At 71.5% G+C, this 57,431-nt stretch carries 49 protein-coding genes and 6 tRNA genes (2 of these 55 running past the window's edge); 19 read left to right on the forward strand and 36 right to left on the reverse strand.

Annotated elements, in window-relative coordinates:
- Positions 1–777 carry the 3' portion of an MFS transporter gene (locus tag JYK04_RS20745; RefSeq protein WP_229876944.1) on the forward strand. Its footprint begins 540 nt before the window's first position, so 777 of the gene's 1,317 nt are visible here — the last part of the coding sequence; the start codon falls outside the window, past its left edge; it ends in the stop codon at positions 775–777.
- Between the two features lie 80 nt (positions 778–857).
- Here JYK04_RS20745 and JYK04_RS20750 read toward each other — a convergent pair whose 3' ends face one another.
- Positions 858–2,657: an ATP-binding SpoIIE family protein phosphatase gene (locus JYK04_RS20750; protein ID WP_189748084.1), complete on the reverse strand. Its 1,800-nt coding sequence runs from the start codon at positions 2,655–2,657 to the stop codon at positions 858–860.
- Positions 2,658–2,792: 135 nt separating this feature from the next.
- Complete coding sequence (locus JYK04_RS20755; protein ID WP_189748039.1) at positions 2,793–4,211, reverse strand: NAD(P)/FAD-dependent oxidoreductase; 1,419 nt, start codon at positions 4,209–4,211, stop codon at positions 2,793–2,795.
- A 338-nt stretch (positions 4,212–4,549) separates the two neighbouring features.
- On the opposite strand from JYK04_RS20755, the gene JYK04_RS20760 reads away from it, so the two are divergent.
- Together JYK04_RS20760 and JYK04_RS20765 are read left to right on the forward strand one after the other, a co-directional pair.
- Entirely contained in the window at positions 4,550–5,323 is a 774-nt protein-coding gene (locus tag JYK04_RS20760) for a TetR/AcrR family transcriptional regulator (protein WP_189748040.1), read from the forward strand.
- A 150-nt stretch (positions 5,324–5,473) separates the two neighbouring features.
- Positions 5,474–7,489, forward strand: a complete 2,016-nt coding sequence (locus JYK04_RS20765) for a sigma-70 family RNA polymerase sigma factor (protein WP_189748042.1) — start codon at positions 5,474–5,476, stop codon at positions 7,487–7,489.
- Here JYK04_RS20765 and JYK04_RS20770 read toward each other — a convergent pair.
- A complete protein-coding gene (locus JYK04_RS20770) occupies positions 7,476–10,781 on the reverse strand; it encodes an ATP-binding protein (RefSeq protein ID WP_189748044.1) in 3,306 nt (1,101 codons plus the stop codon). The two genes, JYK04_RS20765 and JYK04_RS20770, sit on opposite strands and share 14 nt — an antisense overlap.
- Positions 10,782–10,850: 69 nt before the next feature.
- Positions 10,851–11,357: a MarR family winged helix-turn-helix transcriptional regulator gene (locus JYK04_RS20775; protein ID WP_189748046.1), complete on the reverse strand. Its 507-nt coding sequence runs from the start codon at positions 11,355–11,357 to the stop codon at positions 10,851–10,853.
- Positions 11,358–11,498: 141 nt separating this feature from the next.
- Here JYK04_RS20775 and JYK04_RS20780 point away from each other — a divergent pair, with 141 nt between their 5' ends.
- Positions 11,499–12,779, forward strand: a complete 1,281-nt coding sequence (locus JYK04_RS20780) for an MFS transporter (RefSeq protein ID WP_189748048.1) — start codon at positions 11,499–11,501, stop codon at positions 12,777–12,779.
- Between the two features lie 9 nt (positions 12,780–12,788).
- Here the strand turns inward: JYK04_RS20780 and JYK04_RS20785 are convergent, their stop codons facing one another.
- Entirely contained in the window at positions 12,789–14,975 is a 2,187-nt protein-coding gene (locus tag JYK04_RS20785; protein WP_189748050.1) for an asparagine synthase-related protein, read from the reverse strand.
- Positions 14,976–15,604: 629 nt separating this feature from the next.
- On the opposite strand from JYK04_RS20785, the gene JYK04_RS41315 reads away from it, so the two are divergent.
- The 4 genes from JYK04_RS41315 (at position 15,605) to JYK04_RS20810 (ending at position 21,030) form a co-directional block, all read left to right on the forward strand.
- Positions 15,605–17,383 carry an NsdA family TPR-like regulatory protein gene (locus tag JYK04_RS41315; protein ID WP_229876943.1) on the forward strand — a complete coding sequence of 593 codons (1,779 nt, stop codon included), beginning with the start codon at positions 15,605–15,607 and terminating at the stop codon, positions 17,381–17,383.
- Positions 17,384–17,427: 44 nt separating this feature from the next.
- On the forward strand, positions 17,428–18,660 hold the full coding sequence (gene lhgO / locus JYK04_RS20800) for an L-2-hydroxyglutarate oxidase (protein WP_189748052.1): 1,233 nt from the start codon (positions 17,428–17,430) through the stop codon (positions 18,658–18,660).
- Positions 18,661–18,872: 212 nt separating this feature from the next.
- The gene (gene trmB, locus JYK04_RS20805; RefSeq protein WP_229876946.1) at positions 18,873–19,619 is read left to right on the forward strand and encodes a tRNA (guanosine(46)-N7)-methyltransferase TrmB; all 747 of its coding nucleotides are present in this window, start codon (positions 18,873–18,875) and stop codon (positions 19,617–19,619) included.
- Between the two features lie 64 nt (positions 19,620–19,683).
- Positions 19,684–21,030 carry a PrsW family intramembrane metalloprotease gene (locus JYK04_RS20810; RefSeq protein ID WP_373297546.1) on the forward strand — a complete coding sequence of 449 codons (1,347 nt, stop codon included), beginning with the start codon at positions 19,684–19,686 and terminating at the stop codon, positions 21,028–21,030.
- On the opposite strand, the gene JYK04_RS20815 is transcribed toward JYK04_RS20810, so the two are convergent.
- The 12 genes from JYK04_RS20815 to JYK04_RS20870 all read right to left on the reverse strand — a co-directional run bounded on the left by JYK04_RS20815 (position 20,939) and on the right by JYK04_RS20870 (position 31,489).
- The gene (locus JYK04_RS20815; RefSeq protein ID WP_189748058.1) at positions 20,939–21,970 is read right to left on the reverse strand and encodes a M23 family metallopeptidase; all 1,032 of its coding nucleotides are present in this window, start codon (positions 21,968–21,970) and stop codon (positions 20,939–20,941) included. The two genes, JYK04_RS20810 and JYK04_RS20815, sit on opposite strands and share 92 nt — an antisense overlap.
- Before the next feature lie 301 nt (positions 21,971–22,271).
- Positions 22,272–23,447, reverse strand: a complete 1,176-nt coding sequence (locus tag JYK04_RS20820) for a PP2C family protein-serine/threonine phosphatase (RefSeq protein ID WP_373297545.1) — start codon at positions 23,445–23,447, stop codon at positions 22,272–22,274.
- 194 nt (positions 23,448–23,641) lie between these two features.
- Positions 23,642–23,715, reverse strand: a tRNA-Met gene (locus JYK04_RS20825).
- A 74-nt stretch (positions 23,716–23,789) separates the two neighbouring features.
- Positions 23,790–24,311, reverse strand: coding sequence for a GNAT family N-acetyltransferase (locus JYK04_RS20830; RefSeq protein ID WP_189748060.1), 522 nt, complete (start codon positions 24,309–24,311; stop codon positions 23,790–23,792).
- A 282-nt stretch (positions 24,312–24,593) separates the two neighbouring features.
- The gene (locus JYK04_RS20835; RefSeq protein WP_189748062.1) at positions 24,594–25,160 is read right to left on the reverse strand and encodes a GNAT family N-acetyltransferase; all 567 of its coding nucleotides are present in this window, start codon (positions 25,158–25,160) and stop codon (positions 24,594–24,596) included.
- On the reverse strand, positions 25,153–26,421 hold the full coding sequence (locus tag JYK04_RS20840; RefSeq protein ID WP_189748064.1) for an MFS transporter: 1,269 nt from the start codon (positions 26,419–26,421) through the stop codon (positions 25,153–25,155). The genes JYK04_RS20835 and JYK04_RS20840 overlap by 8 nt, the downstream gene beginning before the upstream one ends.
- Positions 26,422–26,436: 15 nt before the next feature.
- A complete protein-coding gene (locus JYK04_RS20845) occupies positions 26,437–27,192 on the reverse strand; it encodes a hypothetical protein (protein WP_189748066.1) in 756 nt (251 codons plus the stop codon).
- 28 nt (positions 27,193–27,220) lie between these two features.
- Positions 27,221–28,828 (reverse strand): B12-binding domain-containing radical SAM protein, encoded by a 1,608-nt coding sequence (locus JYK04_RS20850; RefSeq protein WP_189748068.1) that lies wholly within the window; start codon positions 28,826–28,828, stop codon positions 27,221–27,223.
- Positions 28,829–28,939: 111 nt separating this feature from the next.
- Positions 28,940–29,116, reverse strand: a complete 177-nt coding sequence (locus tag JYK04_RS20855) for a hypothetical protein (protein WP_189748070.1) — start codon at positions 29,114–29,116, stop codon at positions 28,940–28,942.
- 69 nt (positions 29,117–29,185) lie between these two features.
- Positions 29,186–29,500 carry a hypothetical protein gene (locus tag JYK04_RS20860; protein WP_189748072.1) on the reverse strand — a complete coding sequence of 105 codons (315 nt, stop codon included), beginning with the start codon at positions 29,498–29,500 and terminating at the stop codon, positions 29,186–29,188.
- A complete protein-coding gene (locus JYK04_RS20865) occupies positions 29,457–30,497 on the reverse strand; it encodes a radical SAM protein (protein ID WP_189748074.1) in 1,041 nt (346 codons plus the stop codon). Before JYK04_RS20865 ends, JYK04_RS20860 begins: the two co-directional genes overlap by 44 nt.
- Positions 30,494–31,489, reverse strand: coding sequence for an aKG-HExxH-type peptide beta-hydroxylase (locus JYK04_RS20870; RefSeq protein ID WP_189748076.1), 996 nt, complete (start codon positions 31,487–31,489; stop codon positions 30,494–30,496). Before JYK04_RS20870 ends, JYK04_RS20865 begins: the two co-directional genes overlap by 4 nt.
- Before the next feature lie 870 nt (positions 31,490–32,359).
- On the opposite strand from JYK04_RS20870, the gene JYK04_RS20875 reads away from it, so the two are divergent.
- Positions 32,360–33,628 carry an ATP-binding protein gene (locus tag JYK04_RS20875; protein WP_189748078.1) on the forward strand — a complete coding sequence of 423 codons (1,269 nt, stop codon included), beginning with the start codon at positions 32,360–32,362 and terminating at the stop codon, positions 33,626–33,628.
- On the opposite strand, the gene JYK04_RS20880 is transcribed toward JYK04_RS20875, so the two are convergent.
- The 4 genes from JYK04_RS20880 to JYK04_RS20895 form a co-directional block, all read right to left on the reverse strand.
- The gene (locus JYK04_RS20880; protein ID WP_189748080.1) at positions 33,625–33,912 is read right to left on the reverse strand and encodes a hypothetical protein; all 288 of its coding nucleotides are present in this window, start codon (positions 33,910–33,912) and stop codon (positions 33,625–33,627) included. The two genes, JYK04_RS20875 and JYK04_RS20880, sit on opposite strands and share 4 nt — an antisense overlap.
- 59 nt (positions 33,913–33,971) lie before the next feature.
- Positions 33,972–34,238: a hypothetical protein gene (locus JYK04_RS20885; RefSeq protein ID WP_030821669.1), complete on the reverse strand. Its 267-nt coding sequence runs from the start codon at positions 34,236–34,238 to the stop codon at positions 33,972–33,974.
- Between the two features lie 108 nt (positions 34,239–34,346).
- Positions 34,347–34,535 carry a hypothetical protein gene (locus JYK04_RS20890; protein ID WP_189748082.1) on the reverse strand — a complete coding sequence of 63 codons (189 nt, stop codon included), beginning with the start codon at positions 34,533–34,535 and terminating at the stop codon, positions 34,347–34,349.
- A gap of 5 nt (positions 34,536–34,540) precedes the next feature.
- Positions 34,541–35,113, reverse strand: a complete 573-nt coding sequence (locus JYK04_RS20895) for a DUF5994 family protein (RefSeq protein ID WP_202186073.1) — start codon at positions 35,111–35,113, stop codon at positions 34,541–34,543.
- Between the two features lie 318 nt (positions 35,114–35,431).
- On the opposite strand from JYK04_RS20895, the gene JYK04_RS20900 reads away from it, so the two are divergent.
- Positions 35,432–35,929, forward strand: a complete 498-nt coding sequence (locus JYK04_RS20900; RefSeq protein WP_189737587.1) for a DUF5994 family protein — start codon at positions 35,432–35,434, stop codon at positions 35,927–35,929.
- A gap of 10 nt (positions 35,930–35,939) precedes the next feature.
- Here the strand turns inward: JYK04_RS20900 and JYK04_RS20905 are convergent, their stop codons facing one another.
- The 7 genes from JYK04_RS20905 to JYK04_RS20935 all read right to left on the reverse strand — a co-directional run bounded on the left by JYK04_RS20905 (position 35,940) and on the right by JYK04_RS20935 (position 41,614).
- Positions 35,940–36,140 carry a hypothetical protein gene (locus JYK04_RS20905; RefSeq protein ID WP_189737590.1) on the reverse strand — a complete coding sequence of 67 codons (201 nt, stop codon included), beginning with the start codon at positions 36,138–36,140 and terminating at the stop codon, positions 35,940–35,942.
- A gap of 664 nt (positions 36,141–36,804) precedes the next feature.
- A tRNA-Lys gene (locus JYK04_RS20910) sits at positions 36,805–36,877 on the reverse strand.
- A 218-nt stretch (positions 36,878–37,095) separates the two neighbouring features.
- Positions 37,096–39,444 (reverse strand): DEAD/DEAH box helicase, encoded by a 2,349-nt coding sequence (locus tag JYK04_RS20915; protein WP_202186074.1) that lies wholly within the window; start codon positions 39,442–39,444, stop codon positions 37,096–37,098.
- A gap of 278 nt (positions 39,445–39,722) precedes the next feature.
- A complete protein-coding gene (locus JYK04_RS20920) occupies positions 39,723–40,268 on the reverse strand; it encodes a hypothetical protein (RefSeq protein ID WP_189737596.1) in 546 nt (181 codons plus the stop codon).
- A 124-nt stretch (positions 40,269–40,392) separates the two neighbouring features.
- Positions 40,393–40,767 carry a fluoride efflux transporter CrcB gene (crcB, locus tag JYK04_RS20925; RefSeq protein ID WP_189737599.1) on the reverse strand — a complete coding sequence of 125 codons (375 nt, stop codon included), beginning with the start codon at positions 40,765–40,767 and terminating at the stop codon, positions 40,393–40,395.
- Entirely contained in the window at positions 40,764–41,267 is a 504-nt protein-coding gene (locus JYK04_RS20930) for a FluC/FEX family fluoride channel (RefSeq protein WP_229875310.1), read from the reverse strand. The genes crcB and JYK04_RS20930 overlap by 4 nt, the downstream gene beginning before the upstream one ends.
- On the reverse strand, positions 41,264–41,614 hold the full coding sequence (locus tag JYK04_RS20935) for a metallopeptidase family protein (RefSeq protein ID WP_030012899.1): 351 nt from the start codon (positions 41,612–41,614) through the stop codon (positions 41,264–41,266). Before JYK04_RS20935 ends, JYK04_RS20930 begins: the two co-directional genes overlap by 4 nt.
- Before the next feature lie 103 nt (positions 41,615–41,717).
- Here JYK04_RS20935 and JYK04_RS20940 point away from each other — a divergent pair.
- From JYK04_RS20940 to JYK04_RS20950, 3 genes are all read left to right on the forward strand, one after another.
- A tRNA-Glu gene (locus JYK04_RS20940) sits at positions 41,718–41,790 on the forward strand.
- Positions 41,791–41,829: 39 nt separating this feature from the next.
- Positions 41,830–41,903: transfer RNA gene (locus JYK04_RS20945), tRNA-Asp, on the forward strand.
- 22 nt (positions 41,904–41,925) lie between these two features.
- Positions 41,926–42,002, forward strand: a tRNA-Phe gene (locus JYK04_RS20950).
- A gap of 38 nt (positions 42,003–42,040) precedes the next feature.
- Here the strand turns inward: JYK04_RS20950 and JYK04_RS20955 are convergent.
- From JYK04_RS20955 to JYK04_RS20965, 3 genes are read right to left on the reverse strand one after another with little or no spacing between them, the layout of a single operon-like run.
- Positions 42,041–42,886, reverse strand: coding sequence for a cytochrome c biogenesis CcdA family protein (locus JYK04_RS20955; RefSeq protein ID WP_189737602.1), 846 nt, complete (start codon positions 42,884–42,886; stop codon positions 42,041–42,043).
- Entirely contained in the window at positions 42,883–43,620 is a 738-nt protein-coding gene (locus tag JYK04_RS20960; RefSeq protein WP_189737606.1) for a DsbA family protein, read from the reverse strand. Before JYK04_RS20960 ends, JYK04_RS20955 begins: the two co-directional genes overlap by 4 nt.
- 58 nt (positions 43,621–43,678) lie before the next feature.
- The gene (locus JYK04_RS20965; RefSeq protein ID WP_189737609.1) at positions 43,679–44,269 is read right to left on the reverse strand and encodes a hypothetical protein; all 591 of its coding nucleotides are present in this window, start codon (positions 44,267–44,269) and stop codon (positions 43,679–43,681) included.
- Between the two features lie 111 nt (positions 44,270–44,380).
- Here JYK04_RS20965 and hrpA point away from each other — a divergent pair, with 111 nt between their 5' ends.
- Together hrpA and JYK04_RS20975 are read left to right on the forward strand one after the other, a co-directional pair.
- Positions 44,381–48,304, forward strand: coding sequence for an ATP-dependent RNA helicase HrpA (gene hrpA / locus JYK04_RS20970; RefSeq protein WP_189737612.1), 3,924 nt, complete (start codon positions 44,381–44,383; stop codon positions 48,302–48,304).
- Between the two features lie 81 nt (positions 48,305–48,385).
- Positions 48,386–48,459: transfer RNA gene (locus JYK04_RS20975), tRNA-Asp, on the forward strand.
- A gap of 668 nt (positions 48,460–49,127) precedes the next feature.
- Here the strand turns inward: JYK04_RS20975 and bldC are convergent.
- Together bldC and JYK04_RS20985 are read right to left on the reverse strand one after the other, a co-directional pair.
- Positions 49,128–49,334: a developmental transcriptional regulator BldC gene (gene bldC / locus JYK04_RS20980; RefSeq protein WP_003949541.1), complete on the reverse strand. Its 207-nt coding sequence runs from the start codon at positions 49,332–49,334 to the stop codon at positions 49,128–49,130.
- Between the two features lie 567 nt (positions 49,335–49,901).
- Positions 49,902–50,756 carry a DUF8083 family protein gene (locus tag JYK04_RS20985; RefSeq protein WP_229875311.1) on the reverse strand — a complete coding sequence of 285 codons (855 nt, stop codon included), beginning with the start codon at positions 50,754–50,756 and terminating at the stop codon, positions 49,902–49,904.
- Positions 50,757–50,935: 179 nt separating this feature from the next.
- Between JYK04_RS20985 and JYK04_RS20990 the strand changes: the two genes are divergently transcribed.
- On the forward strand, positions 50,936–52,045 hold the full coding sequence (locus JYK04_RS20990; protein ID WP_272933165.1) for a Leu/Phe/Val dehydrogenase: 1,110 nt from the start codon (positions 50,936–50,938) through the stop codon (positions 52,043–52,045).
- A 290-nt stretch (positions 52,046–52,335) separates the two neighbouring features.
- Positions 52,336–52,599, forward strand: coding sequence for a DUF3073 domain-containing protein (locus JYK04_RS20995; protein WP_030009392.1), 264 nt, complete (start codon positions 52,336–52,338; stop codon positions 52,597–52,599).
- An 80-nt stretch (positions 52,600–52,679) separates the two neighbouring features.
- Here the strand turns inward: JYK04_RS20995 and purM are convergent, their stop codons facing one another.
- Both purM and purF read right to left on the reverse strand, forming a co-directional pair.
- Positions 52,680–53,750: a phosphoribosylformylglycinamidine cyclo-ligase gene (gene purM / locus JYK04_RS21000; protein ID WP_189737615.1), complete on the reverse strand. Its 1,071-nt coding sequence runs from the start codon at positions 53,748–53,750 to the stop codon at positions 52,680–52,682.
- A gap of 91 nt (positions 53,751–53,841) precedes the next feature.
- Positions 53,842–55,359, reverse strand: a complete 1,518-nt coding sequence (purF, locus tag JYK04_RS21005) for an amidophosphoribosyltransferase (RefSeq protein WP_189737618.1) — start codon at positions 55,357–55,359, stop codon at positions 53,842–53,844.
- Positions 55,360–55,508: 149 nt separating this feature from the next.
- Here purF and JYK04_RS42420 point away from each other — a divergent pair, with 149 nt between their 5' ends.
- Both JYK04_RS42420 and JYK04_RS21010 read left to right on the forward strand, forming a co-directional pair.
- Positions 55,509–55,604, forward strand: a complete 96-nt coding sequence (locus JYK04_RS42420; RefSeq protein WP_324617183.1) for a putative leader peptide — start codon at positions 55,509–55,511, stop codon at positions 55,602–55,604.
- A gap of 117 nt (positions 55,605–55,721) precedes the next feature.
- A complete protein-coding gene (locus tag JYK04_RS21010; protein ID WP_229875314.1) occupies positions 55,722–57,155 on the forward strand; it encodes a sulfatase family protein in 1,434 nt (477 codons plus the stop codon).
- A gap of 12 nt (positions 57,156–57,167) precedes the next feature.
- Here JYK04_RS21010 and JYK04_RS21015 read toward each other — a convergent pair whose 3' ends face one another.
- Positions 57,168–57,431, reverse strand: the 3' end of a protein-coding gene (locus JYK04_RS21015; RefSeq protein WP_189737624.1) for an META domain-containing protein. 582 nt of this gene lie beyond the right edge of the window; only the last 264 of its 846 coding nucleotides appear in the window; its start codon lies beyond the right edge, outside the window — the gene reads right to left on this strand; its stop codon occupies positions 57,168–57,170.

A 57,431-nucleotide genomic window follows, 5' to 3' on the forward strand; every position in this document is an offset into this window, starting at 1 on the left:
GTGCGGCTGCCGCAGGTGCAGGGGTTCAAGGACGCCCGGCCCAAGGACACGGCACAGGCGGGCAGCGGCTGGAAGCGGCTGCTCCGGCACAAGGCCATGGTGCAGCTGTGCGTGCTGGGCTTCGTGGTGTTCTTCGCCTGCTACGGACAGTTCGAGTCGGGTCTGGCCGCCTTCGGTACCGAGGCCGCCGGGATCTCCCCCTCCACCCTCGGCTTCGCGCTCGCGGCCAACACCGGTGCGATCGTCGTCGCGCAGTTCGTCGTGCTCCGGCTGGTCGAGAAGCGCCGCCGGTCCCGGGTGATCGCGCTCGTCGGGCTGATCTGGACCGTGGCGTGGCTCATCGCCGGGTTCTCGGGGCTGGGGCACGGCAGCGCCATGATGGCCGCCGCCGCGTTCATCACCACGTACGCGCTCTTCGGCATCGGCGAGGCCATGCTGTCGCCGACCCTGGCGCCGCTGGTGGCCGACATGGCGCCCGAGGGCTCGGTGGGCCAGTACAACTCGGCCTTCGCGCTGGTCAAGCAGATGGCGCTGGCGCTGGGGCCGCTCGGGGTGCCGCTCGGTGCGGGGGTTCCGATGCTCTACATCGGGGTCTTCGTGCTCGTGTCGCTCGGGATCGCCGCTCTCGCGCTGCGGCTCGGCAGGCGGCTGAGCCCGGTGCAGGACAACCCGTGGGTGGCGAGCCGGGTCGTGGCGCAGGGTGGCCCCGCCGCCGAGGTCGCCGAGGTCGCCGAGGTGGCCACCGGGGACATCGCCGTGGAGCGCGTGCCCGCGTAGGGACGTATGGCCGTACGTATATATGTGCGGGAAGCAGGAAGGCCCCGGTCCGGGTGGATCGGGGCCTTCCTGCTGTTCGGCTACTTGTCCGGCAGGGCGAACTCGCACCAGACGGCCTTGCCGCCGCCCGGTGTGCGGCGGGAGCCCCACGAGGAGGCGATGGTCGCGACGATCGAGATGCCGCGGCCGGTCTCGTCGGCCGGTTCGGCGCGGCGGCGGCGCGGGAGGTGGTCGTCCCCGTCGGTGACCTCGATGATCAGCCGGCGGTCGGTGCGGCGCAGCCTTAGGCGCATGGGCGGGGTGCCGTGCTGGAGGGAGTTCGCGACGAGCTCGCTGGCGGCCAGGACGCCGAGGTCGCAGAGCTCGACGGGGAACCGCCAGGAGGCGAGGACGCCCTGGGCGAAGGCCCGGGCGCGCGGGGCCGCCTCGATGCCGCCGAGGAGTTCCAGGGCGGCGTTGTGGAAGAGCTCGGCGTCCGATCCGGTGCGGGCCGGCTGCTGGAGGACCATCACGGCGACGTCGTCGTCGTGGTCGGCGTCCACGCCGAGGGCGCGCATCAGGCGGTCGCAGATGACGGCCGGGGTGCCCTGGGCGCCGGAGAGGGCGCGTTCGAGGGCCGCGACGCCTTCGTCGATGTCCTCGCCTCGGCGTTCGACCAGGCCGTCGGTGTAGAGGACGGCGGTGGAGCCGGGGCCGAGCGCGATGGTGCCCGAGGTGTGCAGCCAGCCGCCGGTGCCGAGCGGTGGGCCGGTGGGGTCGGCGGCTCTGCGTACGGTGCCGTCCTCGTCGCGGACCAGGATCGGGAGGTGGCCGGCGGAGGCGTACGCGAGCAGGCCCTCGTTGGGGTCGTGGACGGCGTAGACGCAGGTGGCGATCTGGCTGGCGTCGATCTCGGCGGCGAGGCCGTCGAGGAGCTGGAGCACCTCGTGCGGGGGCAGGTCGAGGCGGGCGTAGGCACGGACGGCCGTGCGCAGCTGGCCCATGACGGCGGCGGCGCGCACGCCGCGGCCCATGACGTCGCCGATGACGAGGGCGGTGCGGCCGGCGCCGAGGGTGATGACGTCGTACCAGTCGCCGCCGACGGCCGCCTCGGTGCCGCCGGGCTGGTAGGTGGCGGCGATCCGCAGGTCGTCGGGCTGTTCCAGCTCCTGGGGGAGCAGGGAGCGCTGGAGGGTGACGGCGGCCTCGCGCTGGCGGCGCTCGCTGGCACGGAGGCGCTCGACGGCTTCGGCGTGGTCGGTGACGTCGGCGAGGTGGATCAGGACGCCGGTGTGGTGGGGGTCGGGCTCGCCCTCGGTGTCGGACTCGGGGAACTCGACGGGGGTGCAGGTGACGGTGTACGAGCTGCCGCCGCCCGGTGCGGTGCGGTTCTTCGCGGTGCGGGACTTGCCGCTGCGCTGGACCTGGTCGAGGAGCGGGAGGAGGCCGAGCTCGCCGAGTTCGGGCAGGGCCTCGTGGGCCGGGGCGCCGGGGGTGCGGGCGCCGAAGCCGGCGGTGTAGGCGTCGTTGACGTAGGCGACGCGGTGCTCGGGGCCGTGGACGAGGGCGACCAGGGCCGGGAGCCGGCCGAGGACCTCGCGTACGGAGAGCTCGTCGAGGGAGGGCACGGTGGTGAGGACGCCCGTCCGCCGGGGCGGGGACGCGGCCGGGGACGCGGGCGTGCCGGTGCCGGTGCCCGTGCTGCCGCTTCCGGAGACGGTGGGGTCGGCGGGTCGGCCGTCGGCGGGCGTGGAGCGCTCGGCTCCGGGGTCGGCGCGGCCGCCGCGGGCTGCCGGGACCGCGCCTTCACCTCGCTTGGCCTGGGCGGCGGCGTGTTCGGACCGGGCGGCGGCGCGGCGCTGCGTTCCGGGGAACCGGGCGCTCCAGCGCGTGAAGTTCACTGCGTTCAAGCCTCGTGGTGTCGCGAGTGGTCGCTGTGTCGCTCGTGGGCGGTCGCTGACTGGACGATGTCACTCTGTGCAGGGGTGAGCGCACCTATGGTCACACGTCCAGTGTGGCCGACCGCACTGACAACGTCAGCCCTGGCCGTTCTGCGGGGGGTTGGGGGCGGGGGGAGGTGGAGGGGGCTTGGGGCCGCCGCCTGCGGCCAGTTCGAATTCTGCCCTGGGGTGTTCGAGGGAACCCAGGGAGACGATCTCACGCTTGAAGAGGCCGGAGAGGGTCCATTCGGCAAGGACGCGCATTTTGCGGTTGAAGCTCGGAACGCGGCTGAGGTGGTAGGCGCGGTGCATGAACCAGGCCGGGTAGGCCTTGAGCTTGCGGCCGTAGATGTGGGCGACGCCCCGGTGCAGGCCGAGCGAGGCGACCGAGCCCGCGTACTTGTGGGCGTACTCGGTCAGGACCTCGTCGCGGAGGGCGGCGAGGAGGTTGTCGGCGAGGACCTTGGCCTGGCGGACGGCGTGCTGGGCGTTGGGGGCGCAGTCGCGGCCCTTCTCGCCGGCGGTGATGTCGGGGACGGCGGCGGCGTCGCCCGCGGCCCAGGCGTGCTCGACTCCTTCGATGGTGAGGAAGGAGGTGCAGGCCAGGCGGCCGTGTTCGTTCTTGGGGAGGTCGGAGGCGGCCAGGATGGGGTGTGGTTTGACGCCGGCGGTCCATACGACGGTGCGGGTGGGGAAGCGGGCGCCGTCGCTGAGGACGGCGACGCGGTTCTCGCAGGATTCGAGCCGGGTCTCCAGGCGTACGTCGATGTTGCGTCGGCGCAGTTCGCGGACCGTGTAGACGCCCATCTCGGGGCCGACCTCGGGGAGGATCCGGTCACTGGCCTCGACGAGGACCCACTTCATGTCCTCGGGCTTGATGTTGTGGTAGTACCGCGCCGCGTAACGGGCCATGTCCTCCAGCTCGCCGAGGGCTTCGACGCCCGCGAAACCGCCGCCGACGAAGACGAAGGTGAGGGCGGCGTCGCGGAGGGCGGGATCGCGGGTGGAGGAGGCGATGTCCATCTGTTCGATGACGTGGTTGCGCAGTCCGATGGCCTCTTCGACCGTTTTGAATCCGATGCCGTAGTCGGCGAGTCCCGGGACGGGGAGGGTGCGGGAGATGGAGCCCGGGGCGAGGACGAGTTCGTCGTACTCCATCTCGACGGGGCCGGTGCCCTCGTCGGCTGTGGCGAGGGTCTTGACGGTCACGGTCCGTTTGGCGTGGTCGATGCGCTGGGCCTCGCCGATGACGATGCGGCACTTGCCGAGGACGCGGCGCAGCGGGACCACGACGTGACGGGGGGAGATCGCGCCCGCGGCCGCTTCGGGGAGGAAGGGCTGGTACGTCATGTAGGGCTCGGCGGTGACCACCGTGACCTCGGCTTCGCCGGCTCTCAGCTTTCGCTGGAGGCGGAGCGCCGTATACATGCCGACGTAGCCGCCGCCGACGATCAGGATGCGCGTACGGGGCGGGGTACCGGGGGCCGTGCCCCGGGAGTTAGCAGCCTTCACCATCCCATGACGCAACGTGGCCGGGAGTTTGTCCACAGGCCCGGCAAATTGTGTGACCGGAGTGAGTGCTGGGGCGGAGTGCAAGAGGACGTCAGCTTGTGGCGAAAATCTGCAGGTCAGGGCATACGGAATGTGACATTCCGGAGGCACGGATCGGAAAAGTGGGGGTGAATGCTCCGTTCGGGCGGTGCTCCGTCCGGGGCTGCCTCTTCTGAATTGACTCTGGCTCAACTATGTTCGTATCTCGTCGAGGAGTAGGACCGGGCCCGAGACCGTGGCCCCCTCGACGTGAAGGCGGGGAGTGTCTCCGGGGGGAGACAAATGATTACCGGGGGATACATATGAACATTTCCGATTTCCATGGTTCTGCGACCGCGCTCTCGGTCGAGAGCAACGGACGCGGCATCGCGAGCGGCACCACGCACGGTGTGGGCCGGTCCACGCCGCTGCGCGTCGACGCCCAGCGCAACCTGGAGCACGTCCTGCGGGCGGCCCGTGAGGTCTTCGGCGAGCTGGGCTACGGGGCTCCGATGGAGGACGTGGCTCGCCGCGCCCGGGTCGGTGTCGGCACCGTGTACCGGCGCTTCCCGAGCAAGGACGTCCTCGTGCGGCGCATAGCCGAGGAGGAGACCGCGCGACTGACCGAGCAGGCCAAGGCCGCGCTGGGCCAGGAGGAGGAGCCGTGGCAGGCGCTGTCGCGCTTCCTGCGCACCTCCGTGGCCTCGGGCGCCGGGCGGCTGCTGCCGCCGCAGGTCCTGCGGGTCGGCTCGGCCGCAGAGGACGAGGCCGAGGAGGCGGAAGCCGCTCGGGTTCCGCACCAGCGGCAGGCCGTGCCGGCCGCCGGGGCTCCCGACCTGCGGGTCGTGGGCACGCGGGGCTCCGTCGAGAACGAGCCCTCGGACGACGCGGGTGCGGGTGCGCTGCTGGAGGTCGTCGGCCGGCTGGTGCACCGGGCGCGGGAGGCCGGTGAACTGCGCGCCGATGTCACGGTGGCCGATGTGCTGCTGGTGATAGCGACGGCGGCGCCCGCGCTGCCCGACCCGGCGCAGCAGGCGGCGGCCTCGACGCGGCTGCTCGACATCCTGCTCGAAGGGCTGCGGTCCCGGACCGTGTGACCTGGTCGGGCGCCGGCGAGGACCCGGTAGGGCGATTCGCCGGGATGTGCCCGGACGGGTGGATGGCACGCGGAGAGGTTCGGCGCCCGTCCCCCGTGTGACACGCTTGACCGGTGTACCGGTTGAGTGTGTCGTGCGGGAGTCTCCGCGATGAGCGTTGACGGTCGGGAAGAGCCGCGCAGTGGCGGCGGCAGCGAGGTGGAGGCGGGCAGTCCGCCCGCCCGACAGGTGCCGGCGCAGCGCGACCCGGGCGGGCGGCACGCACGCCCCCCGGGCTCTTCCGGACCCGGAGGCACCGGCGGCGAACTTCCGCCGTCCGACGGGGATTTGATCGCCCGGATGCGGGGCGGTGACGACGGTGCGTACGAGGAACTGTTCCGGCGGCACGCCGATTCGGTGCGCCGCTACGCCCGGTCCTGCTGCCGGGACGCGCACACCGCCGACGACCTGACCGCCGAGGTGTTCGCGCGGACCCTGCAGGCGGTACGGGGCGGGGCCGGGCCGGACCAGTCGGTGCGGGCCTATCTGCTGACCACCGTGCGCAGGGTCGCCGCGGCCTGGGCGAAGACCGCCAGGCGCGAGCAACTGGTCGAGGACTTCGCCGTCTTCGCCGAGCAGGCCTCCACGGGTACGGAGGGCGGGGCCGCTCTGTCCGGGCTGTCCGGGCTGTCCGGGCTGTCCAGGGACGACACGCTCGAACTGGGCGCGGACGTCCGGGCGATGCACGAGGCCGAGCGGTCGCTGGCCATGCAGGCCTTCCGCAGCCTGCCCGAGCGGTGGCAGGCCGTGCTGTGGCACACCACCGTCGAGGAGGCGTCGCCGAGTGCGGTCGCGCCGCTGTTCGGGCTGAGCGCCAACGCGACGGCGGTGCTGGCCAGTCGGGCCCGGGAAGGGCTCAAGCAGGCGTATCTGCAGGCCCATGTGAGTTCGGCGCTGAGCGAGGGCGGCGACTGCGCGCGGTACGCGGACCGGCTGGGCGCCTACGCGCGGGGCGGGCTGCGGATGCGGGCGGAGCGGGGGCTGCGCAAGCACCTGGAGGAGTGCGTGAAGTGCCGGCTGGCCGCCGGGGAGCTCCAGGACGTCAACGCGGGCATTCCGGCGCTGCTGCCGGTCGCGGTCATCGGGTGGTTCGCCGCCGGGTACGCGGCCAAGGCCGCCGGGGTGCTGGCCGGTGGAGCCGTCGCCGCGGGCGGGGCCGCCGCGGCTGCCGCCGGCGGTTCGGCCGCGGGGGCCGGGACGGCCGGTGCCGCGGGTGGCGCCGCCGGTGGTGGTGCTGCCGGGGCGGGTGGCGGGGCCGGGGGTTCCGTGGCCGCCGAAGGGCTCGGGCTGCCGGCCAAGGCCGCCATCGCCGCCGGGATCGCGGTGGCCGCGGCCGCCGGGGTGGTGTTCGCGCTGGCCGGGGACGACACCGAGCCGCGGGTCCGGGCGAAGCCCGCGCCCGGTGTGGCGGCGCCGGCGGTGCCGTCGGCAGCTCCAGCGCCTCCTGTGTCTTCCGCGCCGGAGGCTCCCGCCTCGGCCGAGCCGGATCCGCCCGCGCAGGAACCGCCGGTGGCGCAGGGCTCCGTAGCTCCGCGGCCCGGACCGGTGCCCTCGGCCGCGGCCTCCGCCGCCCCCGCCCCCGCGCCCTCCTCGTCCCCGTCGCCCTCCCCCGGCCGGGAGAAGGCCTCCCCCACGCCGTCCCCGGAACGGCCCGCGCCGAAGCCGACACCGCCGCCACCCCCGAAACCGCCGCAGGGGTTCCAGCTGTCCGGGCTCGCCCACTCCGTCCACGGGGACCACAGCGGCCCGGAACTGCAGACCTGGCGCAGCGGCTGGGTGTGGCAGCGCCACGGGCTGGAGGTGGGCGGTCGGCGCTTCGCGCACGGCATCACCGTGAACGCGCGGTCCTCGGTGGAGATCACCCTCAACCGGCAGTGCACGAGCTTCTCGGCGCGGGCGGGGGTGGACGGCCTGTCGCTCTTCACGGACGGCTCGGTGCGGTTCTCCGCGTACGCCGACGGGGAGCGGGTGTGGCAGTCCGGCGCCCTCGGGTACCAGGACCCGCCCGCGGCCGTGCAGGTCTCCCTCGCGGGGCGCAAGACGCTGCGGCTGGTGGTCGAGCAGGCCGGGCCGGGCAGCCTGCCGACGCTGGCGAGCTGGGCCGACGCCGTGCTCAGCTGCCGCTGAACGCCGTGGTCAGCGTCGCGGCGACGGCGGCCGGGGTGAGCGCGGCGCCGGCCTCCTCCTCGCGGCGGTGGCGGTCCGGGCCGAGCAGGGCGCGGGTCCGCTCCGGGAGGCCGTCCACGGCGTCGCTCTCCGGAACCGAGCGCGGATGGCCCGCACGCCAGGCGGTGGCCGCCGCGAGGGCCCGTACGGCCTCGGCCGGCCGGTCGGCGTCGGCCAGCAGCAGGGCCGCCGCCTCGGCCATGCCGGCCAGGACGCGCTCGGCGCACCGGGCCTCGACGGCGCTCGCCATCGCCGGACCGATCACGGCCAGAGCCGCCACCGGGCCCTGCTCGCGGCCGGTGAGGACGGCGTCGACGGTGTCCAGCCCGGCGGTGAGCTGGGCGGGCACGGTGAACCGTTCGGCCTCGGCGCGGGCCCGGTCGCACTCCGCGCGCGCCCGGGCGTCGTCGCCGCGCTGGAGGGCGACGAGAGCGGTGAGCAGCCGGGCGAAGGTGCTGACGTCGTACACCCCGCCGTACCGGTCGGATTCCTCGTCGGCCTCCGCCAGCAGCCGCTCGGCATCGTCGAGGTCTCCCGCGCAGTAGGCGGTCTCGGCGATCCGGGCGATGGCGAAGGGCGCCTCGACGGTGGCCCCGACCTCGCGGGCGAGGCGCAGGCACTCCTCGTACTCGATGCGCGCGTCGGCGTACCGGCCGCGCGAGAGGGCCACCTCCCCGGCCGCGCCCGCCACCTGGGCACGGGTCCAGCGGTCGCCGACGCGATCGGCGAGCTCGTGCAGCTCGGCCAGGTCGGCGTCGACGTCGGGGAGGCCTCCGGTGACGTCGATGGCGACGTGGGCGCGGAGCATGAGGACGACGCCCAGTTCCCATTCCCCGGCGTGGGCGCGGCAGTTCGCGACGGACCGGTCGAGGTCGGCGTGGAAGTCGAGGGCGGTGCCGGTGAGGAAGGTCGTCGCGGGCCAGAGCATCCCGGGGAAGCGGGTGGTCTCCGGGGAGCCCTGCCGGAAGGTTTCCTTGATGCGGGTGGCGAGGTCCCGGTAGTCGGAGGTACGGAACTTCTCGGCGGAGTTGCTCTCCGCGAGCAGGAACATGTCGAGGACGAGCAGGCGCATGAAGCGCCAGTACGCGGGTGTGCCCTCGGGGGGAACCTCGGGGGTCAGGGCGAGGGTCCGGGTGGTCCACTCGGCGCCCTCGGTGCGGTAGTTGCGCAGCCACCAGAACCAGCCGAGGGCGAAGACGAGGCGCTCACCGGCCTCGGTCTCGGCGTTCTCCACGACGGTGCTGTGGAGGGCGGCCCGGAGGTTGTCGAGCTCGGTCTCGACGCGCCGGATCCAGGGGAGCTGGGCGGCGGAGCGGATCAGGGGTTCGGCTTCCTCGGCGAAGGCGAGGTAGTGGGCGGCGTGGCGGCGGGCGGTGGCCCGGGCGTCGGCGGGGTGGGCGGCGGCGCGCTCGGCGGCGTACTCGTGGATGGTTTCGAGCATGCGGTAGCGCATGCCGGGGCCGCCGGGGTCGCGGTGGTCGCCGGGGCCCTGGTCCGGTTCGGCCAGGACGAGGGACTTGTCGACGAGGGAGCCGAGGACGTCGGCGGGGTCGTACGAGGGGTCGTGGGCGGGGTCGGCGCAGACGGCCTCGGCGGCGGCGAGGTCGCAGCCGCCGGCGAAGACGGACAGCCGGCGCAGGACGGTGCGTTCGGCCTCGTCGAGGAGGTCCCAGGACCAGTCGACGACCGCGCGCAGGGTCTGCTGGCGGGGCAGGACGGTACGGGCACCGCTGGTCAGCAGGCGGAAGCGGTCGTCGAGGCGGTCGGCGATCTGGCGCGGGGTGAGCAGCCGCAGCCGGGCGGCCGCCAGCTCGATGGCGAGCGGCAGACCGTCGAGGCGGGCGCAGATCTCGGCGACGGCGGCCGGGTCGTCGGTGGGGCTGAAGCCGGGGCGGGCGGAGGCGCCGCGGTCGGCGAAGAGCTGGTGGGCGGGGTCGGGCGGCAGCGGCTCGACGGGGCGGACCGTCTCGCCCGGGACGCCGAGGGGTTCGCGGCTGGTGGCCAGGATCCGCACACCGGGGCAGTGCGTGAGGAGCCGCTCGGCGAGCTCGGCGGCGGCGCCGATGACGTGCTCGCAGTTGTCGAGGACGAGCAGCAGGCTGCGGTGGGCGCAGTGTTCGACGAGGCGGGTGGTGGGGTCGGCGGCGGCCGGGTTCGGGGTCTCGCGGGTGACGAGGGAGCTCTCGCGCAGGCCGAGGGCGCTGAGGACGGCGCCGGGAACGGCGGCGGGCTGGTCCAGGCGGGCGAGTTCGACGATCCAGCCCGCTTCGGGGTGGGCTGCGGCGGCGTGCTCGGCGAGGCGGGTCTTGCCCGAACCACCGGGGCCGGTGAGGGTGACGAGGCGCAGGCGGGCCAGATCGGCGCGGAGGGCGGTCAGTTCGGGTTCGCGGCCGACGAAGGAGGTCAGGCGGGGGCGGAGGTTCCCGCGGGGGGCTTCGGGGGCACCGGGGGTGTCGGACCCCTCCGGCCGGGGCTGCGGGGACCGCGGGGGCGGCTGCGGCTGCGGCTGCGGCTGCGGCTGCGGCTGGAGGAGTTCCGCATGCAGGGCGGCGAGTTCGGGGCCCGGGTCGGTGCCGAGGCCGTCGGCGAGGGCGCGGCGCGTGCGTTCGTACGCGGCGAGGGCCTCGGCGGGGCGGCCCGCGGCGCGCAGGGCGCGGAGCTGCTGTGCGCGGAGCGTTTCGTCGTACGGGGAGTCGTCGACCAGTGTCTCGATCTCCGGCAGGAGCGCGGCCGGGGCGGTGGCGCCGCTGCGCAGGTCCGCCTCGATGCGCTGGCGGAGGGCGCCGGAGCGGCGGGCCTCGGCGACGGCCGCATGGCCGGCGCGGGCGGGCTCGGGCAGGTCGGCGAAGGCGGGTCCGCGCCAGAGGGCGAGGGCGGTGCGCAGGGTGCGGGCGGCGGCGGCCGGGTCGGTGGCCAGTTCCTGGCCGCCCTGGACCACCAGCCGGTCGAAACGGTGCAGGTCGATGTCGTCGCGGGCGGCGGCCAGGAGGTAGCCGCCGGTGGGGGCGGAGTGGACGGCGTCGCGGCCGCCGAGGGCGCGGCGGAGCCGGGAGACGAGGGCCTGGAGGGCGGCGGGGGCGTCCTCGGGCGGGTCGTCGCCCCAGACGTCGTCGACGAGTTCGGCGACCGAGGCCGGGCGGCCGGCCCGGAGGGCGAGGGCGGCGAGGAGCGCGCGCAACCGGGCGCCGCCCACGGGAAGAGGGGCGCCGCTCTCGTCTCGCGCCTCGGTGACACCCAGGATGAGATACCGCACCGGGCAATTCTGCCCGGCCCGTTGAGGAAACGGCGCACGGAGGGACCGGCAGGATCCGGAAGAGACGGCCTAGGTGATCGAGGTGTCCCCGTTCTCCTCCAGGAGCGTGCGCAGGGCCCCGGCGACCGTGGCGCGGGTGGCGGGGTCCAGCGGGGCGAGCAGCTCCGCGTAGCCGCGCAGGTGCTCGGCGATCAGGGACTCCGTCAGCGCGAGGCTCCGCTCGGTCAGCCGGATCCGCACCGTGCGGCGGTCCTGACCGTCTCTCACCCGCTCGACCAGGCCCTTGGCCTCCATGCGGTCGATGCGGTTGGTGATCGCGCCGGAGGTGACCATGGCGGCCGGGATCAGGGCGCCGGCCGTCAGCGCGTACGGGGGGCCGGAGCGGCAGAGGGTGAAGAGGACGTCGAGCTCGCCCACCTCCAGCTCGTGCTCGGTGGCGAAGGCCTTCAGGTGCTTGTCGATGACGCGGTTCATCCGCTGGATGCGGGCCACCACCTCCACCGGCCACAGACCGGCGGCCAGATCCGGGCGCTCCGCCGTCCACTGGCCGACGATCGCGTCCACTGCGTCGCTCATGCGCTGCTCCTCCGTCGCTCACGTCCCCCGCACCCCACCAGAATATCTCAACGTTGAGACATTTGACGTTGAGAGGACTGCATGCTTTTATCTTAACGTTGAGATTCTCAATCTTGAGATGGATTGGAGCGGGCGCCACCCATGACCCCCACCGCCACTGCCACTGCCACCGCCGCCACCGCCACCGCCACCGCCACGGCCGGAGCCACCGCCACCGCCCGCACCACGCCCCGGGTCGGCCCCGTTCCCGTCTTATGGCTGACGCTGATGGCCACCCCCCTGGCCGCCGGGGCCAACGCCCCCGTGCTGATCCTTCCGGACATGGCCCGCTCCCTCGGGGTGAGCGCCTCGACCGCCACCTGGCTCGTCGCCTCCTACGCCTGGGCCATGGCCGTGGGCACCCCCCTGCTGGCCGGACTGCTGCGCCGCCGGGGCCTGCGGGCAGCGCTCCACCTGGCCGGCGCCCTCCTCGTCGGCGGCACCCTCCTCGTCGCCGCGTCCCCCTGGCTGCCGCTCACCCTCGCCGGACGGGCCACGCAGGCCGCCGGCGGCGCCGGTCTGGCGGCGGTCGCCATGAGCCTGGCCGGCTCGGCCCGCCGGATGGGCGTGATCAGCGCGGGCTTCGGCATCCTCGGCGCGTCCGGCCCGCTGCTCGGCGCACAGCTCTCCGAGGCCGTCTCGTGGCGGCTCTCGCTCTCCGTATCCGTGATCGCGGTCCTGGCGGTACCCATGGTGAGCCGGTACGCGACGGCCCCGGCCACACCGGCCGCACCGGCCACGCGTCAGGACAGGTTCGACGCCCGCGGCGCGGCTCTGCTGACGGCGCTCGCCACCGCCCTGGTCCTGCTGCCCCACGTCCCGGCCGCCGCCCTCGGCTCCGCGGCACTCGCCGCCACACTGCTCGCGCTCCACGTCCGCCGGCGCCCCGACGGATTCGTCCCGGCCGCGCTGATCCGGCGGCCCCTCTTCCTCGGCTCCGCGCTGCTCGCCCTCACGCTCTCGGGCACGTACTTCACCCTGCTGTTCTCCGTACCCCGGCTGCTCGGCGACCGGGCGGGCTGGGACGCCGCCACCGCCGGCACCGGTCAGCTCGTGGCGCTGCTCACCGGATCCGCGCTCTCCTGGCTGCTGGCCGCGGCCTCGGCACGGATGAGCCGGGCGGCCGTCCGCGCGGTGCTCGTCGGGGTCGGAGCGTCGGCCGCGGTGATCGCGGTGTTCGCGAGCTGGGGTCCGCTGCTGCTGGTCGCCACCCTGGGCGGGACATTCGCGGCGACCGGGTCCAACGCCGTGCTGTCGATGCACGCCGCGTCGAGCGCCCCCGATGCCCAGCGCCCCACGGCCATCGGCCTGTTCGCCCTCTGCTACCAGCTGGGCGGGGCCTTCGGCCCGGCGATCGCGACCGCTCTGGTGCTCACCGCCTGAGCCGGGCCGTCAGGACAGCGCCGGGCGGTGCACGGGGACTCCCTCCGGCACCGCCCGGCGCCGCGCCGTGGAGGTACCCGTCCAGCAGGTGCCGCGCCGGGCCAGCAGACGGCCGAGCCACAGCTCCATCGAGACCAGTTCCGCCAGCCCGTCCAGCGGGACGGGGCGCCCGTCCGCCGCGTCGAGCAGGGCCTGGCGCACGACCCGGGCCTCGATCAGCCCGGCGTCCGCGAGCAGCGGCGACGCGAACAGGTCCAGCAGGCCGTTCAGGGCGGCGCGCAGCCCCAGCCGGGTCGCCGTCTCGTTCGGCACGCGGTCCGTGGCACCCCAGCCCGGCGGGAGCTCGCGCACCCCCGCCGAGGACAGGACGCTGCGCAGGATCGCGGCCCGGGCCCCGGGCTGGACCCGCAGGGACTCGGGCAGGGCGCGGGCGGCCCGTACGACCTGGTTGTCCAGGAAAGGGGCGTGCAGCCGCTGGCTGCGGACCTCCACGGCCTGCTCGAAGACCCGGTGGTCGGCGGCGTGGCGGGCGAGCAGCGAGCGGGCGCGGGCCTCCCCAGGCCGCAGCGACAACGGCGGGCGGCCGGCCGCGACCGTCAGGCGGATCGATACTTCCGCCAGTGCCTCTCCCGTGAGCCAGCCGGCCGCCGGTCCCGGACGGGACCAGGTCAGGGCGGCGAGGGAAGCGTCCACCGGACCGGAGGATCTCTCGGTGACCCCGCCCTCGCGGAGCCGGGCCGCGGCGGCCTCCATGCCCGCGCGGTACGTCGTACGGGCAAGTCTTCGGGCCGCCGAGTACACGGTGAGCGGGACCAGCAGGGACTCCCCGGAGGCTCCGGAGGCGGAGGCCGAACGGGCCAGCGCCGCCACCGGGCGCAGCAGGTGCCGGCGCCGGCGGTCCATCAGGAGGTCGGCCATGCGGGCCGGGTGGGCGTCGAGGACCTGGCGGGCGCCGTGGCCGGTGAAGTGGTCGGCCGAGCCGGCGGCCAGCCGGCGCCGCTCGCGGGCGGCGAAGACCAGCGAGGGGCCGGGTTCGTCGGTGAGCGGGCCGTCGAGCTCGGCGTACGGGAGGGCTTCCGCGGCGGCGGCGACCACGACGTGGTGCAGGCGCGGGTCGGCCGCGATGGCCCTGGCCCGTTCCAGTTCGGCCTCGCGGCCCTGCGGGGTGGCCAGGTCGTTGAAGGTGACGGCCAGCAGCCGCGCCCCGGCGGGACTCAGCAGGCTGCCCGGGGCCCCCGGCAGGCCGGCCGCCAGCAGCGCCAGCGTCGCGGAGGCGCTGCCGCCGGAGAGGTCGGCGCCCACCCCGGGGGCCGGGGCGCCGCGGGCGGCGCGCCGGTCGGCGGGGCCCATTCCGGGCACGGGGCCGGGATCGTACGGTGGAGCCGCGTCGGGAGCATGCCGCGGAGCCGTGAGCCGGGCGCGCACCGCGTCCACCAACGCTTCCCGTACGCCCTCCACCGCGCGCTCGGCATCGGCCTCGGGGGCGGCCACGGCGAGCGAGGCGACCTGTTCGTAGCCGGTGATCTCGCGGGAGCCCTCGCGCAGGATGAGCGCGTGCCCGGGCGGGATGCGCCGGACCCCGGCGTACGGTGTGCCGTCGCCCAGCGCCTCGGGACTGTCCGGGCAGGCCAGCAGGGCGGCGAGGTGACCGATGTCGAGCTGGGCCTCGATGAGGTCGGCGAGCGGGAGGGCGGCGGTGGCGTACGCCGTGCCGCTCGCCCAGGGGGTGTAGAAGACGGGCCGGGCGCCCGCGAGGTCACCGACGACGGTGATGCGGCGGCCGGCCTGGACGACGGCGGTGTAGCTGCCGGACCACTGGGTGAGGTGGCGCAGCGCGCCGCCGCGGGCGGCGTAGAGGGCGCGGCGCAGTTCGGCGTCGGTCGCACCGCAGCAGCCGAGGACGGCGAGCCGGGTGAAGGGATCGGCGGGGTCGGCGGTGAGCGTGCGGATCTCGTCGGGGCGCCAGTCGCCGACGGCCCAGAGGGGGTCGGGGTCTCCCCAGAGCAGCTGTGCGCCGACGGGGTGCACGGTGCGTTCCGCGTCCGCGCCCGGGTCGTCCGGATGGGCGGCGTCCGCGAGGCCGCCGCGCAGGGGCGCACCGCCGTCGCCGTATCCGTCGTATCCGCCCTGGCCGGAGACCCTTCCGACCGTGCCGAAGCTCGCGGCGATACTGCTCCAACCCACCAACCAGCGCACCGCCGCCTCCCCAGCCCGTGGGCACATGACCGGGGCACAGGCAGCACGGACAGCGCTGGGCGCGCGGCCGCGGGACCCCGGGTGGCTCGGGGTCCATGCTGCCACGGGACAGGCGTGCGAGAGGGGTTAAAGGGGGCGCACACGCAAACGAACACGCCCCGGCAACTCGGTATTTGACGTTCCGTTCCCACCGCCCCATAGGTCGCTTTCAGCCATTCTTCGGCCGCCGGAAGAGCCGTCACGGGCGGCCGGCGCCCGGCGCGGGGGCGCGGTCCGGGGGGCGCAATCCGCCCCCCGGACCGTTCCGCCACCCGCGGGGATTGAGGCAGCGGCGTCCCCCGACCCGCCCGGTCAGGCGGCGGGCCGACCCACGCACCGCACATCGAATCGCCGGGTCCGGGGACCGGCCAGAGCGCACGGGCGGGCGCACGGCCACACGGACGGAGCACGCGATGACACGTGCGCCCCGGCGCCGGGCCCGGGGCGGACTGTGCAAACGGACAACAATCCCGCCATACGGAAGTAAGGGCCTTAACGCTTGGGAGGCGGGGAACTACGCTGGGTTTACGAAATGCCGGGCGCCTATGCCCCGGCGGCGTCTGCGTTCCGCGTGTGACGAGGGGTGGCGCATGTCCAGGGAGCTCCGCGAGCCCAATGAGAAGCTCGGCGCCGTCCTCGCCCTCGCGGGCATCAGCAACGCGGGGCTGGCCCGGCGGGTCAACGACCTCGGAGCGCAGCGCGGCCTGACGCTTCGGTACGACAAGACGTCGGTGGCCCGGTGGGTGTCGAAGGGGATGGTGCCCCAGGGCGCCGCCCCGCACCTGATCGCCGCCGCCATCGGCGCGAAGCTGGGCCGGCCGGTGCCGCTGCACGAGATCGGGCTGGCGGACGCCGACCCCGCGCCCGAGGTCGGACTGGCCTTCCCGCGCGACGTGGGCGCGGCGGTGCGCTCGGCCACCGACCTCTACCGGCTCGACCTCGCCGGGCGGCGCGGCGGTGGCGGGATCTGGCAGTCGCTGGCGGGCTCGTTCTCCGTGGCGGCGTACGCGACGCCCGCCTCCCGCTGGCTGATATCTCCCGCCGACAGCTCGGTGGCCCGGGAGCCGGCGGGCAGCCGCGCTCCGCACCTCACGGCCGGCGCCCCGACGGCCGACGGCACGACACCCGCCGACGCGACGACGGACGACGCGACGACCGGCGACGCGGCGACCGGCAGCACGACGGCCGGCGACCCGACGGCCGGCACCTCCGCCGCGCTCGACCCCGCGGCGCGGCACTCCATGGTCCAGAGCCCCGTATCGGCGCCCCCCTCGGCTCATGGCGCGCCGACGCGCGAGGCGACGGCGGCACCAGGTTCCCGGCCCTCCCCTGACGGCCGTACGACCGGCCCGATGACAGGTCTGGCAGGCCCGATGGCGGGACCCTCGACAGGCCCGCCGTCCACCGTTGTGCCCGCCCAGCCCGGACCCGAAACGCCGCGCGACCACGGCCAGCGCGTGGGCCACAGCGATGTGTCGAAGCTGCGCGAGGCCGCCGAGGACGCGCGCCGCTGGGACTCCAAGTACGGCGGCGGGGACTGGCGTTCGTCGATGGTCCCCGAGTGCCTGCGGGTGGACGCGGCGCCGCTGCTGCTCGGCTCGTACACCGACGAGGTGGGCCGCGCGCTGTTCGGCGCGACCGCCGAGCTGACCCGGCTGGCCGGGTGGATGGCCTTCGACACCGGCCAGCAGGAAGCGGCCCAGCGCTACTACATCCAGGCGCTGCGGCTCGCCCGCGCGGCCGCGGACGTACCGCTCGGCGGCTACGTGCTGGCCTCGATGTCCCTGCAGGCGACCTACCGGGACTTCCCCGACGAGGGCGTGGACCTGGCGCAGGCGGCCGTCGAGCGCAACCGCGGCCTGGCCACCGCCCGCACCATGAGCTTCTTCCGGCTGGTCGAGGCGCGCGCGCACGCGAAGGCCGGCGATTCGACGGCGGCCGGGGCGGCGCTGCGGGCGGCGGAGGGCTGGCTGGAGCGGTCCAGGGAGGGCGATCCGGATCCGACCTGGCTGGGTTTCTACTCATACGACCGATTCGCGGCAGATGCCGCAGAATGCTATCGGGATCTGAAACTGCCCCGGCAGGTAAGGCGGTTCACCGAACAGGCCCTGTCGCGCCCCACCGAGGAGTACGTACGGTCGCACGGGCTGCGGCTGGTGGTGAGCGCGGTCGCCGAGCTGGAGTCGGGCAATCTCGACGCGGCGTGCGCGGCGGGCACCCGTGCGGTGGAGGTGGCGGGGAGGATCTCCTCGGCGCGGACGACCGAATACGTACGGGACCTGCTGCACCGCCTGGAACCGTACGGGGACGAGCCGCGTGTTGCAGAGCTGCGGGAGCGGGCCCGGCCGCTGTTGGTGGCGCCGGCGTAGACCTGTCTTCCGGGGGGCCGCGTGGCCGCGTTGTCGGTGCCGGGGTGCAGTATGCAGGGGTGGGAGGTGTCAGCGTGGGTGGCGGCGTGGACTGCGATGTGCTGGTGATCGGCGGCGGGATCGTCGGCCTGTCGACGGCGCATGCATTGTCGCGCCTGGCTCCGGGGACCAGGGTCGTGGTCCTGGAGAAGGAGTCGGGCCCGGCCCGGCACCAGACGGGCCGCAACAGCGGGGTGATCCACAGCGGGATCTACTACCGCCCGGGTTCCCTGAAGGCGCGCTTCGCGGTGAGCGGGGCCGCGGAGATGGTCAAGTTCTGCGCGGAGCACGGTATTCCGCACGAGGTGACGGGCAAGCTCATCGTCGCCACGGAGCGGGAGGAGCTGCCCCGGCTGCACGCCCTGGTCCAGCGCGGCCGGGAGAACGGCATTCCGGTGCGCGAGCTCGGCCCGGCGCAGATCACGGAGTACGAGCCGGAGGTGCAGGGGCTGGCGGCGATCCATGTCGGCAGCACCGGGATCGTCGACTACGGCCGGGTGAGCGCCCAGCTCGCGGAGTCCTCCGGCGCCGAGATCGTCTACGGCGGCGCCGTGGACCTGATCTCCCGGCGCGCCTCGGCCGTGGCGGTCCGCACGACGTCCGGCCTGGTGGTCAGGGCGCGGGTGCTGGTGAACTGCGCGGGCCTCCAGTGCGACCGGATCGCCCGCCTCGCCGGGGACGACCCGGGCATGCGGATCATCCCCTTCCGCGGCGAGTACTACGACCTGGCGCGGCCGGACCTGGTCCGGGGCCTGGTGTACCCGGTGCCCGACCCGGCGTTCCCCTTCCTCGGGGTGCACCTGACACGCGGCATCGGCGGCGGCGTCCACGTCGGCCCCAATGCCGTGCCCGCGCTGGCCCGCGAGGGCTACGCCTGGTCGACGGTGCGGCCCGCGGACATCGCGGACGAGCTCGCCTGGCCGGGCTCCTGGCGGATGGCCGCACGGCACTGGCGGTACGGGACGGGCGAGATCCACCGCTCGCTGTCGAAGCAGGCCTTCACCCGGGCGGTACGGCGCCTGCTGCCGGCCGTCACGGCCTCCGACCTGCGCCCCGCCGAGGCCGGGGTCCGCGCCCAGGCCGTGCTGCGCGACGGCACCCTGGTGGACGACTTCCTGATCCGCGACGCCCCGCGCACGGTCCACGTCCTCAACGCCCCCTCGCCCGCCGCGACCGCCTCGCTCCCGATCGGCCGGGAGATCGCCACCCGCGCCCTGCGGACCCTCGGCTCGTCCTGAGCCGTCCCGGGAGCCGCTGCGGGCTGCGGGCTGCGGGCTGCGGGCTGCGGGCTGCGGGCCGTGTTTCCCGGCTCCGGGGCGGGGCCCCGGCGGCGGTGGCGCTCGCGCGGCGGCTCCCGCACCCCCCGTCGTAGAATCAGCGCATTGTGTCTGAGTCCCTGAACCCCCAGTCGCCCCGCCTCCAGGACGCCGAGCCGGAGACGAACGCGTACGTGCCGCCCAAGTGGCGCACCGAGCCCCGCTTCCCCGACGGGCCCTCGCCGGACCCGGCCGGCTCGCACCACGAGCGGCGGATCCGGAGCTTCCAGCCCCGGCGCAGCCGGGTCACCACCGGCCAGGGTGAGGCCCTGAAGCGCCTGTGGGGCACCTGGGGCCTGGACATCGACGGCCACCGGGTCCTCGACCTCGAGGAGCTCTTCGGCGGCCTCCCGGTCGTCCTGGAGATCGGCTTCGGCATGGGCGAGGCCACGGCCCAGATGGCCGCCGACGACCCCGGCACCGGGATCCTCGCGGCCGACGTGCACACCCCCGGGCAGGGCAACCTGCTCGCCCTCGCCGAGCGCGGCGGGATGACCAACGTCCGGGTGGCCAACGGCGACGCCATCATCCTGCTCCGCGAGATGCTGCCGCCCGACTCGCTGGCCGGCATCCGCGTGTACTTCCCGGACCCGTGGCCCAAGGCCCGCCACCACAAGCGCCGGCTGATCCAGCCCGACTTCCTCACGCTGGCCGCCACCCGCCTGGCGCCCGGGGCCGTACTGCACTGCGCGACCGACTGGGAGCCGTACGCCGAGCAGATGCTCGAAGTGCTCACCGCGCACCCGGACTTCGAGAACACGCAGCCCGACGGCGGCTTCTCCCCGCGTCCCGCCTTCCGGCCGCTGACCCGCTTCGAGGGCCAGGGCCTCGACAAGGGCCACCTCGTACACGACTTGCTCTTCCGTCGCACGGAGAACTGACAAGGTCACCGCGCGTGTCAGACCGGCTCGCTAGGGTCATGGTGTGTACCGAGCGCTCCAACTCGTGCTCCCACGTCCGTCCGGCACGGTCCGCACGTGCGTGCTCCTCGCCCTGCTCGCCGCGACCGGGGTCGCGATCCTCGAACTCGTGCGGGAGCAGACCGGCACCTCCGGCTTCTTCGTCGGTCTCGGTCTGGCCCTGCTTCCGGTGGCACCGCTCATGGCGGCCTTCCGGTGGCTGGGCCGGGCCGCGCCCGTGCCCTGGTCGCAGCTGCTGTTCTGCTTCGGCTGGGGTGCCTGCACCGCGGCGCTGATCGCGATACTGGCCAACAACTTCGCCACCGAGTGGATAGCCGCGGCCACCGCCGACGCCTCCGCCGCCGATCACCTCGGTTCGGTGGCCATCGCCCCGGTGGTGGAGGAGAGCGCCAAGGCGGCCGCCCTGCTGCTGGTGTTCACGTTCCGAAGACGCCATTTCAGCGGTCCCGCCGACGGGTTCGTGGTGGCCGGCTTCACCGCCACCGGCTTCGCCTTCACCGAGAACATCCTCTACCTAGGCAACGCCTTCGTGGAGGACCTGAACGACCGCAGCGGCGTGCTGGAATCGGTGACGGTGGCGACCTTCTTCGTGCGGATAGTGCTGTCGCCGTTCGCGCACCCGCTGTTCACGGTGCTGACCGGGCTGGGCTTCGGCGTGGCCGCCGTCAGTGCCCGCCGCTGGCTCAGGATCCTCCCGCCGCTGCTCGGCCTGGCTCTGGCCATGGGCATGCACGCGCTGTGGAACGGTTCCTCGCAGTTCGGGGAGCACGGGTTCTACGTGGTCTACAGCTGCGTGATGGTGCCGGTGTTCGGGCTGCTGGTGTGGCTGGCGGTGCGGATAAGGCGCGACCGGCTGCGGGCCGTCGAAGGTGAGCTCGCGCTGTACGCGGCCGCGGGCTGGCTCGGTCCGGCCGAGGTCCCGGCGCTGGCCTCGATGCCGGCCCGGTCACTGGCCCGGGCCCTGGCCCGGCACAGCGGGGGCCGGGCGGCCGGACGCACGGTCGCCCGCTACGAGGCGGACGCGGCGGCCCTGGCGCTGCTGCGGAACCGGGCACGGCGCGGCGGCCCCGTACGGGAGCGGGATTTCGCGGGCCGGGAGCGGGAGCTGCTGCACCGGCTCTGGCAGTCCCGGGCGACGGCGGGTCCCGCGCTGGCCCGGGCGGCGGTCATGGAGGAGCTGATCCCCGCCTGGTTCGACCCGCTGGACCCGGAGACCGCGCGGACGGACGTACCCGGCCCGCGGCGGACGGACCGCGACCGTGGCGCGCCGGACCCGGTCGTCAGACGCTCAAGCCCTTGGAGTTCAGCCACGCCAGCGGGTCCTGCGTCACTCCGCCCTTACGTACTTCCAGGTGGAGATGAGGTCCGGTGACGTTGCCGGTGGCGCCGACGCGGCCGATGGTCTCGCCGGCGCCGACCGCGCCGGAGGTCACCGACATCGAGGAGAGGTGGCAGTACCAGATCTCCGTACCGTCCGGGAGCTCCAGCACGATCCGGTAGCCGTACGCGCCGGACCAGCCGGCCGAGGTGATCTTTCCGGCGGCCACGGCCTTGGCCGGGGTCCCGGTCGGGGCCGCGAAGTCGAGGCCGGTGTGGTGGCCGGAGGACCACATGGAGCCGGAGTCACCGTAGTGCGAGGTGAGGGTGTAGGCGGAGGTGGGCAGGGAGTAGCTGCCGGAGGGCTTGGCGCTCCGCTCCGCCTCGGCCTCGGCCGCCGCCTCCGCGGCTTCCGCCTTGGCCTTCGCCTCGGCCTCTTCCTTGGCCTTGGCCTCGGCCTGCGCCTTCGCCTCCTCGGCGGCCTTGCGGGCCTCCTCCAGCTTCGCCTTGGCCTCCTGGGCGGCAGCCTGCTGCGCGGCCTGCTCTGCCTCCGCCCGGGCCTTCGCCTCGGCGGCGCCCTGCTGGGACTCGGCCTGCTGGAGGATGCGGTTGCGCAACACCTCGCCCGCGTCCGCGCCCTGGGCGGACTGCTGCGCGATGATCCCCGTCCGCCCGGCCGTCGGGGCCGCCGATCCGGAACCGCCGTCGTCCTGCTGGGCCTTGTGCCCGGTCATCATGTCGGGGAGGGCCGGCAGGGATATCGCGACCTGGGGCCGGTCCTGCGCCGTGGCGATGCCGCCGGCTCCGACCGCCGCGATGACACCGACGCCGAGCACGGTGGAGCTGCGGGCAAGTCCCCCGCGCTGCTTGGCGACCCGGTGCTTGCCGCGGACCGGCCGCACCGAATCCTCGGTGGGATTCCACTCGCCCCAGGCACCCGCGGTGGGCGGCTCCTGGATCTCGGTGCCTTCAGGGGCAGGCAAGTTGGAGGCCACCGGGGCACACTCCTCATCGACGCGCAGGGACGCGCGCGCGCACGGTGCCGTCTCTTGCGACGGCTGGGACGACCGCGCTGCGTTATCGAAAGGTAATAGAAGTAGGGGAGTGATTCCAAGCTGCTCCGCTTGATCGTTCCGACCAATCCGCCACACACCGACTGGCTTTGGCCACCCCTCTCCGCCACAAAACGCCGCAACCAGCACAAAAATCAAGCGACTCCCCCATCCCTCCAGCCACAGGGCTGAAATGACGGTCCGTCAATTCCCTAGCGGAGAGCACTCTTGCGGCTACCGACCGTTACATCACGTCGCCGCGGGGCACCACCGGCACGGTCCGCCGCCGCTCCGGCTCCCGCTCCCCCGGCCGGCCCACAGCGAGCAGCGCCATGTCGTCCGTCGCCCCGCCGCCCGTATGCCGGCGCACATCGCTGCTGAGCGCGCTGAGCAGCGCCTGCGGCCCGGGGAAGATCCGCCCGCGCAGCCGGTCCGCCGGATCGTAGAACTCCCCCGCCCCGTCCCGGGCCTCGGTCAGCCCGTCCGTGTAGAGCAGCAGGGTGGTCCCCGCCGGGAAGGCCCATTCCTGCACCAGGTCCGGCCAGCCGCCCAGCTCCCCCATGCCGAGCGGCAGGGCCGGCTCCGCCGGGGCGAGGACCGCCAGCTCACCGTTCCCGTGCAGCAGCAGCGGCTCGGGGTGGCCCCGGTTGAGCAGTCGCAGCACGCCCGCGCCCGGCGGGATCTCCCCGAGGACGCACGTCGTGAACCCCTCCACCGCGTCCAGGCTGTCGCGCCGGGTCCCCTCCCGGGCCAGCGCCCGCTCCAGCCGCTGCGCCAGCGCCTCCAGCGTGGGCTCGGTGTCCGCCGCCTCCCGGAACGCCCCGAGGACCACCGCCACGGCCTCCACCGCCCCCAGCCCCTTGCCCCGTACGTCGCCCACCGCCAGCCGCACTCCGTACGGGGTCTCCTGGACCGCGTACAGGTCGCCGCCGATGAAGGCGTCCGCCTGCGCGGCCTCGTACCAGGCACAGACGTGCAGCCCCCCGATGCGCTCGGCGGGCTTCGGCAGCACCGCCCGCTGCGCGGCCTCGGCGATCCCGCGCGCCGAGGCGAGCTGCGCGCCGCTGCGCCGCACCATGCGGTTGATCAGGAGCGCCAGCCCGGCGACGGTCAGTACGGTCACCAGCTCGGTCAGCGCCTCGACCTTCCAGCTGGTGCCGTTGAGGAGGTGCAGCACGAACACCGCGCACACGGCCAGGGAACCGGTCAGGGCCGTGGCCCAGAGGGTGAACAGCGGGGCGGCGATCAGCGGGGCCGCGGTGAAGAAGGGGGATCCCGTGAAGCTGGGCGGGGTCAGCACGTCGAAGACCATCCCGAGGGCGATCAGCACGCCCGGCAGCACCCGCACCACGCGACGGGTCACACCGCTCCCGCTCCCGCCCGCGCGCCCGCCGTTGCCCTGCCGGCCCAGCCCCACCACGCTGCTCTCCTGCCGCCCGGTCCGCCGCACGGGTCCGGGCCCGCCGCCTCTCGCCCCTCAAGGCTGGCGGCAGGAGCATCCGCAGGCGACCTGACGGCGACCGGACGGGTGACGAAGCGTGAGAAGAGCACCCGGCGGGGCCGGAACACGACGAAGGCCCGGTTCCTCAAGAGGAACCGGGCCTTCGTACTGAGTAGCGGGGGCAGGATTTGAACCTACGACCTCTGGGTTATGAGCCCAGCGAGCTACCGAGCTGCTCCACCCCGCGTCGGTAAACACAACTCTACGCCATCCGGGGGGAGCCGCTTACCAATTAACCGCCGCCCCACCCGCAGGCAGACATCACCGCAGGTCAAAGCCCCGATCCCGGCGGCGGATCAGCACGCGGGTGGTGCTCCCGTCGTCCTCCCGCACGTCCCGGACGCGGGTGAAGCCGATGCGCTCCAGCAGGACCAGGGAGGCCGTGTTGGCGTCGGCCACGGTGGCGTGCACCTCGCTCAGGCCGAGGGCGCCGAAGCCGTACGCGACGATCGCCTCGGCGATCTCGGTACCGAGGCCCGCTCCCCAGGCTTCGGGAGCCAGGGCGTAGATGATCTCGTGGCCGTCGACCTCGTCGGTCCGCTTGATCTCGGCGTGCCCGACCAGCCGGCCGTCCCGGCGAACGGCCCACACGTCGAAGAGGTTCTCGGCGTAGACCTTGGTGAAGACCCGCCCGAAGAGCGCCCGGTCCTCGGCCTCGGAGGTGGGACCGTCCCCCATCCACCGGGACACCCGGGTGTCCTGGAAGAGTGCGACGAAGCCTTCCTCGTCCTCGGGTGTGTACGGGTCGAGGAGCAGGCGTTCGGTACGGAGTACGGGCGTCATGGTCGGCGACGCTACCCCCACCGGCCTGCGGGGTCACCGGATTTAGCCGCCACGAGGAAGCGCCCCGTCCGGGGGAATCGGATGACTGCCGCCGCCTGGACTGCGACCTCTCGCGCCCTAGGCCGTCTCTTCCGGATCTTGCCGGGCTCGCGACGTCCGGCACCGCACCTGGCCGCGTTGTCGGGGCGCCCGAGTACGTCCAGTACACGGCGCGCTCCTCCACCTTGCCATCTACGGCACCGGACGCCGCGGGCTCGGCCGACAAGATCCGAAAGAGACGGCCTAGGTCGACGGCAGGAGCAACGCCACCCTGTTCAGAACAGGCTCTCGTGGGCCGGCCTGTCGGTTTCCGATCTGTGGACGCCGTGACGGCTGGCCTGTGGATGTGAACCCGTGCGAAGCGACGAAACGCTCGCCCTGCTCCCATCCGAGGGGAACCGTTGCCGTCACACGACTCGCTCCCCGAGCCGCGACTGAATGAAGCAGAGTGACGGCCAGCCTGGAGCCGAGCCCGGCACCCCGCAGGTCCGGATGCAGCAGGAAGAGTCCGACTGAGCATGTTCCCGGGGCCGGGTACCCAAGGACTGCCTCGACCAGTCCGGCGGTAGAGCCTGCCTCGTCGACTACCACGAGAATGTGCTTGTCGTCCCAGTCGGCACCGTCAGGGAGGCTGTAGAACAGGCTCTGTACGTCACCCGGTCCGGACGGCAGACCAGTCGCGGCCTCGAAGTAGTCCTCACAGGCACGGAAGAGCACGAGAAGGTCAGCCTCGTCGTTCGGGCCCGCATCGCGGATCACGAATTGCCGGCCGCCCGATGTGATGGTCAGCGGTGTTTTTTCGTCACTCATCTTCGGATCTCCGCTCAGGTTCCACCTGCATGGTGAAAATCAACGTAAGGGAGAGCAGCAGCAGCGTGCCGGCCACCGCCCACGGAGCACCTGACCAGGACCCGTCGGCCAATCTGCCGCCGAGCACCGATCCGATCGGCATCACGCCCCAGGCGGCCAGTCGGTAGCCGCTGGTGACTCGCCCCAGCATCTCCAACGGGACGAGACGCTGCCGAAGCGAAACCGTACATATGTTCCACAACACGACTCCCGCACCATTGACCACCAGCATCAACGCCACCACGGGCCACAACGGAAAGGCCGCGATGCAGAGGTAACTCGCCGCAGACAAGGCGATGGACACCAATAGGCTGCGACGTGTTCCCAGCCGCGCGGCGGCCCAGGGGCCCGCCTTTGCGCCGGCCAGGCTGCCCACGGCAGCCGCCGTGAGCATCCACCCGTACCCGGAGGCGGGAAGCCCGAGGGGCCCCGTGACGTAGACCACCAAGATCCCGTAGACCATCTGCTGGGCTATGCCCAGGACCGCGACGATGAGTACGAGACGGCGAAGCGTCAGGTTCTGCCCCAGCAGACGCAGGCCGGCCCACGTGTCGCGCAGCACAGCGCCGACGGTCAGCCGATGTCCTTCAGATGTCTGGCCGGCTCTTGGTACTCGCTCGACGAGACCGAACAGCACGAGAGCCGATGCCAGGAACGTCGTAGCGTTGAGGAGGAACGGCAACGGGTGCCAAACGGCCCACAGCGCGGCACCGGCCGGAGGTCCCACGAAACCGGCCCCGATCGTCTGCATGGCGATGAGACGCGCGTTGAGACGCTCAAGATCCTCGGACGGGGCCAGCGATGGCACAACGGCTTGGGCGGCGCTGTCGAAGAAGACTTCGGCGACACCGGAAATGAACGCGACGGCCCCGATTGCGGCGACGGGGACGGTGCCTGCCGCGGCTATCGCCGTGCACAGCAGGACAAGGCCCGCGCAGCGGGCCAGATCAGCGCCGATCATGGCTCGGCGCCTCGGCATCCGGTCCACCAGGGTGCCGATCACGGGGGCCAGTAGCCAGGCTGCCCGGCCGGCCGCGGCGACGAGGGAGACCGCGACCGGGTCTCCCTCGCTGACCGCCGCGGCCAGTAGGGGCAGCGCGGCGAACCGTACGCCGTCCCCCAGCGCGCTCAAGGCGTTGGCCGTGACCAGCCTGCGCTGCGATGCGAGGTCCCTCCGTGCCGCTGCCGGCACCTCGGAAGGTTCCAAATTGTTTCTCTGCACGGGGATTCCTGGATATCAGCCCGCAGTCGAGACGGCCGCGACCCGTGCGGTGCCGACGTCGACGACGGGGGAGGCGGGGTACAGGAAGCCGAGGGCGGCGAGCTCGTGGACCACGTCGAGGGCGGCTTGTTGCCATTCCGGGCCCGCGGGCAAGTACTCGGCGAAGCCCGACGGAGAGGCTTCCTCGGCGCACAACTGCCAGATCAACTGGCCAAGGGGATTGATCCGCACGGTGTTGCCCGTAACGGGAGAGTGCAGCACCAGGTCGCTGTCGTGGGTGGCTTCCAGCACGGCGGGCTCGCGGCACCACGACCAGCCGACGAGCTCTGCGGCCTCCCGCAACAGCGGCTGTTCTCCGCTGCCCTTGAGCATGCCGTGACGTATCAGCAGGTCGACCAAGGGACGTCCGGTGACTCCACCCCAGCTCACGTCGTTGCCGGTGAACCAGACAGCCAACCGGGCGATCTCCATGCCCTGTTCCAGGACTTCAAGGCCGGTTTCGATGGGCCAGCTCAGTTGCACGAAGCGGTCACGGTCGCCTTGGTAGAGCGCGACGGCGCTGCCGCCCTCCTCGTCGGCACTCCACGGCAACTTGTATGCGCTGCAAGCCAGTTCGACCCGTGTACGTTCCGTCCCGATGACGCAGAAGGGCGCAGAGCGGAGCGGTTCCGCGATGGGCGCGTGCAGACTCGCGCGGAGGAAGGTGAACTCCTCCACTTCGGCCAGGGCCGACTCCGTGCTGGTGCGGAACCAGACGTTGCGCTTGATCACAGTGGAGCCCTGGGCAGCGCGTGCCACATCAGCCGCGCCCTTCGATGTGAGCCCGTCGCTGACGGTGTACTCCCGGACGAGAGACAGGTCGTGCTCGGGTGCCGGATCGATCAGCTCGATTCCGAAGTCCTGTGGATCCCGTGCGATCGGGGAGTGGAGATCCAGAATGAAAGGGGACCCACCCCAGGTTGCGTAAGGGTTGTTGTACCGGGTCTGTGCCTCTCGGATCTTCTCCTCGGCATACGCGATGGGTGCGCTCCGCCTCTTCCTGCTTCTCACCTGGGAAGCCGTGGATAACGAAGAGGTGGGGAGCGATTCCGGCCGCCATCACGTTCTGGAGCGTCCGTTCGACGTGCTCCACCTTCGTCCCCTTGACCATCAGGTCGAGTACTCGCTGATTGTACGACTCCAGGCCGAAGTTGAGCCGCCGGCAACCGGATTGGTACAGCAGATCCGCGAGCTTCCGGCTGAAGCCGCCGGCAAACCGGGTTTCCCCGTACCAGAAGAGATCAAGCCCACGATCGACGATCTCCTGGGCCACCTCCCGCATCACGTGCAGGGTGAGGATCTCATCGACGAACATGAATGTCCGCGTCCCGTATTCAGCCATCAAGTGCTCAAGGTGATCAACTGTCTGCGCGGCCGGCCTGGACCGGAAGGAGCCGCTGGCGAACGGGATGGAGCAGAACGCGCACTTCCAAGCACAGCTACGAGAGGCGTACACCGGGAGGATCGGCCCTGGAGCGAAGTAGCGTTCCAGCGGAAGATCGGCAAAGTACGGCGCGCTGACCCCGTCCAGCTTCACTGGGCGAGCCGGGGTCCTCACCAGGGAGTCGTCGACAGCCGCGACCACCCCGGGGATGCCCAAGATGCTCTCGCCGCAGTTCCAGCGTCGGACAAGCTCCGGCAGCGCCTCCTCGCCCTCCGACATCACGAAGGCGTCCACCCATTCGAAGAACGGGTGCGGAGCAGACCATTCCTCAACCATGCGAGTCGCGTAGTTCCCGCCCACGACGATTCGTACGTCAGGTCGTCGGCGACGAATCTCGGCCGCAGCAGTCATCGTGGCAATCAGCTGGGTGTCCGCCGACATGCTGATGCCCACAATGCCCAGCTCGGGATCATCGAGGTACCGGGCGGGCACCAGCCGGTCCAGTGCCCAACGGTAGATATTTCGCTCGGAATCGTTGACCGAATCGAGCACGGCCTGGGTGGAATTGGCAGAGTAATACAGGTCATTGGCTACCAGGTCGAAGCGCAGACCATCGAACGCGGCGGAGACAGACCACATTGCGTTACGCATCACCCGTCGCGCCCATGCCTGTTCCTGAGCGTCTGAGAGTGCGTCGAGGTTCCGAAGCACGGCTTTGGCCCGATCCACATCGCGCACCGTGTGGTCGTGAACGAGGCGTGCCCGAGCGGCAACGTGCCGGTCGCGCGCGCGTGTGCCGTGCTCCGCCAGCGCCCGCAGGCCGTCCGCACTCAGAAGCCAGTCGAGCACCTCGACACTGGCGTCGTAGCTGTGTACGGCGAAGCCCTGATCGCGCAAGGTGCCCGCGAGGAGCGGTACGGCGAGATGGGGAGCGTAGGCGTTCCACAGTGGCGGATTGATCAAAAGGGTGAACCGTTGATTCATGGTCTGCCTGTCCTGGTTTGACCTCTGCGGCCGATGGCCTTCCCAAGCTCGTGCGGAGATCGGCATGCCCCGGCCGAAGACCGGGGCATGCCGCAGCTGAACGACCTGGTGTCAGATCGCGCTGTTGTCCGCCTCGTCGTCTATCCGGAACCCGGCGCGCATCGACGGCATCATCGCGTACTGCGCAGCGGAGCGGATCTCGGGCTGAACGGTCTCAACCGCCGGGGCGTCGAAAGACGTCTCGCGCAGCTTGCTCTTGAGCCGGCCCAGAAGCTCATCCCTCTCCATGACAATCACCTCCCCTCGTTCTGGTGTGGTGCGGATCGGAGGCAGTGGCACCAGCCACTGCCTCCGGATCTATACGACTGACGTCACGTCAGCCGCAGTCCGGGTGATGAGGCCCTTCTCGTCCAGCGTCTTGAGGGCCTCGACAACAGCCGTCTCGCTCTGCTCCGGCGAGGTTCCGTCTGGCACCGACTCCCGAAACTCGGCCAAGAGTTCGGTTCCGGAGCGGCCGTCACAGAGCTCGAACAACAGCCAGGAACGGGCATCGAGGTAGTGAATGTCAGGATGGGCAGGGGTGTAGACGAGCAGGCTGCCCCATTCGGGAACCTCTCGCAGGCGAAGGTCAGGTGCCTTCCGAAAGAAGTCGAGTAGGGAGAAGCTGGACATCGATACCCCTGTTGGTCGTAGTGCAGTACGGGTCGGGTGCGTCCCAGTCACCTGTGAAGGCATAAGCCGTGGAGCGGCAGCCGCCCGCAGAACCCTGGGTGGAAGCGCAGTCCGGGCAGTGGTCCTCTATGTCGCGAGAGCGCAGCTTGACGAACAGCGGGTGCTTCCATGTCTCCAGGAACGGCGTTTCGAGCACGTTCCCGAAGTCCGCGAAGTCGCGGAGGTAGGAGCAACCGACGGACTGTCCCCGGGCATCCACGCCTGATGCCTGCCAGCAGCAGTTCGCATCGCGAGGGTGCCAAGAACGCATGAGATGGACGTCGTCAGGTACGTTCAGGTCCTCGAGTGCGGCCATCTGCTCGGGCAGGGAGAGCGCCATCGCCTTCCAGTGACGCTTGGCCCTCCCCAACGGGTAGAGGCGCAAGATCCCCACGCGCCTCACGCCGGCAGCAGCGCACAGGTCGATGAACTGCTGAATCTCCCCAGCGTTCCGCTTGGTCATGATCACGAGTGCCAGCGTCTCGAACCCTGCGGCCAGCGAGACTTTCAGCCCGTTGAGGGTCTTCTCGAACGCGCCAGGTTCTCCGACATGCCAGTCATGGGTTTCCGGGGTGGCTCCCATGAAGTCGATGCACAGGTTCCGGATGCCGGCAGCCCTGACACGATCGGCCATGGCCTCGTCCAGCAGCGTGCCGTTCGTACGTAGCCGGACCAGCATTCTCGGCGCAGCATGCGCCAGGATGTCCAGGACGTCTGGCCTCTGGAGCGGCTCGCCTCCTTCAACCAGCAGTTCGATAACGCCCGAGTCGGCCATGTCGTCCAGCACCTGGTGGAACTGGTCGACGGTCATCTCGTCCGACTTGGGTTCCGGCGTGCAGTCCCCGTAACACTGTTTGCACTGGAGATTGCACGTCGCGGTCACCTGAAGCCAGGACTTCACCGGCCGATGCAGTTCCAGCTTGGGGGCTGTCGGTCCGGCCATGGTCGCCTCGGTCATTTCACTCCCTGGATCTGCGGGGCCGTCGACGCGCTGGCTTCGATGTGCTCCAACTGCTCGTTCAACCAGCTGATGAAGCGCAGTCCAGCCGGGCCCGACTCGGCCGGGAGCCCAGCCACTGCATCCAGCAGGAAGCGGGCACGTCCGATGGAACGAGTACGTCCGCCCACTGCATCGACATGGCTGGTTGCAGGATCGAGGCCACATTCCAGAGACGCGTAGAAGGCGCTGAGGTGGACGTATACGTGGGATGCCGCGAGTGCCCGGTCGAAGCTCCACGCCGCGTCCTCGTGCCACGCGGGCCGGACCGTGGCAGCTGTTTTCGCATCGTAGCCGACACGATAAATAGGTTGCACGAGTTGAATATCATACAATTTCTGATGAACGCACTCGTGCAGAATTGCCTCACTGGTGCGGGGGACACCCGTGAGCGCATCCCGATTAATGAAAATAGCGCGCGGCACTTTTCGGTCGGAGGCACTCTCGAATGCCCCAGGTCCAGCCACCACCCCAACGTAAGAAAGATGGGAAAGAACGGAGGTGGCGACATGTGGCAACAGTCGACTCAGCAGATCGACGGCCTGGCGGATTGTGTCGACTTCGGGGCCGGTAGCTTCCACAATCGCGTACTTGCTATCGGTCTCGGTCAACCCTTCACGGAAGATATCCAGGAAGCGGAGAGTCCAGGAGTCTTCGCGGTCTACCCTTGTCAGCACGCGAACGGTACGGCCACTCGGGGCGACGACGCCGGCAAACCGACTGTCGGCTTTTGCAGTCCGAGGGCCCGGTGGAGTGGTCAGGCCAGTGCACGAAGGGAGTGTGACGGCTTCGTCTTCCCCCAGCCTCCCGGCGCGCATCTGATGCAAGAAAAGTTCCAGCACCCGCCTGGAGACTGTGTCATCGGACAATAATGGGCTGCCATTGGCCTCCAGAAATACTGCACCACGCCGACTGGAGAGTACTTCTGCGGCCAGAGAGAATGTCGCGTCCACCTTTGCAAGCAGAGGAGGCGATTCAGCAAACCCCGCCCCCTGAGTCAATGCGAGGTCTATGCCTTCCGATGGGCACACAATCCGCCTCCCCCGTCGATCCTGCACCACGATGAGCCGATCAGACGAATCATCTAAGCAATAGACCCGTGATCCACACAAGGACTTTGATCGCTGGATCGCGCCCGGCACGGATTACCAGAACGGCTTGAAATCACCTTCTGCCGGGGTGATTCGCGACTCCCCCTATGCGGTGACTGTGCGCAAAGAAATCGATCGTTCACTGCGGAAAATGGCTGTACCTCCTGTGGCAGTGCTGCGGCGGATCAGGTAGGCGGCTGAGCCGGACCGCTATTCACCGTCCCTACCGGCTCGGCCTTCCGTCATCCGTGCCACTCGAACAGGACGAGCGTCGCGTCGTCCGATGTGATGTCCCCGCGTGCTCTCCGGAGGGTGTGGGACGGGTCCCGGGCCACCGCGCGGAACCCGTGGTCGGCATGCTCCAGCTGGTTCACCCAGTCGATCAGCTACTTCTCCACCGCGCTGACCTGCGGCTGGGCTCCTCCGAAGCCGACGGGGAGGGGCGTGGGACCGTCCAGACGTCGTACGACCCGGTGCGCGCGGACCAGCATCGGCGCGGGAGGCCCCGCGTTGACCCACTGGAGCGCCCCGTGTCCGTGTCCATGCGCATCATCCGGGCGGTCACGAAGTGGTCCGGGTCGAGCTGCTCCGCGACGGCTCGGCCCATGAAGAGGTGGTTCTCGGACAGTTCGATCCTGATCCGACGCTGCGGGGCGCGCGCGGTCGCTGCCGCGCGCGCTCCCGCGCGCATCGGCTGATGATGGGAGTACGGCCGAACACGCGGAGCTGACCATGACGGGGTGGCGTGTCAGGGACTACGCCCAGGACGATCTCGAAGCGGTGCTCCGAGTCGACGCCGAGAGCGGCACGGCCGAGGAGTCACCTCTCTTCCCGCTCTCGGACGCCGTGGCGGCCCTCCAGGCGCTCCACCCGGCGGTGGTGGCCACCGCGGACGAGGAGGTGGTCGGCGCCGCGGTGAGCAGGGTGGACGGCGACCGGGCGTGGATCCTGCGCATCAGCATGGCGCCTGCCTGGCGGCACCAGGGGTTGGGCAGCGACCTGATCACGGCCTTGGAGCACCGGCTGTTCGCCGGTGGTGTTCGCACGGTGCACGCGGCCTTGCCCGACGGCGAGACCGGTGCCACCGCCCTGCACAACTGCGGCTTCGGCGCCCGGCCCGGCCTGGTCTTCTTCGAGAAGCGCGGGCGGGTGACCCCACAGGCGGTCAGCATGCTCGCGTCGCTGGGAGCGGAGCTGCCGCCCGGGGGACTGTGGCAGAAGGTCGCGGGCATGCAGCGGGAGAAGGAGCTCATCGAGCGGCGCCTGGTCCTGCCCCTGGCCCATCCCGAAATGGCCACCCAGCACGGGGTGGAGCTGCCACGGGCGGTGATGCTGTTCGGGCCGCCCGGGACGGGGAAGAGCACGTTCGCGCACGCGATCGCCAGCCGTCTGGGATGGCCTTTCCTCGAACTGTTCCCCGCCCGGCTGGCCGCCGAGTACGGGCTGGCCAGCGGCCTGAACCGGCGCTTCGACGAGATCGCCCGGCTCGACCACGTCCTGGTCTTCATCGACGAGGTCGAGGAGATCGCCGGGACCCGGAGCGGCGCGGACGCGACCGCGGTCGGCGTCGTCAACGAACTGCTCAAGGCGATCGTCCGGTTCCGGGGCCAGGACGGGCGGCTGCTCGTCTGCGCCACGAACGACGTGACCACGCTCGACTCCGCGTTCCTGCGGCACGGCCGTTTCGACTACGTACTGCCGATCGGCCCGCCCGACGACCGCGCACGAACCGCGCTGTGGGAGAGCTACCTGGCCCGAGCGGGCGCGCAGGCCGACAGCGCGGTGCTGGCGACCGCCAGCGAGGGGTTCACCCCTGCCGACATCGCCCATGTGGCGCGCACCGTCTCCCAAATCCAGTTCGAGCGCACCTTCGACACCGGAGCCCGGGCCCGCCCCACCACCGAGGACTACCTGCGCACGATCGGCGAAACCAGGCCCACGGTCAGCGCGGCCATGGCACAGGAGTTCGCCCGGCAGACCGAGACGTTCGCCCGCATCTAGGCCGTCCCCTCCTCCTCCTCCTCCTCCTCCTCTGCCTCCATGCGCCGGATTCCCTCGTGGGTGAGGGTGACCATCGCCGGGGTGTTGCCGGGGTCCCAGTCGACGGTGATCAGTCCTTCGCCCGCCAGGTAGGTGCAGGCGGCGGCCAGGTCCTGTTCCGGTACGTGGAGGTCGCGCCGCAGCTGTGCCCCGGTGATGCCGAGGAGGCGGTTGCCCTCGACGGCTTCGTACAGGACCCGGAGCACCTGGTCGCGGTAGGTCTTGCGTTCGCGCAATGTGGCCATGACCGCGTCCTTCCGTGTGTGGGTGGGGTGGGGTGGGCTCCGGGGCCGGTCGGGGGTTCTCAGATCTCGTCGGAGTGCGCGCCGGTACCGGCCGGGGTCCTGCTGGCTGCCAGCCACGAGCGGGCGGGGCCCGAGGGTGTCGCCGTGTCCACGGTGAGGTGGAGGCGGGTGTTGCCGTCGAGGGCGGGGTAGCTGCGCTGTTCCGCGCCTGCGAAACAGCGGCGGAGCGCCTCCGCGACCGCTCGGGCGGCTTCCGGAGTGTGCGCGATGATCCGGACCTCGGCGTGCCCGAGCGAGGGCAGTGTCTGGGTCTCGATGTACTTCACGTGGGCGTGGTTCCCTTCAAGGTGGGCGAGAGGCCGGCGGATCGGGGCGCCGGGGCGCCCCGACCAGCTGCCCCCGGTCAGAGGCAGGTCTTCAGGTAGGCCTGTTCCTCACCGGTCGGCACCCGTGTGGTGGGCTCGACGGCCGGTGTCGTCCGGCAGGCCGGGAGGCCTCGGCAGGGGGTCACTGAACCGGTAGGCCTCGATCCGCGCCTCGTCCCGGGCGTTCAGCACGTGGATCCAACGCATGGCGACGCCGATCATGAAGATGATCACCGCGATGAGGACGATGGTCTCCACCGAACTCACCTCCAGCCGTTCGCGGACAGCGGGAGGGCGCTTCGACCCATCGCGACCCCGAACGGGGACATGCAGGCCCCGCCTTCGCCCTCCCAAGTGGCTTCCCGGCGGCGGGCGTCGCGGATGCCGCGCCCGATGACGATCTCGTTGGCCATCAGGACGTCCGCGGCCAGGACGCTGCCCGGGATCGCGGCGGCGGCCATCAGCCTTGCCGCGGCCGCGGGCTCGGTCTCGGGCGGGATCACCAGGAGGTCCCAGCGGCCGACGGTGTAGGAGAGCAGGATCAGCTTGTCGGGGTCCTGTTCCGTGAACCAGCCCACGTGCAGCACGTGCCCGGCCACGGCAACCTTGCGCGGGACGACCGGCCAGCGGCTGGGGTTCACGCTGACGCGGGTGATGCGCCCCCAGCTCTCGTCCAGAGCGGCGGCGAGAGCGGGGAGCTCGGCTTCGAGGTCACGTGAGCGGGGCCACCAGGCACCGTCCAGCGTGCCTGCCAGAGCGGTCTTCGGCGTCAGGGACAGGCGGGCCGGGCGCAGGACAACAGCCGGCTGCGCAGCGCGGTCGAGGGTCGTGGTCATGTCGCGGACCCGTCCCCGGACCGTTCGAGAACGGCCCGGTGCAGTGATCGCCGGAAACGACGTCCGCGTGGGAGCGGGTGTGCGAAATACTCCCGGTCTCTTCACCGTACTCCGGTTCGCGATCCAGGAAGCCGCTTCTGACCAGGTATTTTCCGGCGCAGCCGGCGAGAGCGGCACAGTCGGTTCCCCTCGCCGCACCGTGAGGCTGGGCGGAGTACCGTGAAACGACGGAGACGTTTCCCAGCTCAACAGCCTTTTCGACGCCGCTGGCGGCCGTCGAACGGGGTGTGGGCGCACCGCGAGACAGGCGGAACCACCATGGCCGCATCAGACGACCCCGCCCCTTCGAAGCTCCTCCCGGACGCGATCCACCAAGCGGTCAAGCCGGGCGCCGCCCTGCTCCGGCTGGAAACCACACAGTCCCGCCAAGGGCTCCTGGACGGCGCCTGGTGGCCGCGCTCCCGGGACGTCACGACCGAGCTGCCGGCACTGATCACGGCACTGACCGCGCACCTCGGACCCATCACGCGGGTCGGCCTGGACACCTCCGCCTGGCAGGCCGTGCCGACCCGCCTGGTCATCGACGGCCAGGTCGTGCACCTCGACGCCGACCCCGTCGGCGACGACACAGTCCTCGTCACTCGCGGCCACAACGACCACTTCGCCCTGCTGGTGGTCCCCCCGGACACCACCGCCGACGCGGCCCGCGAAGCGATGGCCCGCGCCGTCCGCGCCGACAACGTCACGCAGGCCACTCAGATCCTCATCGCGACCACACCCGAACCTGAGGACGGCGCCGCCGAGGCGGCGGGCTGACCCCGAATCCTCAGAGCCCCTCGTCGTGCAGGTCCTCTTCGCGCAGAAGATCGTCCTCGCGGTGGCGCGAGGTCTCCTTCTGACCGGTCTTGTGTCCCTTCTCGCGGGAGGACTTGCCGGGCTGCGGCTGCGCAGGGTCTCCGGGGCGATGGTGTTCCTGAGCCTCGCGCCCCTTGCCCGGCTCCTGGCGCTTGTCCTGCCTACTGTCCATGACGGTGACTCCTCTTGATGCGTGGGCTACGGATGCCTCTCCGATCACGCTGACACGCGCCGCGACGGTCTGCATCACGTCGACCGCGAAGCGAGGCACGCGGATGACGCACTTCGCCTGAGTGGCGGCGTCGGAAGGTCGGCGAAGCCAGAGTGCTCGGTGGCCGCCGCTGTGGCCGTGCTGCCGGGTGCATGCCCCTTGACCGGCTCAGGTCGAGGCAGGGTCGGTCAGGGCTGGCGTCACCCGTTCGGCCAGGAGCGCGTTAGGGCCCCGGAGTCGTGTGGGCGCCCGGCATTCTTTTGGGGTGCAACGAGGCCGTCCGACCATCGGGAGAGTCGATCACCCAGTCGTTGCAGGCCAACATGACATCGGGCCAGGTGCGTTGCCCCATGGGCCGACTTCGTGATCGTGATCACGACCGTGGACGATCAGGACGCCGCGCGGAAGCCGTCGCGCCGGCGGTGGACGCGAATCCGGCCGGCGACCGGCGCGAAGCCCTGGAGAAGCACTCGGGGGACTTCGCCGTCTGCCGCGCCGTCCCGGGCCGTCCGCTCGCGCATCGCTCACGCACAGGCCCGGAAACGACTTAGCGCCCCAACTGGCCAAAACCAGATGGGGCGCTAGGTAGCAGGTCAGAGGGGTTAACTCCCCTGCCTGTGAGCGGTAGGCCATGTCGGACTCGAACCGACAACCAACGGATTAAAAGTCCGCTGCTCTGCCAATTGAGCTAATGGCCCTCCAGGTGCTCACCCCAGAGCATAGCCGGACCGCGCCGGTCAGCCGATCGGGTATCCGCCGACCGGCCTGTCGCCGACGGTCCGGTGGGGCTGCGCAGGGCCTCGGAGCGGTCCCCGAAAGGGGGTTACGCGCCATCAGTTCCCGGAAGCGAGGAAAGGGCCCGTACGACACCTTGGTGTCGTACGGGCCCTTTCTCAGGGGTTCAGCTCAGCTGCGATCAGCCGTTGCGCTTCCAGCGCGGCTTGTCGTCGCGGCGGCCGCCGAAGCCGCCGGTGGAACCGGAGCCGGACGGACGGTGGTCGTCACGGCGGCCGTACGGGCGGTCGCCGCCACCGGAGCGGAAGCCGCCGGCCGGACGGTCGTCACGACGGAAGCCACCACCGGACGGACGGTCGCCACCGGAGCGGAAGCCGCCCGACGGACGGTCGTCGCGGTTGAAGCCGCCCGAGGGGCGGTCGTCGCGGTTGAAGCCGCCGGAGGGGCGGTCGTCGCGGCGGAAGCCACCACGGTCGCCACCACGGTCATCGCGGTTGAAGCCACCGGACGGACGGTCGTCACGACGGAAGCCACCACCGGACGGACGGTCGCCACCGGAGCGGAAGCCACCCGACGGACGGTCGTCGCGGCGGAACCCACCACGGTCGCCACCACGGTCATCGCGGTTGAAGCCACCGGACGGACGGTCGTCACGACGGAAGCCACCACCGGACGGACGGTCGCCACCGGAGCGGAAGCCACCCGACGGACGGTCGTCGCGGCGGAACCCACCACGGTCGCCACCACGGTCGTCACGGTTGAAGCCACCCGACGGACGGCCACCGCGGTCACCGCGGTCGTCGCGGCGGAAGCCGCCACGGTCGCCACCGCGGTCGCCGCCGCGGTTGTCGCGACGCTCGAAGTTGCCACGGTCGTCACGCTGGGCGCGGTGCTCCTCGCGGCGCTCCTGCGCGGCGATCTCCGCGGCAGCGGCGGCTGCAGCAGCCGCGACCTCGGCCTCGGCGGCCTCGGCCACCTCGGCGACAGCGGCCTCCGGGTCCTCGCCGCGCTCACGGGCGGAGCGGGCGACCAGGCGGTCGGCCTCCTCGCGCAGCTCCACGGCACGGCGCGACAGGCGCTCGAGCTGCTTGGTGAGCTCGGCGACCTCGCGCTCGGCCTGCTTGGCGGCGTTGTTCGCGGAGTCGGCCTGGACCTCGGTCAGCGAACGGGCACCGGTGATCTCGGCGACCTCGGGCTCGAAGGCGCCGGCGCCCTGGACGATGTGACGCGAGGCGTCGACGCCCGCGTCCTCCATCAGGCGGAAGATCTGGCGGCGCTGGTGCGGCAGCGCGAGGGAGACCACGACACCGGACTTGCCGGCGCGGGCGGTACGGCCCGAGCGGTGCAGGTAGTCCTTGTGGTCGCCGGCCGGGTCCACGTTCAGGACCAGGTCGATGCCGTCGACGTGGATGCCGCGGGCGGCGACGTCGGTGGCGACGAGCGCGTTGACGTAGCCGTCCTTGAAGTCGGCGAGGACGCGGGTACGGGCACCCTGCGTCATGCCGCCGTGCAGCGCGTCGGCCTTCACGCCGGCCTCGACGAGCTGCTCGGCGATGCGGTCGGCGCCCAGCTGGGTGCGGACGAAGATGATGGTGCGGCCCTTGCGGGCGGCGATGGCGGCCGTGACCGGCGCCTTGTCCTTCGGCTTCACGACGAGGACGTGGTGCGTCATGGTCGTGACGTTGCCCTGCGCGCTGTCGACCTCGTGCGTGACGGGGTTGGACAGGTAGCGCTTGACCAGGGTGCCGATCTCGTTCTCCATGGTGGCGGAGAAGAGCATGCGCTGGCCGCCGCCGGGGATCTGGTCGAGCAGCTCGGTGACCTCGGGCAGGAAGCCCAGGTCGGCCATCTGGTCGGCCTCGTCGAGGACCGCGATCTGGACGTTCTCCAGGGAGCAGGCGCCACGGTTGATGATGTCGCGCAGACGGCCGGGGGTGGCGACGAGGACGTCGACACCGCGCTCCAGGGCGTAGATCTGGTTGCTCATGGAGGTACCGCCGCAGACGACCTTCATCTTCAGGCCGAGCACGTCGCCGTAGGGCTGGAGCGCGTCCGCGACCTGCATCGCGAGCTCACGGGTCGGCGTGAGGATGATGGCGCGGGGCTTCTTCTTCTCCGTGTGACCGCCGGCCAGGGCGGCCAGGGTCGGCAGACCGAAGGAGAGGGTCTTGCCGGAGCCGGTGCGGCCGCGGCCCAGGATGTCCTTGCCGGCCAGGGCGTCCGGGATGGTCGCGGCCTGGATCGGGAAGGGGGTGGTGACGCCGTTCTGCGCGAGCTTGCGCACGACACCCTCGGGGAGACCGAGGTCGCCGAAGGTGATCGAGGGCTCCGTGTCGGCGTCGTCGTCGTCGAAGTCGGTGGTCGAGTCCTCGAAGGACCCGTCGGTGTTCACGTCGGCCTCGAGGGCCTCGATGATCTCGTCGGCCTCAGCGGCCTCGATCGCCTCGGTGACCACGAGGGCCTCGGCGTCGATCATCTCGTTGGAGTCGTTCTCGGGCATGACGGAACGGTCAGAGCTGGAAATGGACATGCGAAATGCGAAACCTTCCGGAGTCTCGGCACGCGCCCAAACTCCGTGAATCGCAAATCGACCGCCTCAATGCGGTCAGCCACGGCTAGGGAGAGTACGCGCCACACGGCGCTCTTCGGATTCGGCGCCGGGCAATGGGATCAAACGATCTATAACCATACGCACCCTCCCCGGGGTCTGGCAAGTCGCCCCTGCAGAAATGCCTCTGACCTGCGAAGACGCCCCCAGTGCCGATGCCGGACCGGGCCCTGCCGGACCCGGCCGGGTGCCCGCCGGGCCTAGAGCTCGGGGGCCGGCTGGGTGGTCGGCGCCGGCTGCGGAGTCGGCGGCGCCAACGTGGGTTCCGTCACAGGAGGAGTCGTGGCCGGCGGCGCCGGGGTCGGGCTCGCCGACTGCTGCCCGCCGGCCGAACCGCCCGGGCCGCCGGAGCCGCCGCCCGCCCCGCCCGACCCGCCCGTGGCGGGCTGCTGCGGGCCCTGTCCGCCCGCGCCGCCGCCCGGTCCCGCCGACGGCGCGGGCACCCCCGGCCGGCCGCTCGGCGCGCCCGGACTCGGCGAGGCCCCGGTCGCACCGGAGGCCTTGCCGTCCTCCTTGGGCCTGCTGTCCTGGCTCCCCGTACCCTCCTTCGCGCCGTGCCCGTTGCCGCGGACCCCGGAGCCCCGTCCCGCGACCGTCCCCGCGCCCGCCTCGGCGCCGCCGTGGCGGCCCCCCGGAGCGGAGGGCCCGGGCTTCGCCGCGTCCTCACCGACACTCATGCAGCCGGCCGTCGCCGCGACCGCGAGCGCGGTGACGGCCAGTCGGAGGGAAGCGGACAACTGGCGCACGGGGGCACCTCCGGAGCCTGAGGGTGAACTTTCCGCATGAGCGGGTCAATGTGCCCAACTCCCTTTGACCCGTTAGGGACACGCCCTCCGGCGAACCCCTGGGGCGGAGCCCCGGGCCGCACCCTCAGCCGAAGAGCCGCCGCGCCACCTGCGACCCGAGGTGCACCGCGCCCAGCCCGACCAGTACCGACATCACCACGTTCGCCGCGGCCAGGAACCCCCGGCCGCGTTCGGCCAGCCGCAACGTCTCGTACGAGAACGTCGAATACGTGCTGAGCGCCCCGCACAGACCGGCCCCGAGCAGCAGCTGCAGCCGCGAGGAGGCGGCTCCCTCCAGCGCCGCCCCGGCCAGTGCCCCGAGCACCAGACACGCGGCCGCGTTGACCACGAAGGTGCCCCAGGGGAAGAGGGAGTCGTGCCGCGCCTGCACCGCACGGTCCAGCAGGTAGCGCAGCGGCGCGCCGACGGCCGCACCCGCCACCACGAGCAGCCAGTTCACCGCGGAACCCGCCCGCGGACCGCGAACCGGGTCGCCGCGGCCGCCGCCCACACCGCGCCGAGGGCCGCCGCCACCGTGAGCCCGCCGTAGGCCAGGGCGGTCCCCGTCTCCCCCTCGTCCAGGAGCCGCGAGAAATCCACCGCGTAGGTGGAGAAGGTGGTGAAGCCGCCGAGCACGCCGACCCCGACGAAGGGCCTCAGCAGCGGATGCGGGGACGTCCGGCCGCCCTCGCTGATCAGCACCATGAGTACGCCGATCAGCGCGCTGCCTGAGGCGTTGATCCACAGGGTCGCCCACGGGAAGGCCCCGGGCCCGGCCGGCCAGAGCAGGGAGATCCCGTACCGCGCCGCGCCCCCGATCGCGCCGCCCGCCGCCACCGCCGCGAGCACCCGGCCCTGCGGCTCGGCGCGCTGCGCGGGTACGTGCAGGTCGACGTCCGGATCGATCGCCTCCGCCGCCCGCTCCGCCCCGTCACCGTGAACCGGGACCGGCCGGATCACCCGTACCCCAGCGCGTGCAGCCGCTCGTCGTCGATCCCGAAGTGGTGGGCGATCTCGTGCACCACGGTGACCTCCGTCTCCGCGACCACGCTCTCCCGGTCCTCGCACATGCGCAACGTGGGATTGCGGTAGATGGTGATCCGGTCCGGCAGCACCCCGGCGTACCACTCGCCGCGGTCCGTCAGCGGAGTCCCCTCGTACAGACCGAGCAGCTCGGGGTCGTCGGCGGGCGGCTCGTCCTCGACGAACACCGCCACGTTGTCCATCAGCCGCGTCAGCTCCGGCGGGATCCGGTCCAGGGCCTCTGCGACGAGCTCTTCGAACTCCTCGCGCGTCATCTCCAGCACCCGGCCATTGTCGCTCCGGGGGAAACCGTTTTGGCGATAGCTCCCCGGATCCCATATGCTTCTCACGTCCCCGACGCGCTGAGAAGTGCCCGGCGGGCCTTTAGCCCTCATCGTCTAGTGGCCCAGGACGCCGCCCTTTCAAGGCGGTAGCACGGGTTCGAATCCCGTTGGGGGTACGCATTACCGTGTGCAAGACTTGTTCTCGCACACTGCAAGGTCCTGTGGAGCAGTTGGTTAGCTCGCCACCCTGTCAAGGTGGAGGTCGCGGGTTCAAGTCCCGTCAGGATCGCTGAAGCCGGAAACGGTTTCGTGGCTGGGTAGCTCAGTTGGTACGAGCGATCGCCTGAAAAGCGATAGGTCGCCGGTTCGACCCCGGCCCCAGCCACCATCAAGAAGGCCCCGTCCATCGGACGGGGCCTTCTGTGGTTACTCCCCCTCTGCCTCGGCGGCCGCCGCACGCTCCCTGCGGCGCCACTGCACCACGCCGACGGCCGCCGCCCCGGCGGCGACCAGCCCGAGCAGCACCCCGTCCGGTACCGCGTCCGCCAGCGAGCGGACCCGCTGCTCCACGGCGAACGAGTCGTCCACGTCCAGCAGCCCCGGCAGCGCGCTCGCCCCGTCGTAGGCGAGGAACAGCGCGCCCAGGGTGATGAAGAACAGCCCGGACAGCAGCGAGGTCGTGTGCAGTTCGAAGCGGCCGACGCGCAGGGCCCGCCCGCGCAGCCAGCGCCGCCTGCCCAGGTCGAACCGCTCCCACAGCAGCGCCAGTACGAACAGCGGTACGGCCATCCCCAGGGCGTAGACCGCGAGCAGCAGGCCGCCGTAGACGGGACTGCCGCTGACCGCCGCGACCGTCAGGACGCTGCCCAGGATCGGGCCGGCGCAGAACCCGGCCAGGCCGTAGACCGCGCCGAGCGCGTACACCGACAGGGCGGTGGTCGGCCGGATCCGGCCCGACAGCTCCGAGATCCGCTTCGGGGCGAAGCCGAGGCCCAGGATCTGCGCGAGACCGAGCGCGATGATCAGCCAGCCGCCCGCCAGCACGAGCTGGTCGCGGTTGCTGTGGAAGAACCGCCCGGCGTACGAGCCGGCCGCCCCCAGCGGTACGAGGGTGCTCGCGAGGCCCGCGTAGAAGATCCCGGTGCGTGCCAGGAGCCGCGAGGTGGAGTCGATGGAGTACGCGAAGAAGGCCGGCAGCAGCAGGGCGCTGCAGGGGCTGAGCAGCGCGAGGAGGCCGCCCAGCAGGGCGGCCAGGTATCCGATGTCGGTCACTGCTTCGCCGCCCCGGCCTTCGCCCGGGCGATGGCGGCCGTGAAGGTGTCGAGCGGCTGGGCTCCGGCGATGGGCTTGCCGTTCAGCAGGAAGGACGGGGTGGAGGTGACGCCGATGCGGTAGCCCTCCTCCTGGTCCTTCTTCAGGGCCGCCGCGGCCTGCTCGCCCGCCATGTCCGCCTTGAAGCGCTCCAGATCGGGCACCCCGGCCTCCCGGGCCAGCTCCACGAGGCGGGGCTCGGCGAAGCCCTTCTCCTTCGAGCCGTCGGCGTAGGCGGCGGCGTGGAAGGCGTCGAAGCGGTCCTGCCGGCCGGCCGCCCAGGCGGCCTTGGCTGCGGCCTCGGACTCGGCGCCGAAGATCGGGAAGTTGCGCCACTCGATGCGCAGCGTGCCGTCCGCGACGTACTTCTTCACCAGTTCGGGCTCGGTGTCCCGGGCGAACTTGCCGCAGTAGCCGCACTTGAAGTCGGAGTACTCGATGAGCACGACGGGCGCGTCGGCGCGGCCGACGGCGAGCTTGTCGCCGGCCTCGCGCCGGGCCAGCGCCTTGAGCTCGGCGGCGGGGTCGGTCCGGGGCGCGGCGACGGCGCCGGAACCGGCCGAGCCGGTCTCGGCGGGGGCGGTGGCCCGCCAGGAGACGAGGCCGAGGGTGATCGCGGCGAGGGCCACCCCGGCGGAGATCAGCAGGGGCTTCGTGGCGGACTTCTTGGCGGAGGCGTTCTTGGAAGAGGGCATGCGGGTGCTCCGGTGCTGCGGGTGTGCGGATGGGACGGGACCGGGGGGCCGGTCCGGTCTAGACCCGCATCACGCAGAGCTCCAGCCGGTCGGGGGCCGGGCGGTCGGCGCCGCGTACGGGGGTCCGTACGGGCACGGCCGCGGGCGGACCGGCCTCCTCGGGCGCCGCCCGGACCGGCGGCACCTGGGCGTGCTCGCCGAAGGCGCGCGCGGGGACGGCGGGCGTACCGCCGCGCTCGGGGGCCACCGGCGCACAGGCGGGCCCGCCGGCGTCGGCGAACACGGCCGCCCGGGGCCACGCCGAAGCCGGGCCGGCGGCCGAGGCCGAAGCCCGGGCCGCAGCCGGGTCCGAGCGGGGAGCCGAGGCCGGGGCCGACGCCGGGTCCGGGTCCAGGACCGGCGCCGAGACCGAGACCGAGGCCGAGACTGGCGCCGGGACCGAGGACGAGGCCGAAGACGAGGCTGGGGCCGACGCCGGATTCAGGACCGGCGCCGGGACCGAGGCCGGGGTCGGTGTCCGGGTCGGGGTCGAGTCCGGGGCCGGGGCCGTTCGGGCCGGCGGGGCGACCGCCACCGCCGGGGCCGCGCAGCCCAGGAGTACCGCCAGGATCACGCCGAGCAGGCTCCAGACGTGACGGGGGCGGGACAAGGTGGGCTGCCTCTCACTCGTACGACCGACGGACTCGTCCCGAAATGGTACGGGTCCGCCCCACAAATGCGTTCGCCACCCGGAGGGCCCAGGTGAGATCCTCGACCAGGTATGTCTACTTCCTTCGCCGCCCTGCAGACGCTTCTCGGTGAGATCTCCCTCCGTGACGCGCACCGCCTCGGCCGCCGCCTCGAAGGCGCCCGCCGTATCCGCAAGCCCGAGGCCAAGCAGGCCGTGCTCGACGAGATCGCCGCGGAGGCCACCAAGGCCGCCGAGCGACTGGCCGGCCGTGCCTCGCGGATGCCGGAGGTCACGTATCCCGAGAACCTGCCCGTCAGCCAAAAAAAGGACGAGATCGCCGAGGCGATACGCGACCACCAGGTCGTGATCGTCGCGGGCGAGACCGGGTCCGGCAAGACCACGCAGATCCCCAAGATCTGCATGGAGCTGGGCCGCGGCGTCCGGGGCATGATCGGGCACACCCAGCCCCGCCGGATCGCCGCCCGCACGGTCGCGGAGCGGATCGCCGAGGAGCTGAAGTCCGAGATCGGGCAGACCGTCGGCTGGAAGGTCCGCTTCACCGACCAGGTGGACCAGGACGCGACCTTCGTGAAGCTGATGACGGACGGCATCCTGCTCGCCGAGATCCAGACGGACCGCGAGCTGCGCGCCTACGACACGATCATCATCGACGAGGCCCACGAGCGGTCGCTGAACATCGACTTCCTGCTGGGCTACCTGGCCACGCTGCTGCCGAAGCGGCCCGACCTCAAGGTCGTCATCACCTCGGCGACCATCGACCCCGAGCGCTTCTCCCGGCACTTCGGCGACGCGCCCATCGTCGAGGTCAGCGGGCGGACGTACCCGGTGGAGGTCCGCTACCGGCCACTGCTGGAGGAAGAGGGCGACGACAGCGACCGCGACCAGATCACCGCGATCTGCGAGGCCGTGGACGAACTCCAGTCCGAGGGACCGGGCGACGTCCTGGTCTTCCTCTCCGGCGAACGGGAGATCCGCGACACGGCGGACGCCCTCAACAAGCGGAATCTACGCTTCACCGAGGTCCTCCCCCTCTACGCACGCCTCTCGCACGCCGAGCAGCACCGCGTCTTCCAGCAGCACACCGGCCGCCGGATCGTCCTCGCCACCAACGTCGCCGAGACCTCGCTGACCGTCCCCGGCATCAAGTACGTGATCGACCCGGGCACCGCCCGGATCTCCCGCTACAGCCACCGCACCAAGGTCCAGCGCCTGCCGATCGAGCGGATCTCGCAGGCCAGCGCCAACCAGCGCAAGGGCCGCTGCGGCCGTACCAGCGACGGCATCTGCATCCGGCTGTACTCCGAGGCCGACTTCGACGCGCGTCCCGAGTTCACCGACGCCGAGATCCTGCGGACGAACCTGGCCTCCGTCATCCTCCAGATGACCGCGGCCGGCCTCGGCGAGATCGAGAAGTTCCCCTTCATCGACCCGCCGGACCACCGCAACATCCGCGACGGCGTGCAGCTCCTCCAGGAGCTCGGCGCGCTGGACCCGGCCGAGAAGGATCCGAAGAAGCGGCTGACGCAGATGGGCCGTCAGCTCTCGCAGCTCCCGGTCGACCCGCGGCTGGCCCGCATGGTCATCGAGGCCGACAAGAACAACTGCGTCCGCGAGGTCATGGTCATCGCGGCGGCCCTGTCCATCCAGGACCCGCGCGAGCGGCCCTCGGACAAGCAGACCCAGGCCGACCAGAACCACGCCCGTTTCAAGGACGAGACCAGCGACTTCCTCTCGTTCCTGAACATGTGGCGCTACGTGCGCGAGCAGCAGAAGGAGCGCGGCTCGTCCTCGTTCCGCCGGATGTGCAAGCAGGAGTACCTGAACTTCCTGCGGATCCGGGAGTGGCAGGACATCTACTCCCAGCTGCGCACGGTCGCCAAGGGCATGGGCATCCACGTCAACGAGGCCGACGCCCCGGAGCAGGTCGTCCACGTCTCGCTGCTGGCGGGTCTGCTCTCGCACATCGGGCTCAAGGACACCGACAAGAACGAGTACCTCGGTGCCCGCAGCGCCAAGTTCGCGATCTTCCCGGGCTCCTCGCTCTTCAAGAAGCAGCCGAAGTTCGTGATGTCGGCCGAGCTGGTGGAGACCTCGCGGCTGTGGGCCCGGGTGAACGCCAAGGTGGAGCCCGAGTGGGTGGAGCCGCTGGCACAGCACCTGGTCAAGCGCACGTACAGCGAGCCGCACTGGGAGAAGGACCAGGCGGCCGTGATGGCGTACGAGAAGGTCACGCTGTACGGCGTACCGATCGTGGCCCAGCGGAAGATCAACTACGGCCGGATCGACGCCGAGGTCTCGCGCGAGCTGTTCATCCGCAACGCGCTGGTCGAGGGCGACTGGCGCACCCACCACAAGTTCTACGCCGACAACCGCAAGCTCCTCACCGAGGTGGAGGAGCTGGAAAACCGGGCCCGGCGCCGCGACATCGTGGTGGACGACGAGACGCTCTTCGACTTCTACGACCAGAGGATCCCCGCCCACGTGGTCTCGGGGGCGCACTTCGACTCCTGGTGGAAGCACAAGAAGCGCGAGGAGCCCGAACTCCTCGACTTCGAGCGCGAGATGCTGCTGACCGAGAAGGCGGCCGGGGTCACCAAGGCCGACTACCCGGACTCCTGGCGGCAGGGGCAGCTGAAGTTCCGGGTGACCTACCAGTTCGAGCCGGGCGCGGACGCCGACGGCGTGACCGTCCACATCCCGCTCCAGGTGCTGAACCAGGTCACCGACGAGGGATTCGACTGGCAGATCCCGGGCCTGCGCGAGGAGGTCGTCACCGAGCTGATCCGCTCGCTGCCGAAGCCGATCCGCCGGCACTACGTGCCCGCGCCGAACTTCGCCGGGCGCTTCCTGGACACGGCGGTGCCCCTGCAGGAGCCGCTGCCGGTCACGCTGGCGCGCGAGCTCCAGCGGATGGTCGGGGTCCCGGTCTCGGCCGAGGACTTCGACCTCACCCGGATCCCGGACCACCTGAAGATCACCTTCCGGATCGTCGACGAGCGCCGCAAGAACCTCGCCGAGGACAAGGACCTGGAGGCGCTGCGCCTGAGGCTGAAGCCGAAGGCCCGCCAGGCCCTCTCCAAGGCCGCGGCGGCCACCGCCGAGCGGGCGGGCGGGGAGTCGGTGGAGCGCACCGGGCTGACCGACTGGACGATCGGCACGCTGACCAAGGTCTTCGAGACCCGGCGGGCCGGCCAGCCGGTGAAGGCGTACCCGGCGCTGGTGGACGAGGGCGCGACCGTGTCCGTACGGCTCTTCGACACGGAGGCCGAGCAGCAGCAGGCGATGTGGCTGGGCACCCGGCGGCTCATCCTGCTGAACATCCCGGTGAACCCGGCGAAGTTCGCCTCGGACCACCTGACCAACCAGCAGAAGCTGGCCCTGTCCAGGAACCCGCACGGTTCCATCCAGGCGCTCTTCGACGACTGCGCGACCGCGGCGACCGACAAGCTGATCGCCGACCACGGCGGCCCCGCGTGGGACGAGGCGGGCTTCCGGAAGCTCTACGAGGCCGTCCGCGCCGACCTGGTGGACACGACCGTGCGCACGGTGAGCCAGGTGCAGCAGGTGCTGGCCGCCTGGCAGGCCTGTGAGCGCCGGCTGAAGGCCACGGGCAGCCTGGCCCTGGTCGCGAACATCCAGGACGTCAAGACGCAGCTGGCGGCTCTCATGCCGGCGGGCTTCGTGACGCTCACGGGGCTGCGCAGGCTGCCGGACCTGATGCGCTACCTGGTGGCGGTGGACCGGCGGCTCCAGCAGATGCCCACGGGCGTCCAGCGCGACACCACGCGCATGGAGAAGGTCCACGAGATGCAGGACGAGTACGCCTGGCTGCTGGAGCAGTTGCCCAAGGGGCGGCCGGTCCCGTCGACGGTCACCGACATCCGCTGGATGATCGAGGAACTGCGCGTCAGCTACTTCGCGCACGCGCTCGGGACGGCGTACCCGATCTCCGACAAGCGGATCGTGAAGGCGGTGGATGCGGCGGCGCCGTGACCGGCGCCGTGCTCCGGTTCGACTGCACCCCCTGAGCTGCGGTACAGTCTGATTCGCAGCCGCCGAGCGGCCGCAAATCAAGGACCTGTGGAGCAGTTGGTTAGCTCGCCACCCTGTCAAGGTGGAGGTCGCGGGTTCAAGTCCCGTCAGGTTCGCAGAAACGTCAGGGCCCGTATCCCTCTGGGGATACGGGCCCTGACGCGTTGGCGGGTGGTGTCGCCCGGGCGGCCTTGGGGGCCGCCGCGGGCCCGTGGAGCGCCCGCGCCGCCCGCGGGTGCGGGGCCCGGCTCCCCCTGAGACCTTCCCGGACCTCTCAGGCCTCCCTGGACCCTTCCGGACGTCTCAGCACTTCTCCGGACCTCTCCGGACCTCTCCGGATCGCGGACGGGCCTCGCGCGGGCGGTCCGTACGCCCCCTCGGCGCGGCCCCCTGGCGGCCCCCTGGCCGACCGTCACCCGGAATCCCCCGTTCGCATGACGCGCCTCGCGATGCGCGTCCCCTTTACGGGGTGCATTACCGGATATACAAGAGTGATCATCTGTGACGGGAGTCACCGTATGAATTTTTGGGACTCATACTTTTATCGCACCCATACGCCAGCTCGATAGAATATGTGCAATGGCACCTACTCCGCCGGCGCTGCGGTGCGCGCTCGAGATCGCCCTGACCTGGGCATAAAAAGATCGCGCTGGACCCGGCGGAGTCCAGCGCGATCGAACGACCTTGGGCCTGTTGGGGCAGGCCCGGCCGTATGAAGCCATGTGGGTTTCATCGGATTGGGGGACCCGACATAAACCCGTTAAAGCGGGGTGTTTACGCGACCTCAGGCCTCGCTGCGCTGCTGCGGAATTCCCGCGAGCAGTGCGCGAACCTCGGCCTCGCGGTACCGGCGGTGTCCACCCAGGGTGCGGATGGACGTGAGCTTGCCAGCCTTGGCCCAGCGGGTGACCGTCTTCGGGTCCACGCGGAACATCGTGGCAACCTCAGCCGGGGTCAGCAGCGGCTCGGCATCAGGGGTGCGAGCGGTCATGAGCGGCCTCCTCGGGAGAACCGAACCATCTCGGTTCTTTCCTCTAAATTCTGCACCTTGGCCCGCGTTGCCCGAAATGGACATACGCGGGCCGAGTCGGTTATAGGACGAACGGCTTGTCCTCGGCACTACAACTACACCATCCGTCCAGCCTCGACGGCCAAACCGACGGAATTGCCCTCCGAGGTGTTCATCAGCGGCGGAAGCCGATGGACCGCCCTATAACGGACAGTCACCCCACTGTGACGATCAGTCACAGAGCGATCAGGAGTCGTCAGACCCCCCGTAGAGTGCAATGCCGAGCATTCCGCCCTTAGTTGGGCGGAAGGAACCCTCCCCGGACTCCTTGTCCTATTTTGGCACGAGGGTAGGGGAAGGGCGCAAGGGTGTAGTTAGTGCGGTCCGTCACGCTTGGGCCAATGGCCCGTATCGGGACGTAGGTCCTGGCACTACGTCCCAAATGCCATGATCAAGCCTCTGATCAGCCAGTATTGACCGATCGACCGATACCGGACGATACGTACTGACCCCTCATGGGTGAAACCAGCCACACAGGCCCCTTTCGGCCTAATTCGCAAAAAGCCGCTCCCGGACCGCCCGCCACCGCTCCGCCAGCTCCTCGTAGACCTCGGTCGCACCCCGCGCGTCCCCGGACCCCAGGGCCGCGATACCCGCCGCGAGGTCCCCGGCCGAGCGGTCGGCCGCCAGCCGGTCCGCCGGCAGCGCGTGGACCAGCCCGCCGTAGTCCAGCTCGACCATCGAGCGCGGGTGGAACTCCTCCAGCCAGCTCCCCACTTCCACCAGCCCGTCGGCGAGCATCCCGTACCCCTCCGCGTCGCGCAGGGTCCGCAGCGCACGGGCGAGCCGTCGCCGGGCCTGCACCATCGGCGTGCGGTAGCGCAGCCGCTCGCCCGGCACGTGCTCCCGTTCCTCGTCGGCCACCAGTACGAACCAGCGCAGCGGCACCTGCCACACCCCCGTACGGATCCACGGGCGCGCGTCCGGGTTCCGTTCGCGCCAGCGCTCGTAGTCCTCGGCCGCCCGGCGGCGCGCCCCCGGCGGGAGCGCCGCGTCCAGGACCGGGCGCGGGAACCACTCGACCAGCTCCTGGAGGGCGAGCCAGCCGCGGAGGCGGGTGCGCCACGGGCAGACCAGCAGCACCCCGTCGACCACCGCCGTGAAGGCGTCCGCGCTCTCGTGGGCCGGCACCCCCACCAGCGGGACCCGCACCAAGTCCGACAGCGACCGGCGCAGTTCGTCCTGGGCGGTCGGGGTCGCCCCGCGCCGGGCGTAGTCGGCCCAGTGCGTGCGCTCCGGTTCGGCGAAGGCCGCCAGGGGCTCGTAGACGCGCAGGTAGGAGGCGTACGGGACGGTCGGCGCCGAGCGCGCGGACGGCAGCGGGAGATCGGAGGATTCGCTCACGCTCTCGTACTGCCCTTCCGCGGGGTCCGGTTCACCTCCGGGGCGCCCCCGCACCCGCACACCACGGGAGTGTTTCGATCCTCGGACAGGTCCCCTACGGGCGGCCCTCAGGTCTTACTCTGCTCCCAGCACGCCCTCCCCCACCCGCAGGGCGGGCGTCTTTCCGCCGCATCTCTTCCATGGGAGTCACCACCGTGACCGAAATGACCGACGGCGTCCTGCACACCCTGTTCCGTACGGAGCAGGGCGGCCACGAGCAAGTCGTGCTGTGCCAGGACCGCGCCACCGGCCTGAAGGCCGTCATCGCCATCCACTCCACCGCTCTGGGCCCCGCCCTCGGCGGTACGCGCTTCCACGCGTACGCCTCCGACGAGGAGGCCGTCCTCGACGCGCTGAACCTCTCGCGCGGCATGTCGTACAAGAACGCCCTCGCCGGCCTCGACCTCGGCGGCGGCAAGGCCGTGATCATCGGCGACCCGGACGTCCTCAAGACCGAGGAACTGCTCCAGGCCTACGGCCGGTTCGTGGAGTCCCTCGGCGGCCGCTACGTGACCGCCTGCGACGTCGGCACCTACGTGGCCGACATGGACGTCGTGGCCCGCGAGACCCGCTGGGCGACCGGCCGCTCCCCCGAGAACGGCGGCGCGGGCGACTCCTCGGTCCTCACCGCATTCGGCGTCTTCCAGGGCATGCGCGCCAGCGCCCAGCACCTGTGGGGCGACCCGACCCTGCGCGGCCGCAAGGTCGGCGTGGCCGGTGTCGGCAAGGTCGGCCACTACCTGGTCGAGCACCTGCTGGAGGACGGCGCCGAGGTCGTGATCACGGACGTACGGGAAGAGTCCGTGCGCCGGATCCTGGACAAGCACCCGGGCAAGGTCACCGCCGTCGCCGACACGGACGCGCTGATCCGCACCGAGGGCCTGGACATCTACGCCCCCTGCGCGCTCGGCGGCGCCCTGAACGACGACACCGTCCCGGCGCTCACCGCGACGATCGTCTGCGGCGCGGCGAACAACCAGCTCGCCCACCCGGGCATCGAGAAGGACCTCTCGGACCGCGGGATCCTCTACGCGCCCGACTACGTGGTCAACGCGGGCGGTGTCATCCAGGTCGCCGACGAGCTGCGCGGCTTCGACTTCGACCGCTGCAAGGCCAAGGCCACGAAGATCTTCGACACCACGCTGGAAATCTTTGCTCGCGCGAAGGCGGATGGCATTCCGCCGGCCGCTGCGGCCGACCGGATCGCCGAGCAGCGGATGGCCGACGGCCGCGCCGCGCGCGCCGTCTAGGCCCTTCCCGGGGCTTCCGGGTGCGCCCGCCGGGGTGCGGCGAGACGGAACTCACTGCACTTCGGCGGGTCGCCCGCCAGGAAAAGGTTAAAATCGCAGCTGACCAGCGAGGACGGGGCGCCTTGTTGGTTCTGCACCGGGGCGCGTCATGCGGGCGGCGTACCGTATGGCCGCGGAAGCAGGTACCGTTAAACCCCTACGGACGGTCTCTCCACGGAGAGCCCGCTCCGAACCATGAACGCGTGTCAGACTCTGGGGCCGTCGAGCCCCGTCACCGAGGGGGTCGAGCCATGGGGCGCGGCCGGGCAAAGGCCAAGCAGACGAAGGTCGCCCGCCAGCTGAAGTACAGCAGCGGCGGGACTGACCTCTCGCGTCTGGCCAACGAGCTGGGCGCATCGACCGTAGAACCGCTGCCTGTCAGCGAGCCGGTCGAGGTAGACGACGACGAACTGGACGAGGACGACCCGTACGCTCGGTACGCGGACCTCTACAACAGGGATGACGACGACGAGGACGAGGAGTCCGGGCCGTCGTCACAGCGTCGCGGCGCTTGACGCCCTGAGGCGTCTGCACGACAGACAAAAAGACTGAAACCCGGTCCAGGGCATCGCCCCGGGCCGGGTTTCAGTGCTGCTCAGCTCGCGTAGGAACCGGTCATGGTCGCGCCCTCGGCGTGGTCGCCGCGGTCCAGGATCTCTCCCGCGACCCACGCGTCGACACCCCGGTCGGCCAGCGCGGTCAGCGCCACGTCCACCGACTCCTGCGGAACGACGGCCATCATGCCGACACCCATGTTCAGGGTCTTCTCCAGCTCCAGCTGCTCCACCTGACCGGCCTTGCCGACCAGGTCGAAGACGGCGCCGGGGGCCCAGGTCGAACGGTCGACCGTGGCGTGCAGGTGGTCCGGGATGACCCGGGCCAGGTTCGCCGCGAGGCCGCCGCCGGTGATGTGCGAGTAGGCGTGCACCTCGGCCGTACGGGTGAGGGCCATGCAGTCCAGCGAGTAGATCTTGGTGGGCTCCAGGAGCTCCTCGCCGAGGGTGCGGCCGAGCTCCTCCACGTGCTGCTCCAGCGACATCTTGGCGCGCTCGAAGAGGACGTGGCGGACCAGCGAGTACCCGTTCGAGTGAAGGCCGGACGAAGCCATCGCGATGACGGCGTCACCCGTACGGATGCGATCCGCGCCGAGCAGGCGGTCGTACTCGACCACGCCCGTGCCGGCACCGGCCACGTCGAAGTCGTCCGGACCCAGCAGGCCGGGGTGCTCCGCGGTCTCGCCGCCCACCAGGGCGCAGCCGGCGAGGACACAGCCCTCGGCGATGCCCTTGACGATCGCTGCGACACGCTCGGGGTGCACCTTGCCGACGCAGATGTAGTCGGTCATGAAGAGCGGCTCGGCGCCGCAGACGACGATGTCGTCCATGACCATCGCCACCAGGTCGTGGCCGATGGTGTCGTACACGCCGAGCTGGCGGGCGATGTCCACCTTGGTGCCGACGCCGTCGGTGGCCGAGGCGAGCAGCGGGCGCTCGTAGCGCTTGAGGGCGGAGGCGTCGAAGAGGCCGGCGAAGCCGCCGAGGCCGCCGAGGACCTCGGGGCGCTGCGTCTTCTTCACCCACTCCTTCATCAGCTCGACGGCGCGGTCGCCCGCTTCGATGTCCACGCCTGCGGCTGCGTAGCTGGCACCGGTGGTCTTCTCTGTCATGACAGGAGAGAGCTTTCGTGTCGTTACTGCGTGTGGTGCCGGGCCCTGGGAGAAGCCTCAAAGACAGGGCCCGGCGCAGGTTGAGCCAGGGCTACGGGCGGCGGAGCGCGTCGGCGGCGTCCGTGCCGCCCGCGAGCTCGGACTCCAGCAGCTGCTTGCCCAGGAGCTGCGGGTCGGGCAGCTCCATCGGGTACTCGCCGTCGAAGCAGGCACGGCAGAGGTTGGGCTTCTGGATCGTGGTCGCCTCGACCATCGCGTCGAGCGAGATGTACGAGAGCGAGTCCGCGCCCAGGGAAGTGGCGATCTCGTCGACCGTCATGCCGTTGGCGATCAGCTCGGCCCGGGTGGCGAAGTCGATGCCGAAGAAGCACGGCCACTTCACCGGCGGCGAGGAGATCCGGATGTGGACCTCCGCCGCGCCGGCCTCGCGGAGCATCTTGACCAGGGCGCGCTGGGTGTTGCCGCGGACGATCGAGTCGTCGACGACCACCAGGCGCTTGCCGCGGATGACTTCCTTGAGGGGGTTGAGCTTGAGCCGGATGCCGAGCTGGCGGATCGTCTGCGAGGGCTGGATGAAGGTCCGGCCCACATAGGCGTTCTTGACCAGGCCGGATCCGTACGGGATCCCGCTGGCCTCGGCGTATCCGACGGCGGCGGGCGTGCCGGATTCCGGCGTCGGTATCACCAGATCGGCGTCGACCGGGGCTTCCTTGGCCAGGCGCCGGCCCATCTCGACACGCGAGAGGTAGACGTTCCGGCCGGCGATGTCGGTGTCCGGGCGCGCCAGGTAGACGTACTCGAAGACACAGCCCTTGGGCTTCGCTTCCGCGAATCGAGAGGTGCGCAGACCGTTCTCGTCGATCGCGATGAGCTCGCCCGGCTCGACCTCGCGGACGAAGCTGGCGCCGCAGATGTCGAGGGCGGCGGTCTCACTCGCGACCACCCAGCCGCGCTCCAGGCGGCCGAGGACCAGCGGGCGGATGCCCTGCGGGTCACGGGCGGTGTAGAGGGTCCCCTCGTCCATGAAGACGAGGGAGAAGGCGCCCTTGACCTGAGGCAGGACCTTGGCGGCCGACTCCTCGATGGTCAGGGGCTTGCCCTCGTCGTCGGTCTGGCCGGCGAGCAGGGCGGTGACCAGGTCGGTGTCATTGGTGGCGGCCACCTGGGTGGCACGGCCGTCCTGACGGGGGAGGTCGGCGACCATCTCGGCAAGCTCGGCGGTGTTCACCAGGTTGCCGTTGTGACCCAGGGCAATGGAGCCGTGGGCGGTCGCACGGAAGGTCGGCTGAGCGTTCTCCCAGACGGAGGCCCCGGTGGTCGAATAGCGGGCGTGACCGACCGCGATATGACCTTGGAGCGAGCCGAGAGAGGTTTCGTCGAAGACTTGGGAAACGAGGCCCATGTCCTTGAAGACGAGGATCTGGGAACCGTTGCTCACAGCGATTCCCGCGGACTCTTGTCCACGGTGCTGCAGGGCATACAGTCCGAAGTAGGTGAGCTTGGCGACCTCTTCACCCGGAGCCCAGACACCGAAGACGCCGCAAGCGTCCTGGGGGCCCTTTTCGCCGGGGAGCAGGTCGTGGTTGAGTCGTCCATCACCACGAGGCACGCTCCCGAGTGTAGGCGAGATCGACCACTGGTCCGAATTGGGGACGGCCGGGAAATGTCACAGCACAGAGGGTGACGGATCCATTCCGTCTCGGTATCCGGAATGCCCTTGTTGACAGGCGCATGGGCATTCGTACAGGCTCTCGCCCCATGCAGCCTCTCGGTGACCGAACCGTCACCCTCGTCGAGCGCCGGCACGTGGACCTTGTCCGTGTCGCGAGCGCCATCTGTCGCTGTTCTGCGTAGTCACACGCCGCTTTCCGTTCTTTTCCTTTCCCGACCCCTGCCCCAGCCCGCCCTGCCGTGCCGCGCGCCGTCCCGCGCCGCCCGGGGCGGGCCGGTGGGCCGTGCCTTGGAGTACCTGTGACCTCGTACGAACCCAACCTGTCCCGGCGCGCCTTCGGCGGCGCGGTCGGCGTGAGCGCGGCCGCCGCGGCGGTGGGGCTGGGCGCCTCCCCGGCCGCCGCCTCCCCGGCCGCCGGGGACGGGCAGAACCTGCCGCAGGAGCGGGAGTTCCGGGCCGGGCGGCCCCGGCCGTCCCGCCGGCCGAACATCCTGTTCATCCTCGGCGACGACCTGGGCTGGGCCGACCTCTCCTCGTACGGCTCCCCGCACATCAAGACCCCGAACCTGGACCGCCTCGCCCGCCAGGGCGTCCGGTTCACCGATGCCTACTCGGGCTCCGCGACCTGCTCGCCGACCCGGTTCAGCCTCTACACCGGGCGCTACCCGGGCCGCACCAAGGGCGGGCTGGCCGAGCCGATCGCCGACCGGTCGGCGGGTCTGGACCCCACGCACCCGACGCTGGCCTCGCTGCTGAAGTCCGCCGGCTACTCCACCGCGCTGATCGGCAAGTGGCACGCGGGCTACCTGCCCGACTACAGCCCGACCAGGTCCGGCTGGGACGAGTTCTTCGGCAACTTCGGCGGCGCCCTGGAGTACTACTCCAAGCTGGGCCTGGGCGGTGAGTACGACCTGTACGAGGGCGACGCCGAGTACAAGGACCTGCGCTACTACACCCGGATCATCACCGAGCGGGCGAGCGAGTACGTCTCCCGCGACCACCGCGGCAAGCCGTGGCTGCTGAACCTCAACTTCACCACCCCGCACTGGCCGTGGATCGCCGAAGGGGACACCGGGCAGAGCGCCGAGATCGTCCGCCGGATCAAGGCGGGCGACGGGCGCGCCCTGTGGCACCAGGACGGCGGCTCGGTCGAGAAGTACAAGGAGATGGTCGAGGACCTCGACCGCTCGATCGGCGAGGTGCTGAAGGCGCTGGCGCGCTCCGGCCAGGAGGAGGACACCCTCGTCGTCTTCTCCAGCGACAACGGCGGCGAGCGCTTCTCGTACAACTGGCCGCTCTCCGGCAACAAGGCCTCCCTGCAGGAGGGCGGGATCCGGGTGCCCAACATCGCGCGCTGGCCCGCCCGGCTGGACGGCGGGCAGGTCAGCCACGTCCCCGTGTTCAGCCCGGACTGGACGGCGACGCTGCTGGAACTGGCCGGGACGCGGCCCGACCGGGCCTACCCGCTGGACGGGGTGAGCCTGGCCGGGTACCTGCTGCGCGGCGAGAAGGTGGCCGAGCGGGACCTGTTCTGGCGGGTCCGGGGCGAGCGGGCGCTGCGCCGCGGGGACTGGAAGTACTACCGCGGGAAGGCGGGCAAGGACCAGCTGTTCAACCTGGCCGGTGACGTCCGCGAGCAGGCCGACAAGGCCGCCGCGGACCCGGCCCGGCTGGCGCGGCTGCGGGCGGCCTGGGAGAAGGTGGACGCCGCACTGCTGCCCTACCCGGGCTGACCGCCCTCGGGGTCACTCGGCGGCGGAGGCCGCCTTCGCGGTCAGGCCCTTGGCGTCGGGTGCGGTGAGGGTGAGGGTGCGGCCCTCGATCTTCGCGGTGAGGGGGCCGCTGCCGAACAGCTCGGTCAGCGTCCGCTCGACCTCGCCCACCGGCCCTTCGCAGGCCATCTTGGTCGAGGTCAGCGGCCCGAAGGTGACCGTGGAGCCGTCGACGGTGGCCTTCGCGCTGAACCGGTTGCAGCCCAGGCTGCCGCTCACGGCGAGGTCCGGGGCGAT

Origin of the sequence: Streptomyces nojiriensis (assembly GCF_017639205.1) — a bacterium.
Taxonomy (GTDB): domain Bacteria; phylum Actinomycetota; class Actinomycetes; order Streptomycetales; family Streptomycetaceae; genus Streptomyces; species Streptomyces nojiriensis.

Coding starts and splice junctions, on each gene's coding strand:
- JYK04_RS20755 (WP_189748039.1), bottom strand. CDS start 4,211: ATGGTGAAGGCTGCTAACTCCCGGGGCACGGCCCCCGGTACCCCGCCC.
- JYK04_RS20760 (WP_189748040.1), top strand. CDS start 4,550: ATGAACATTTCCGATTTCCATGGTTCTGCGACCGCGCTCTCGGTCGAG.
- JYK04_RS20765 (WP_189748042.1), top strand. CDS start 5,474: ATGAGCGTTGACGGTCGGGAAGAGCCGCGCAGTGGCGGCGGCAGCGAG.
- JYK04_RS20775 (WP_189748046.1), bottom strand. CDS start 11,357: ATGAGCGACGCAGTGGACGCGATCGTCGGCCAGTGGACGGCGGAGCGC.
- JYK04_RS20780 (WP_189748048.1), top strand. CDS start 11,499: ATGACCCCCACCGCCACTGCCACTGCCACCGCCGCCACCGCCACCGCC.
- JYK04_RS41315 (WP_229876943.1), top strand. CDS start 15,605: ATGTCCAGGGAGCTCCGCGAGCCCAATGAGAAGCTCGGCGCCGTCCTC.
- JYK04_RS20830 (WP_189748060.1), bottom strand. CDS start 24,311: ATGACGCCCGTACTCCGTACCGAACGCCTGCTCCTCGACCCGTACACA.
- JYK04_RS20835 (WP_189748062.1), bottom strand. CDS start 25,160: ATGAGTGACGAAAAAACACCGCTGACCATCACATCGGGCGGCCGGCAA.
- JYK04_RS20850 (WP_189748068.1), bottom strand. CDS start 28,828: ATGAATCAACGGTTCACCCTTTTGATCAATCCGCCACTGTGGAACGCC.
- JYK04_RS20855 (WP_189748070.1), bottom strand. CDS start 29,116: ATGGAGAGGGATGAGCTTCTGGGCCGGCTCAAGAGCAAGCTGCGCGAG.
- JYK04_RS20860 (WP_189748072.1), bottom strand. CDS start 29,500: ATGTCCAGCTTCTCCCTACTCGACTTCTTTCGGAAGGCACCTGACCTT.
- JYK04_RS20865 (WP_189748074.1), bottom strand. CDS start 30,497: ATGACCGAGGCGACCATGGCCGGACCGACAGCCCCCAAGCTGGAACTG.
- JYK04_RS20875 (WP_189748078.1), top strand. CDS start 32,360: ATGACGGGGTGGCGTGTCAGGGACTACGCCCAGGACGATCTCGAAGCG.
- JYK04_RS20880 (WP_189748080.1), bottom strand. CDS start 33,912: ATGGCCACATTGCGCGAACGCAAGACCTACCGCGACCAGGTGCTCCGG.
- JYK04_RS20895 (WP_202186073.1), bottom strand. CDS start 35,113: ATGACCACGACCCTCGACCGCGCTGCGCAGCCGGCTGTTGTCCTGCGC.
- JYK04_RS20900 (WP_189737587.1), top strand. CDS start 35,432: ATGGCCGCATCAGACGACCCCGCCCCTTCGAAGCTCCTCCCGGACGCG.
- JYK04_RS20905 (WP_189737590.1), bottom strand. CDS start 36,140: ATGGACAGTAGGCAGGACAAGCGCCAGGAGCCGGGCAAGGGGCGCGAG.
- JYK04_RS20915 (WP_202186074.1), bottom strand. CDS start 39,444: ATGTCCATTTCCAGCTCTGACCGTTCCGTCATGCCCGAGAACGACTCC.
- JYK04_RS20960 (WP_189737606.1), bottom strand. CDS start 43,620: ATGCCCTCTTCCAAGAACGCCTCCGCCAAGAAGTCCGCCACGAAGCCC.
- hrpA (WP_189737612.1), top strand. CDS start 44,381: ATGTCTACTTCCTTCGCCGCCCTGCAGACGCTTCTCGGTGAGATCTCC.
- bldC (WP_003949541.1), bottom strand. CDS start 49,334: ATGACCGCTCGCACCCCTGATGCCGAGCCGCTGCTGACCCCGGCTGAG.
- JYK04_RS20990 (WP_272933165.1), top strand. CDS start 50,936: ATGGGAGTCACCACCGTGACCGAAATGACCGACGGCGTCCTGCACACC.
- JYK04_RS20995 (WP_030009392.1), top strand. CDS start 52,336: ATGGGGCGCGGCCGGGCAAAGGCCAAGCAGACGAAGGTCGCCCGCCAG.
- purM (WP_189737615.1), bottom strand. CDS start 53,750: ATGACAGAGAAGACCACCGGTGCCAGCTACGCAGCCGCAGGCGTGGAC.
- JYK04_RS42420 (WP_324617183.1), top strand. CDS start 55,509: ATGCAGCCTCTCGGTGACCGAACCGTCACCCTCGTCGAGCGCCGGCAC.